At 49.9% G+C, this 57,671-nt stretch carries 55 protein-coding genes and 1 riboswitch (2 of these 56 cut by a window edge); of the genes, 47 read left to right on the top strand and 8 right to left on the bottom strand.

What is annotated here, in order from left to right:
• The 7 genes from aguB to DX130_RS19150 form a co-directional block, all read left to right on the top strand.
• A protein-coding gene (gene aguB, locus DX130_RS19180; RefSeq protein ID WP_116048118.1) for an N-carbamoylputrescine amidase crosses the window boundary here: on the top strand, positions 1 to 819 show its 3' portion. It extends 60 nt beyond the left edge of the window; 819 of the gene's 879 nt are visible here — the last part of the coding sequence; its start codon lies beyond the left edge, outside the window; its stop codon occupies positions 817 to 819.
• Between the two features lie 133 nt (positions 820 to 952).
• A complete protein-coding gene (locus tag DX130_RS27030; RefSeq protein ID WP_240644591.1) occupies positions 953 to 1,750 on the top strand; it encodes an HNH endonuclease in 798 nt (265 codons plus the stop codon).
• A 320-nt stretch (positions 1,751 to 2,070) separates the two neighbouring features.
• The gene (locus DX130_RS19170; protein ID WP_116048116.1) at positions 2,071 to 3,924 is read left to right on the top strand and encodes a sensor histidine kinase; all 1,854 of its coding nucleotides are present in this window, start codon (positions 2,071 to 2,073) and stop codon (positions 3,922 to 3,924) included.
• The gene (locus tag DX130_RS19165) at positions 3,921 to 5,459 is read left to right on the top strand and encodes a response regulator transcription factor (RefSeq protein ID WP_116048114.1); all 1,539 of its coding nucleotides are present in this window, start codon (positions 3,921 to 3,923) and stop codon (positions 5,457 to 5,459) included. The genes DX130_RS19170 and DX130_RS19165 overlap by 4 nt, the downstream gene beginning before the upstream one ends.
• 98 nt (positions 5,460 to 5,557) lie before the next feature.
• Positions 5,558 to 6,886, top strand: coding sequence for an extracellular solute-binding protein (locus DX130_RS19160; RefSeq protein ID WP_116048112.1), 1,329 nt, complete (start codon positions 5,558 to 5,560; stop codon positions 6,884 to 6,886).
• Positions 6,887 to 6,960: 74 nt separating this feature from the next.
• Positions 6,961 to 7,833 (top strand): carbohydrate ABC transporter permease, encoded by an 873-nt coding sequence (locus DX130_RS19155; protein WP_116048110.1) that lies wholly within the window; start codon positions 6,961 to 6,963, stop codon positions 7,831 to 7,833.
• Between the two features lie 42 nt (positions 7,834 to 7,875).
• The gene (locus DX130_RS19150) at positions 7,876 to 8,745 is read left to right on the top strand and encodes a carbohydrate ABC transporter permease (protein ID WP_420818540.1); all 870 of its coding nucleotides are present in this window, start codon (positions 7,876 to 7,878) and stop codon (positions 8,743 to 8,745) included.
• A gap of 161 nt (positions 8,746 to 8,906) precedes the next feature.
• Here DX130_RS19150 and DX130_RS19145 read toward each other — a convergent pair whose 3' ends face one another.
• Positions 8,907 to 9,440: a chromate transporter gene (locus DX130_RS19145; RefSeq protein WP_116048109.1), complete on the bottom strand. Its 534-nt coding sequence runs from the start codon at positions 9,438 to 9,440 to the stop codon at positions 8,907 to 8,909.
• A gap of 32 nt (positions 9,441 to 9,472) precedes the next feature.
• Entirely contained in the window at positions 9,473 to 10,096 is a 624-nt protein-coding gene (locus DX130_RS19140) for a chromate transporter (protein ID WP_116048107.1), read from the bottom strand.
• Between the two features lie 203 nt (positions 10,097 to 10,299).
• A riboswitch (purine riboswitch) is annotated at positions 10,300 to 10,402 on the top strand.
• A gap of 182 nt (positions 10,403 to 10,584) precedes the next feature.
• On the opposite strand from DX130_RS19140, the gene DX130_RS19135 reads away from it, so the two are divergent.
• From DX130_RS19135 to rlmN, 15 genes are all read left to right on the top strand, one after another.
• Entirely contained in the window at positions 10,585 to 11,193 is a 609-nt protein-coding gene (locus DX130_RS19135) for a xanthine phosphoribosyltransferase (RefSeq protein ID WP_116048105.1), read from the top strand.
• Positions 11,194 to 11,197: 4 nt separating this feature from the next.
• Positions 11,198 to 12,499, top strand: a complete 1,302-nt coding sequence (locus DX130_RS19130) for a nucleobase:cation symporter-2 family protein (protein ID WP_116048103.1) — start codon at positions 11,198 to 11,200, stop codon at positions 12,497 to 12,499.
• 241 nt (positions 12,500 to 12,740) lie between these two features.
• Positions 12,741 to 14,270 (top strand): MDR family MFS transporter, encoded by a 1,530-nt coding sequence (locus DX130_RS19125; protein WP_116048499.1) that lies wholly within the window; start codon positions 12,741 to 12,743, stop codon positions 14,268 to 14,270.
• Between the two features lie 143 nt (positions 14,271 to 14,413).
• Positions 14,414 to 15,154, top strand: a complete 741-nt coding sequence (locus DX130_RS19120; RefSeq protein ID WP_206098858.1) for a Bax inhibitor-1/YccA family protein — start codon at positions 14,414 to 14,416, stop codon at positions 15,152 to 15,154.
• A gap of 153 nt (positions 15,155 to 15,307) precedes the next feature.
• Positions 15,308 to 15,694 carry a hypothetical protein gene (locus tag DX130_RS19115; RefSeq protein ID WP_116048100.1) on the top strand — a complete coding sequence of 129 codons (387 nt, stop codon included), beginning with the start codon at positions 15,308 to 15,310 and terminating at the stop codon, positions 15,692 to 15,694.
• A gap of 177 nt (positions 15,695 to 15,871) precedes the next feature.
• Complete coding sequence (locus DX130_RS19110) at positions 15,872 to 16,243, top strand: MmcQ/YjbR family DNA-binding protein (protein WP_116048098.1); 372 nt, start codon at positions 15,872 to 15,874, stop codon at positions 16,241 to 16,243.
• A 154-nt stretch (positions 16,244 to 16,397) separates the two neighbouring features.
• Positions 16,398 to 18,137 carry a BclA C-terminal domain-containing protein gene (locus tag DX130_RS27260; RefSeq protein WP_165861366.1) on the top strand — a complete coding sequence of 580 codons (1,740 nt, stop codon included), beginning with the start codon at positions 16,398 to 16,400 and terminating at the stop codon, positions 18,135 to 18,137.
• Positions 18,138 to 18,274: 137 nt separating this feature from the next.
• Entirely contained in the window at positions 18,275 to 18,751 is a 477-nt protein-coding gene (locus DX130_RS27340; RefSeq protein WP_338068650.1) for a LytTR family DNA-binding domain-containing protein, read from the top strand.
• On the top strand, positions 18,741 to 19,151 hold the full coding sequence (locus DX130_RS19095; protein WP_165861365.1) for a DUF3021 domain-containing protein: 411 nt from the start codon (positions 18,741 to 18,743) through the stop codon (positions 19,149 to 19,151). The genes DX130_RS27340 and DX130_RS19095 overlap by 11 nt, the downstream gene beginning before the upstream one ends.
• Positions 19,152 to 19,185: 34 nt before the next feature.
• The gene (locus DX130_RS27255; protein ID WP_276310905.1) at positions 19,186 to 19,314 is read left to right on the top strand and encodes a hypothetical protein; all 129 of its coding nucleotides are present in this window, start codon (positions 19,186 to 19,188) and stop codon (positions 19,312 to 19,314) included.
• 186 nt (positions 19,315 to 19,500) lie between these two features.
• On the top strand, positions 19,501 to 20,421 hold the full coding sequence (locus tag DX130_RS19090; protein WP_116048091.1) for an ABC transporter ATP-binding protein: 921 nt from the start codon (positions 19,501 to 19,503) through the stop codon (positions 20,419 to 20,421).
• A 55-nt stretch (positions 20,422 to 20,476) separates the two neighbouring features.
• Entirely contained in the window at positions 20,477 to 21,622 is a 1,146-nt protein-coding gene (locus DX130_RS19085) for an ABC transporter permease (RefSeq protein ID WP_116048089.1), read from the top strand.
• Between the two features lie 129 nt (positions 21,623 to 21,751).
• Positions 21,752 to 21,880, top strand: a complete 129-nt coding sequence (locus DX130_RS27250) for a hypothetical protein (RefSeq protein ID WP_276310904.1) — start codon at positions 21,752 to 21,754, stop codon at positions 21,878 to 21,880.
• A 4-nt stretch (positions 21,881 to 21,884) separates the two neighbouring features.
• Positions 21,885 to 22,985: a TlpA family protein disulfide reductase gene (locus DX130_RS19080; RefSeq protein WP_116048087.1), complete on the top strand. Its 1,101-nt coding sequence runs from the start codon at positions 21,885 to 21,887 to the stop codon at positions 22,983 to 22,985.
• A gap of 106 nt (positions 22,986 to 23,091) precedes the next feature.
• A complete protein-coding gene (gene rlmN, locus DX130_RS19075; protein ID WP_116048085.1) occupies positions 23,092 to 24,156 on the top strand; it encodes a dual-specificity RNA methyltransferase RlmN in 1,065 nt (354 codons plus the stop codon).
• A 92-nt stretch (positions 24,157 to 24,248) separates the two neighbouring features.
• On the opposite strand, the gene DX130_RS19070 is transcribed toward rlmN, so the two are convergent.
• The 4 genes from DX130_RS19070 to DX130_RS19055 all read right to left on the bottom strand — a co-directional run bounded on the left by DX130_RS19070 (position 24,249) and on the right by DX130_RS19055 (position 28,290).
• The gene (locus DX130_RS19070; protein ID WP_240644590.1) at positions 24,249 to 25,028 is read right to left on the bottom strand and encodes a zinc ribbon domain-containing protein; all 780 of its coding nucleotides are present in this window, start codon (positions 25,026 to 25,028) and stop codon (positions 24,249 to 24,251) included.
• Positions 25,029 to 25,095: 67 nt separating this feature from the next.
• The gene (locus DX130_RS19065) at positions 25,096 to 26,043 is read right to left on the bottom strand and encodes a helix-turn-helix transcriptional regulator (protein WP_116048084.1); all 948 of its coding nucleotides are present in this window, start codon (positions 26,041 to 26,043) and stop codon (positions 25,096 to 25,098) included.
• A 77-nt stretch (positions 26,044 to 26,120) separates the two neighbouring features.
• Entirely contained in the window at positions 26,121 to 27,182 is a 1,062-nt protein-coding gene (locus DX130_RS19060) for a glycosyltransferase family 2 protein (RefSeq protein WP_116048082.1), read from the bottom strand.
• Between the two features lie 46 nt (positions 27,183 to 27,228).
• A complete protein-coding gene (locus DX130_RS19055) occupies positions 27,229 to 28,290 on the bottom strand; it encodes a glycosyltransferase family 2 protein (RefSeq protein WP_116048081.1) in 1,062 nt (353 codons plus the stop codon).
• 248 nt (positions 28,291 to 28,538) lie between these two features.
• Here DX130_RS19055 and DX130_RS19050 point away from each other — a divergent pair, with 248 nt between their 5' ends.
• The 19 genes from DX130_RS19050 (at position 28,539) to DX130_RS18955 (ending at position 49,341) form a co-directional block, all read left to right on the top strand.
• Complete coding sequence (locus DX130_RS19050) at positions 28,539 to 29,279, top strand: ABC transporter ATP-binding protein (protein WP_116048079.1); 741 nt, start codon at positions 28,539 to 28,541, stop codon at positions 29,277 to 29,279.
• On the top strand, positions 29,276 to 30,625 hold the full coding sequence (locus DX130_RS19045) for an ABC transporter permease (protein WP_116048078.1): 1,350 nt from the start codon (positions 29,276 to 29,278) through the stop codon (positions 30,623 to 30,625). The genes DX130_RS19050 and DX130_RS19045 overlap by 4 nt, the downstream gene beginning before the upstream one ends.
• Before the next feature lie 372 nt (positions 30,626 to 30,997).
• Complete coding sequence (locus DX130_RS19040; protein WP_165861364.1) at positions 30,998 to 31,618, top strand: TetR/AcrR family transcriptional regulator; 621 nt, start codon at positions 30,998 to 31,000, stop codon at positions 31,616 to 31,618.
• A gap of 39 nt (positions 31,619 to 31,657) precedes the next feature.
• The gene (locus DX130_RS19035; protein ID WP_116048075.1) at positions 31,658 to 32,542 is read left to right on the top strand and encodes an ABC transporter ATP-binding protein; all 885 of its coding nucleotides are present in this window, start codon (positions 31,658 to 31,660) and stop codon (positions 32,540 to 32,542) included.
• 3 nt (positions 32,543 to 32,545) lie between these two features.
• Entirely contained in the window at positions 32,546 to 33,343 is a 798-nt protein-coding gene (locus DX130_RS19030; protein WP_116048073.1) for an ABC transporter permease subunit, read from the top strand.
• 15 nt (positions 33,344 to 33,358) lie between these two features.
• A complete protein-coding gene (locus DX130_RS19025) occupies positions 33,359 to 34,150 on the top strand; it encodes an ABC transporter permease subunit (protein WP_116048072.1) in 792 nt (263 codons plus the stop codon).
• A gap of 84 nt (positions 34,151 to 34,234) precedes the next feature.
• Complete coding sequence (locus DX130_RS19020) at positions 34,235 to 34,801, top strand: RNA polymerase sigma factor (RefSeq protein WP_240644589.1); 567 nt, start codon at positions 34,235 to 34,237, stop codon at positions 34,799 to 34,801.
• Positions 34,794 to 36,155 carry an SH3 domain-containing protein gene (locus tag DX130_RS19015; RefSeq protein ID WP_116048070.1) on the top strand — a complete coding sequence of 454 codons (1,362 nt, stop codon included), beginning with the start codon at positions 34,794 to 34,796 and terminating at the stop codon, positions 36,153 to 36,155. Before DX130_RS19020 ends, DX130_RS19015 begins: the two co-directional genes overlap by 8 nt.
• A 291-nt stretch (positions 36,156 to 36,446) precedes the next feature.
• Entirely contained in the window at positions 36,447 to 36,929 is a 483-nt protein-coding gene (locus DX130_RS19010; RefSeq protein ID WP_116048067.1) for a chromate efflux transcriptional regulator ChrS, read from the top strand.
• Positions 36,930 to 36,934: 5 nt separating this feature from the next.
• Positions 36,935 to 37,588: a chromate efflux transporter ChrB gene (locus DX130_RS19005; RefSeq protein WP_116048066.1), complete on the top strand. Its 654-nt coding sequence runs from the start codon at positions 36,935 to 36,937 to the stop codon at positions 37,586 to 37,588.
• The gene (locus tag DX130_RS19000; RefSeq protein WP_116048064.1) at positions 37,575 to 38,126 is read left to right on the top strand and encodes a chromate efflux transporter ChrA; all 552 of its coding nucleotides are present in this window, start codon (positions 37,575 to 37,577) and stop codon (positions 38,124 to 38,126) included. Before DX130_RS19005 ends, DX130_RS19000 begins: the two co-directional genes overlap by 14 nt.
• Positions 38,127 to 38,251: 125 nt before the next feature.
• A complete protein-coding gene (locus tag DX130_RS18995; RefSeq protein WP_116048062.1) occupies positions 38,252 to 40,162 on the top strand; it encodes a beta-N-acetylhexosaminidase in 1,911 nt (636 codons plus the stop codon).
• A 190-nt stretch (positions 40,163 to 40,352) separates the two neighbouring features.
• Positions 40,353 to 42,311 carry a CotS family spore coat protein gene (locus DX130_RS26725; protein WP_206098857.1) on the top strand — a complete coding sequence of 653 codons (1,959 nt, stop codon included), beginning with the start codon at positions 40,353 to 40,355 and terminating at the stop codon, positions 42,309 to 42,311.
• Positions 42,308 to 43,477 carry a glycosyltransferase family 4 protein gene (locus tag DX130_RS18980; protein WP_116048061.1) on the top strand — a complete coding sequence of 390 codons (1,170 nt, stop codon included), beginning with the start codon at positions 42,308 to 42,310 and terminating at the stop codon, positions 43,475 to 43,477. The genes DX130_RS26725 and DX130_RS18980 overlap by 4 nt, the downstream gene beginning before the upstream one ends.
• Before the next feature lie 243 nt (positions 43,478 to 43,720).
• The gene (locus DX130_RS18975; protein WP_206098856.1) at positions 43,721 to 44,077 is read left to right on the top strand and encodes a hypothetical protein; all 357 of its coding nucleotides are present in this window, start codon (positions 43,721 to 43,723) and stop codon (positions 44,075 to 44,077) included.
• Positions 44,078 to 44,412: 335 nt separating this feature from the next.
• The gene (locus tag DX130_RS18970) at positions 44,413 to 45,156 is read left to right on the top strand and encodes a MerR family transcriptional regulator (RefSeq protein WP_116048059.1); all 744 of its coding nucleotides are present in this window, start codon (positions 44,413 to 44,415) and stop codon (positions 45,154 to 45,156) included.
• 234 nt (positions 45,157 to 45,390) lie between these two features.
• Complete coding sequence (locus tag DX130_RS18965) at positions 45,391 to 46,548, top strand: CdaR family transcriptional regulator (RefSeq protein WP_116048057.1); 1,158 nt, start codon at positions 45,391 to 45,393, stop codon at positions 46,546 to 46,548.
• A gap of 185 nt (positions 46,549 to 46,733) precedes the next feature.
• Positions 46,734 to 47,867, top strand: a complete 1,134-nt coding sequence (locus DX130_RS18960; protein ID WP_116048055.1) for a glycerate kinase family protein — start codon at positions 46,734 to 46,736, stop codon at positions 47,865 to 47,867.
• Positions 47,868 to 47,913: 46 nt separating this feature from the next.
• Positions 47,914 to 49,341, top strand: coding sequence for a GntP family permease (locus DX130_RS18955; RefSeq protein ID WP_420818544.1), 1,428 nt, complete (start codon positions 47,914 to 47,916; stop codon positions 49,339 to 49,341).
• 779 nt (positions 49,342 to 50,120) lie between these two features.
• Here the strand turns inward: DX130_RS18955 and DX130_RS18950 are convergent.
• Positions 50,121 to 51,080: an N-acetylglucosamine kinase gene (locus tag DX130_RS18950; protein WP_116048050.1), complete on the bottom strand. Its 960-nt coding sequence runs from the start codon at positions 51,078 to 51,080 to the stop codon at positions 50,121 to 50,123.
• Between the two features lie 169 nt (positions 51,081 to 51,249).
• Here DX130_RS18950 and DX130_RS18945 point away from each other — a divergent pair, with 169 nt between their 5' ends.
• The gene (locus tag DX130_RS18945) at positions 51,250 to 51,750 is read left to right on the top strand and encodes a hypothetical protein (RefSeq protein WP_116048049.1); all 501 of its coding nucleotides are present in this window, start codon (positions 51,250 to 51,252) and stop codon (positions 51,748 to 51,750) included.
• 97 nt (positions 51,751 to 51,847) lie between these two features.
• On the top strand, positions 51,848 to 52,714 hold the full coding sequence (locus DX130_RS18940; RefSeq protein ID WP_116048047.1) for a hypothetical protein: 867 nt from the start codon (positions 51,848 to 51,850) through the stop codon (positions 52,712 to 52,714).
• A gap of 58 nt (positions 52,715 to 52,772) precedes the next feature.
• Here the strand turns inward: DX130_RS18940 and trpS are convergent, their stop codons facing one another.
• Complete coding sequence (trpS, locus tag DX130_RS18935; RefSeq protein WP_116048045.1) at positions 52,773 to 53,759, bottom strand: tryptophan--tRNA ligase; 987 nt, start codon at positions 53,757 to 53,759, stop codon at positions 52,773 to 52,775.
• A 524-nt stretch (positions 53,760 to 54,283) separates the two neighbouring features.
• On the opposite strand from trpS, the gene DX130_RS18930 reads away from it, so the two are divergent.
• The 4 genes in view from DX130_RS18930 to DX130_RS18915 are tightly spaced (at most 33 nt apart) and all read left to right on the top strand, a layout consistent with a single transcriptional unit that may run on beyond the window.
• Positions 54,284 to 55,852: a spore germination protein gene (locus tag DX130_RS18930; RefSeq protein WP_116048043.1), complete on the top strand. Its 1,569-nt coding sequence runs from the start codon at positions 54,284 to 54,286 to the stop codon at positions 55,850 to 55,852.
• 33 nt (positions 55,853 to 55,885) lie between these two features.
• Positions 55,886 to 57,085 (top strand): Ger(x)C family spore germination protein, encoded by a 1,200-nt coding sequence (locus DX130_RS18925; protein ID WP_116048042.1) that lies wholly within the window; start codon positions 55,886 to 55,888, stop codon positions 57,083 to 57,085.
• A 6-nt stretch (positions 57,086 to 57,091) separates the two neighbouring features.
• Complete coding sequence (locus DX130_RS18920) at positions 57,092 to 57,325, top strand: hypothetical protein (protein WP_116048040.1); 234 nt, start codon at positions 57,092 to 57,094, stop codon at positions 57,323 to 57,325.
• A gap of 14 nt (positions 57,326 to 57,339) precedes the next feature.
• Positions 57,340 to 57,671, top strand: the beginning of a protein-coding gene (locus DX130_RS18915) for a GerAB/ArcD/ProY family transporter (RefSeq protein WP_116048039.1). The gene runs 799 nt beyond the window's last position; 332 of the gene's 1,131 nt are visible here — the first part of the coding sequence; its start codon is at positions 57,340 to 57,342; its stop codon lies off the right edge, out of view.

Genomic DNA, 57,671 nt, shown 5'->3' with positions numbered 1-57,671 from the left:
ATCCGCAAGGCAGATGCCTTGGTGCGCGAGGCGGCGGAGCAAGGTGCGCAAATCATTTTGCTGCAAGAGCTGTTCGAGACGCCTTACTTCTGTCAGAAGGAGAAGGCCGACTATTACGTCTACGCGACGGAGCTGGAAGAGAATGCGGCGATCAATCATTTCCGCCAAGTAGCAAAGGAATTGCAGGTTGTACTTCCGATCAGCTTCTATGAGAAGAAGAACAATGCGCGTTATAATTCGCTTGCTGTTATTGACGCGGATGGCGAAGTGCTGGGCAAATACCGCAAAAGCCATATTCCGGACGGCCCGGGCTATGAAGAGAAGTTCTACTTCAACCCTGGCGATACAGGCTTCAAAGTATGGAATACACGCTACGGAAAGATCGGCATCGGCGTATGCTGGGATCAATGGTATCCGGAAGCAGCGCGCTGTATGGCTCTGATGGGAGCGGAAATTCTGTTCTATCCGACGGCTATCGGTTCCGAACCGCAGGATGGATCGATCGACTCCAAGGATCATTGGCAAATGTGCATGCTGGGTCACGCCGCGTGCAACTTGGTGCCGGTAGTAGCATCCAATCGTGTGGGCTTAGAATCCGATGAGGATTCCAGCATTACGTTCTACGGCTCGTCCTTTATCGCAGGTGCGCAAGGCAACAAGATTGTGGAAGCGGGCCGCAACGAAGAGACAGTTCTAGTTGCAGAGTTTGATCTGGACCAGTTGGAGACGCAGCGCATCGAGTGGGGCATCTTCCGCGATCGCCGTCCTGATCTGTACGGTGTTATTGGAACCTACGATGGCGAGCTTCGCATCAAGTAACTTCTATTTAAATAATGCTTTATAAGGCTTCCGGCAATAATGCCGGAAGTTTTTTTCATCTGATGAGGTCAGCCAGAGGATAGCTGCCGGAATAGCATTTCGACATAAAGGCTCGACATGATATACTTAGGGCATGATGACACTTGATACGGATTCGCAAATACAATCGAATGAAAAGCGCTGTAGCGTCTGTGGGACGATGAAGCCGTTCGGCGATTTTTTGCGCAGAACGGGGAGAAGGCCGGGCAGACATGGACGCCGAGGAACTTGCCGGGCTTGCCGGAATGGCAAAGCCGCTCCTTCTGATGCGTCAGCTAGGCTTATGACGGATCCTCGGGCTATGGCTGTAGTTGGTGGTCGCTCTGAGGGGCAATCCGCTGTAGACCAAGCGGCTTCTTTTTCAGCCATCAGCGTTTCGGACGGAACCATCGTGCCGCCTGTCCTCAAGAAGAAGCGTCCCAGAAAGAGACGTCGGACGGGCAACGTCCAGAAGCGCCATGCCGCGTCTGCTGCTGTGCCGGAGCCTGCGCCGCCCAAGCGGGAGAAGCAAAGCCCCACGGACGTCTCGTTTCTTCGTCCGACAGCGCTGGGCTTTATTCGAATGCGGGGCAAGACGGATAACGGACGGCGCTGGTATCAGGAGATTGAGCCTGAGCTTGCCTATATTCTTGTGCGGGAAGGCGCTGCAGTCGTAGTGAATCGGCATACGATCCGCAGGTTGTACAGCAACAAGGAGTTTCGCCAGCTTATCTTGACGCGCGATAACTATACCTGCCGATTCTGCGGGAAATATGGGGATACGATTGATCATGAGCTGCCACGCGCTAAGGGTGGTCATACAACGCCCGTCAACTGTGTGTGTGCTTGCTACGAATGCAATCAGCTCAAGGCGAATCGTGATGTCGATGAATTTATGGGTATGCTGGATTAGCGATTACATGGCTTGCCGGTCATACCGATTGCGAGAGATCTCCCCCAATCGGAGGTCTTTTTTGGTCATCCGTTGGACTGGATTGGATATCGTTAGCTATTGAAAATCTCGCAGTGTAAGGTGAAAATAGGATTATGCTGCTTTACTCTGATAAAATGGACAACAGTCTGGAACCTCGTTGTGACAACGCTTTCAGATATGGGAATGCAATAAGGATGCAGGAAGAGACAGGTTACCTGCTGTCTGAAGCTATGATAGAATACTACATCATGTCATCGTATATGACATAAGACATCGGAAAGATGCGACGGAGGATAGCGATGGACAATTGGCTTGGAAGATCGCTGAAACATAAGCTTTCATTATTAATTATTATATCGGTGTTGGTGCCTGTGTTGTCGTTGGGTCTATTCTCATATTCCATTGCGGAGAATCTAACCGAGGAGAAAGCGATCGATTCGGGCATGAATACGCTGACTCTGCTGGGTGCTTACCTCGAGAATATGGTCTCAGATGCGGAGTTTTTATCTCTTTTCATTTTGGGACATGAGGATGTTCAAAATTATTTGCGTTTGCCGGAAATGGACGGTCGCTTGCAAAGGAGGGTGTCAGCGCTGCTGATGACAATGGCGGTATCCAAGCCGTATATCGCCAATGCGATTGTGGAGCCCGAATCCGACAGACCTCCCATTGCCTCTAAATCCGTAACCGAGTCCGGCTTGGCGGATGTGACAGAGGAATTCCCCAATTATTATAGTGAATACTCCAAGTGGTGGTCGTCTGTACATCTTCAGACGACATCTTCGGAAGGAACAAGAGATGTCATTACGATGTCGCGCCCGATTCGCAGCACAACCAAATATTCTACCATGGGTATGCTAAAAATAAGCTTGCTGCAAAATGTCATTTCCGATCATCTCAAGCAAGCGGGATTGGAAGGCGGAGGCGTCGTTCTGTTGCTCGACAGCAGCAACAGAATCATGGCTGGACCTGATGGATTCACGAAGAACGAATTGTTGGATACCTATTATCCGGGCATCAAGAGCTTTAGTTCAAATGGCAGCTGGATGGAATACGGATCTGGCGTCGATAAGAAGACGATTCTCTATTACGGATTGGAGAATGTGGAATGGCGGCTGGTCGGGGTTATCCCGGCACAGGCTTACAAGTTGCAGAATCAATATTTCCTGACACTTACGGCAGTAGCCGTCAGCATTGCAATGCTGTTCGTTATCGCTTTTGTATTGTTTCTTATTCAGAAGGTGACCAAGCCGTTGTCGACACTGGCCAAATTTCTGAAAAAATCCAGTCCGGACGAGCCGTTGCCTACGCTTCCCGTCACGACGATCGACGAAGTGGGACAGCTTATTATCAGCTATAATCGCATGAGCTCCAGAATCGAGAACTTGACGGATGAAGTCAAGAAGAACGAATCGCTCAAGAAGGAAGCCGATATGCTGGCGCTGCAGGCGCAAATTAATCCGCATTTCCTATACAATACTCTCTCTTCTGTTCATTGGATGGCTCTGATGAAAGGGGAAGGGCGAATTGCAGATATGGTTGGTTCCTTAAGCGACTTCCTGCGCTTTAGCTTGAATAGCGGACAGGAGTATTGCACGGTGAATCAAGAAATTTCGCATATCGATAATTATGTGAATATACAGTCCATCCGATACCCCGATAAGTTCCAATACGAAGCGGATATTCCTTCGGAACTGCTTGAGAAGCGGATGTTGAAGCTGCTGCTGCAGCCGTTGATTGAAAATGCAATGATTCATGGCATTTTGAAGCGTGACGGGCTGGGTCATATCTCGGTTCGCGCCTTGGCTGAGCATGAACGAATTACTTTTATCGTGGAGGATGACGGAATCGGCATGTCCACTGAACGGGTCGAGGAGCTGCGCTCGCGCATCGCCAGTAAGTTGGAGTCGGAGGATGCATCTAGTTCAGGCGGCAGCTATGGACTACGCAACGTGCATAGCAGACTGATGCTTCACTACGGTATGGAGGCCGGATTGCAGATCGAAAGCGAGCAAGGCAGAGGGACGAAGGTAACGTTCACTATACCTACCACTTCCACACTGCTGGAACAGGAACGGGAGCAGGTGCGCCTCAAGGAGCGAGAACAATCTGGCCACGATCGTCGTGTCCAAGGGGAGGAGAGGCAATCGTGAAGCTGTTGATCATAGACGACGAGATCATCATACGGGAAGGACTAAGCACGGTGATCAAGTGGGAGGAGAACGGCTTCACTTTGCTGAATCCGGCTGCATCCGCAGAAGAAGCACTTATGCGAATTCCGATTGAGAAGCCCGATATTATTATGACGGATATACGGATGACGGGTAAGACGGGACTGGACTTGGCGCGTGAGGTAAAGCAAGACTTCCCTGAGACGGAGATTGTCATCTTGTCTGGATACGAAGAATTCGCATATGCTCAGCAAGCGATGAGGGAAGGAATCAGTGATTACCTTCTTAAGACTAGTCGTCCCGGTGATATCATGGCGGCAGCTATGCGCGCTCAGAAGCGCATTATGGTGAAGAGGGCAGCGGAAGCTCATCAAACGGCTTTCCGCTCTAAATTGCTAGAGAAAATGCTAACTAGCGACTCTCCGATTACGGAGCAAGATGTTGACCATATTCTGCAATATTACCCGGAGCTTCGAATGGCTTCAGAATGGGAGTCGCTGGAGCTATGGCTTGTGACCTCCGACGTTTATATGACGATAAGCCCAGAAGCGGATAAGGAGCTTGGTTTAGTAGGGAACAAACTTCGTCAATCGTTGGATTGCGCTATTCTGGATTGGAACGATGGATGGTTGTATATTTTTCGATCGAACCAGACGGGTGCTTTGCGAAAAGTAAAAGCGGCAGTGGAGCATGCGGAGCGTATTTTGCACTGCCGCCTCTTTGCTACTTCGGGTTACATCGCTGCCAATGTCAAGGATTTGCGGGGAGCATTGCGATCTGCCGAGCAAGCTACCGCATTCCGCTTCCTTGCCGGCGATGCCAAGTTAATTCGCTACGATGATATTAAGAATCGCAAGGGCATGCGTACAGTTTGCTCTCAGGAGGAAGAAGCGGTTCTGACCGCCGTGCTTCGCTCCAGAGATCGGGAGAAGCTTGATGCCTGGATTCAGAAGACGTTGTCCGATGTGAGGCAAGATCCGGAAGCCACTCCCGGTTCCATGAAATCTTACCTTCATTCTTTTCTAGTCGCAGGCTTTCGCTGGTTGGAGAGAGCGGCGGCTTCGGTCAGCCAGTCCGTGCAAGAACTTCAGCAGTTGGAGGGCTTGGATCTGAATGAATTGGCCAAGCTGCCGGCAGAAGTGATGACGGGCATTTTCTCTTCGATTATGAGTCAATATGATGAATTATCCGGCGACCGAAATTCTGCCATCGCACGAACAGTTTCCTATATCAGGGAACATCTCGACCAAAGCTTAACGTTGTCGCAAGTTGCGGCTTATGTTCACATGAATCCCAATTATTTCAGTGAGTTGTTTAAACGGGAAACGGGGAAAAACTATATTGAGTTTGTCACCGAGGCCCGTATTGAGTGGGCGATCAGGCTTTTAAGGGAAACGCCGGCGAAAGTAAGTGAAATCGCCAAGCGGGTAGGGTATGAGGATCTGAAGCATTTTAACCGGATGTTCAAGCGATATACCGGTGAGACGCCTTCTTTTTTCCGCGAACGGAGCCAATAGGTGAAATTACACCCCCTACAATCTGAATTCTCCCCCCTACGAGTTGCCCGGTGTCTTGACTATACTGAGATTATATTACCGAGGGGGGACTTACACTAATGAAGAAAAGACTTACACTGGTTGTAACGCTTATCACGCTTCTTTCCCTGCTTGTTGCCGCGTGCGGCGGCTCGAAAACCGAAACTGGCGGCAATAACAAGCCTGCAGACGGCGGCAAAGAAAAAGTAAAACTGACCATTTGGCATAACTTCGCGGGTGATGACCTTCGCGCTCAAGCGGTTCGCAGCTTGATCGACGAGTACAAAAAGAACAATCCAAACGTTCAGGTTGACGCGCAAGCTATTCCGGTTGATGGTTATCGTCAACGTCTGAGCACAGTTGCAGCGGGCAATGAAATGCCAGACGTATTCTTCGTATATTCGGGCAGCCAGTCGCAAGAGTTCTTCGACGCAGGTTTGCTGCAACCGATTACACCACTTGAAGAGAAATATCCAGAGTGGAAAGGCAACTTCATGGAAGGCGCATTCGATCGCTTCACATTCGAGCCTGACCAAATCTACTCGGCTCCAATCGCACTTTCCGCAACATCGTTCCTATACTACAACAAAGATCTATTCGAGCAATACAACGTTAAAGTTCCAACAACTTGGGCTGAGATGATGGCAGCTGTCAAAACATTCAACGACAACAAGATTACGCCAATCGCTTTGGGCAACAAAGCTCCTTGGGTAGCACAATCGACCATTATTGGTTCGATCGCTGACCGCGTTACGGGTACAGACTGGTTCCTGAAAGCCGCTAAAGGCGAAGCTTCCTTCCAAGATCAAGTATTCGTTGACGCACTTGGCAAGTTCAAAGAACTGGTAGACAACAAAGCATTCCAAGATGGCGCAAACAGCATCGACAACACGCAAGCTGAGCAATACTTTGTTCAAGGCAAAGCAGCGATGATGATCAGTGGCGCATGGACGCTTACGAACCTTGCAGCTTCCGCAACAGAAGAGCAAGTAGCACCTATCGAAGTAACGACTCTTCCTGCAATTGAAGGCGGAGCAGGTCAAGGCGGCACAATTTCTGGTGGCCCAGGCGCTGGATTTGCACTGAGCAAGAACACGACTGGCGCAGCAAAAGATGCAGCTCTTGAATTGATCTACGCAATCAGCGGTCCAGACGGACAGAAGAAAATTGCAGAGAGCAACTCCATGGTTATGTACAACATGGACCTGACACAATCCAATGTAAGCCCGCTTTACCTGAAAGCATTCAACGTAGTTAAAGAAGCTAAAATCACGCCGGTATATGACGCTTACCTGTCCGCTGAAGCGGCAGAATCGATCAACAACGGTCTGCAAGAAATCATGATGGGCGGCAAGCCTGAAGATGTAGCTAAGAAACTGCAGGATGCACAAGCTCGCTCGACTCAATAATTATTAAAATGAAACAATCGCGCAGCGCGCCGATCCGGCGTGCTGCGCGATAAAGATTGAAGGAGGTTGTCGCCATGCTGTCATCATTGCGCACCCGAAGCTTCGTCGCTCTGGCGCTGCTTCCTGCAGTTCTTATCTTCCTTGTTTTCGCCATTATCCCGATCATCTGGTCCATGTACTATGGATTTTTTGATTGGAAAGGACTTGGAGATCCCAAGTTCATCGGTTTCAAAAACTATGAAATGATGCTGCAAGACCCCATATTTTGGAGAGCACTTAAGAACAACTTGATTTTGGTTGCTTCAGCGATTATTGGCCAGGTGCCGATCGCGCTTCTCCTTGCATTGCTTCTACTAAAGAATAACTTCTTCAACCGAATTATCCGCTCGGCGGTATTCATGCCGATGGTTCTTTCTACAGTTGTTGTTGGTCTCATCTGGGGCTACATTTATCACCCGCAGATTGGTCTATTGAACCAATTGCTGGAGTCGATTGGGCTTGAATCTTGGACGCGGGCTTGGCTGTCTGATCCGAAAATTAATATTTTCGCTGTATCTATCCCGATCAACTGGGCCAACATCGGTCCTTACCTGATTATCTTTATCGCGGCGCTTCAGAACATCTCCTCCGAGGTGAACGACGCGGCCAAAATAGACGGTGCAGTAGGATCTAAGAAATTGTTTTTTGTGACGCTTCCAATGATCTGGGACATGGTCGTTGTAACGATCGTCCTTTGTATCTCGGGCAGCTTGAAAGCATTTGACCATGTTATTATCATGACAGGCGGGGGACCCGCGCAATCAACGGAGCTTCTGGCAACCTACATGTACAACAACACCTTTACCGTGTATCGTTACGGCTATGGCTCCGCCGTATCCACCATGATCATTCTAATCAGCGCTTTGCTCATTGGTTTGAACTACATCCTTACTAAAAGACGGAGCTAAGGCGGTCTGACGTCTAACTAGACCGATAAAGGAGTGAATCATATGCAAGCATCGACAAAAATGCAGGCTGCAGGCGAGAAACCGGCGGCATGGAAGAAGCCGGTTGGTTTGGTCCTGAAAGTGCTGCTGCTTCTATACGCTGTCATTACACTATATCCTTTGTATTGGCTCATCATCAGCGCATTCAAGACGAATCAAGATTTCTTCAACCGTCCTTACGCGTGGCCTATGCAATGGCAACTTGATAATGTTGTTCGGGCATGGGATCTCGGCAATATGGGCAGAGCGATGCTCAACTCCGCAATCGTAACCATCGTTGCGTTGGTTCTGACGATTGTGATCGGCACGCTTGCCGCTTATGCGCTATCTCGGTTCAAATTCAAATTCAGCGGCGTATTGAAGGGCATGTTCTTGCTAGGCATGCTGATTCCGATCCACAGTACGCTCGTACCGCTCTTTATTTTCATGAACAAAATCGGTATTCTGGATACGTATTGGGCGCTTATATTGCCTTACACGGCATTCGAGCTTCCAATCGCGATCTTCCTTGGAATTGCCTACTTGGTATCCATCCCAAGGGATGTAGAGGAAGCTGCCATGATTGACGGCAACGGCTGGTGGGGCGTATTCGGACGCATTATCTTCCCGTTATGTTTGCCGGTTATCTCGACCGTATCGATTCTGGCATTCCTACGCTTCTGGAACGACTTCTCGTTCGCTCTCGTATTCATCAATACACAAGCGCTGAAGACGCTGCCGCTTAGCTTGTCGCTATTCTCTGACGGCTTCGGCACAGACTATGCGCTGACGATGGGTGCCATGTTCATCGCGGTTATCCCGACGATCGTGATCTACCTGATCTTCCAGGAACAGATTATGAAAGGCATGGTTGCAGGCTCGGTCAAAGGTTAATTCCTTTACCGGGTCTTTTCCCGTCTCACAGTAGAACCTGGCATAACGCTAGGTTTTTTTGTTTCTCGCAGTTCCGGGCAGCTGAATGCTTGCTCTTGTCTACATGACGAAGAAGCAGGCTGCATACGACGCAGCCTGCTTCTTACTGTATGCAGTAGCCGTCAGGCCAGGAATGCAGCTCCACAAATCCCGGAGAACAGCAGGATAAAGACGGGATGCATACGATAGCGAACGAGCAGCATCCACGAGACGCCTACGATGAAGATGCCGACAAGCAGCTGTCGATCCCATATGGAGCCTTCCAGAGAGCCTACACCGAGCCTATACACAGCGAACAGGATCAAGGCTGTGACGATAGGCTGCAAGCCGTACAGAACACGGCCAAGCCAAGCCTGTTTGTGTAAACGATATAAGGTCGTAAGCAAAATCAGCGTCAACAGGGCAGAGGGAAGAATAAGCCCAAGTATGGCTACTATCGCGCCGCTAATGCCATGCGTTTGGTAGCCAATCAGCGTGCTTATATTGACTGCAGCAGGACCCGGAGCCATGCCGGCTACTCCGATCAGATCAAGGAAGGCGTCGCTGGACATCCATTGTCGTCTTGAGGCTTCATCTTCAATCATTGGAATAAGTGCATAACCGCCTCCGAATGATAAGAAGCCCAATTTCAGAAAAAATAGGAACATGGACCACATGGCAAGCACCACTCCTCTCTAGGATGTCTGAATTAGATGAAGTACATATAAGAGGGGTCTTCTTGCTTACCACTCTTGTTGGTGCTGTTCAACGACTGGATATTTCGCTGGCTGCGCCGGAACATCGCGTAGAACATTCCGATTGCGATTCCCGCTAGAATAATATAGACGGGAGCGAGTCCGAGCAATAAGCCCATCAGCGCCAGCAGCAGGAGTATGAATGTTGTGCGATCTTTGACAGCGGTCTTGCCTATTCGGACGGCAGAGAAAAGAATAAGCGACATGACGCCCCAAGTGATGCCAGTCAGTGCGGCTTCTGCTTTGGCGGATGAGCCAATCTTGGCATAGAGCGCATATAGTGCCAGCACGATCAGGAAGGACGGAAGGATTGAGCCGATGGAAGCGGCAAGAGCGCCCCGCCCATGCCCTAGTCTGTAACCGAGAAGAATAGCCGCATTCACCCCAACACCGCCAGGAGCGGCGGAGGCAAGCGACAAGGTATCCGTCAGCGTATCGGTAGTCATCCATTGCCGTTTGTCGACAATTTCGCGCTCCAGGGCGGGAAAGATAGCATAGCCGCCTCCGAAGGAGACGGGAGATAGTTTAAGAAAAGTCCAGAAGAGACTTAATATCGAGGGCTGAGTGTCTGGTTGCATGTGATCTGATTCCCCTTTGAATTGCTTATGCGTTAATCATAACGCACATTATTTTGTTAGGGAAGGAACAGTAATTTATAGATCATATCATGCTTTCTTATACCCTCTAGACCCAGTGTAATAGTTTAATTTAGTGATTACTTTCATGATTTTGGAAAATAAAAAATTCCTCTTGAAACGGAAACGCAAAGTGTGTACGATACTTAAGTATAATTGAATAAGCTCATATAATTTTGGGGATATGGCCCATGAGTTTCTACCGGATGACCAATAATTCGTCCGACTATGAGTGAGTGCGGGAGCAAGACGATTGGGTCGTCTTCGCGGACTCGCCATGCATGTGCGAACCGGATCACGATCCCTAAGGACAGGCTTCACTTGAGAGTAGATCAGCTCAAGTGGAGGCTGTCTTTTTTCTTTTTTCCGGAAGATGAAGCAAGATGCGATTCAGTGAATCAGGCTGTGCAGCCAAGGGGAGATGACAGAAGATGAAAGAGCTTGAAGAGCGTATACGCCGAGAAGGAGCGATCCTGTCGGAGACGGTATTAAAGGTGGATTCGTTCTTGAACCATCAGGTCGATACGGAGCTGGCGCTTGCGACGGGACGTGAGTTCGCACGCGTGTTCGAAGGAGAGAAGATTACGAAGGTGCTGACGATCGAGGCAAGCGGCATCCAGTTCGCGATGGCGGCGGGCATCGCACTGGGCGTGCCATTCGTTTATGCCAAGAAGAAGAAGGCGGTTACGCAGTCGGATAAGGTGTACGTTGCACCCGTCCATTCCTTCACGCGAGGGGAAACGTATCAAGTGAGCGTAGACCAGCGTTATTTGAACGCCGGAGACAGGGTGCTTATTGTTGATGATTTCCTGGCAACGGGGGCCGCTTTGGTCGGTCTTGTTGATATCGTGGAAGAATCCGGGGCGGAGCTCGTTGGCGTAGGCTGCATCATCGAGAAGAGCTTCCAGGAGGGCCGAGGCTTGTTGGAAGCGAAGGGCGTACGTATTCATTCCTTGGCGCGTATCGCAGCGATGAAGCCTGGCGAGGTTCAGTTCATTGAAGAAAGCGGAAATAGACAGCTTATAGAGGAGAGAGCATAGCAGCATGTTAAGCAAACAGAGGGTTATTACACTAGGATTTCAGCATGTACTTGCCATGTACGCAGGAGCGGTTATCGTTCCGATTATTGTAGGACAAGCGCTTGGATTAAATTCAACGCAAATGGCGTATTTAATTGCCGCCGATTTGTTCACTTGCGGGATCGCGACTATTCTTCAGGTATGGGGCGGCAAATATTTTGGCAGCCGGCTTCCAGTCGTACTGGGTTGTACGTTCACGGCTGTTGGTCCTATCATTGCCATTGGCTTGGCCTCGAATCTGGCGACTGTATATGGCGCTATTATCATTTCAGGGATATTTATGATTCTGGTGGCGCCGTTATACGGCAAGATTCTGCGGTTCTTTCCGACGGTTGTGACGGGCACGGTGGTAACGATCATTGGTCTATCCCTTATTCCGGTTGCGATGAACAATGTGGGGGGTGGACAAGGCGCTCCTGACTTCGCAATGCCAAGAAACCTTCTGCTGGCTTTGATTACGCTGGTAGTCATTCTGGTCGTGAACCGCTTCGCCAAGGGCTTTCTTCGTGCAATCTCTGTCTTGGTTGGTCTTGTGGTAGGTACGGTTATCGGGTACTTTATGGGCATTGTCGACTTTTCTTCTGTATCGGAAAAGCCTTTATTCAGCTTCGTTGAGCCGTTCTATTTCGGCACGCCGCAAATTAGCATCACGGCTATTATTACGATGATTCTCGTTAATATCGTCAGCATGGTTGAGTCCACGGGAGTTTATCTTGCAGTGGGCAAAGCGACGGATCAAAAGGTAGAGAAACAGCAAATCGTGAACGGCCTTCGTTCGGAGGGCGTGGCGATTACGCTTGGCGGTATTTTCAACGCCTTTCCTTACACGGCATTTTCGCAAAACGTCGGCTTGATTACGCTGACCAAGGTGAAGACGCGTGATGTAATCTTCGCAGCGGGCGGCATTATGGTCGTCTTGGGCTTGCTGCCTAAACTGGCAGCCATTACGACTGTCATTCCGAATGCGGTACTCGGCGGAGCGATGATTGTCATGTTCGGTTCAGTTGCTGTATCGGGGATTAACATTCTTGCGGGAGTCAACTTGCGCGACGAACGTAATTTGCTAATTGTAGCTTGCAGTATTGCTGTAGGAATGGGCTCGGCAACGGTGCCTCAAATTTTTGAGGAGCTGCCGCAATTCGCCAAAATGATGATGGAAAACGGGATTGTTACTGGCTCCGTTACGGCGATTCTGCTGAACCTGCTTCTCTCTTCCAAGACGAAGGAAGCAGAGCAGCCAGTTGAAGCTCAAGTCAGCGAGGCATAAGCATTAGTAGGTAGGATGAATCGGCGAATTGAGCGAAATAGCAGTGTGTGGCACAACTAGCCACTGCAACAAATCTTTCAACCTAAAGAGGCTATCAGCGAAGGTCAATGGGATTGACCTATGAGATAGCCTCTTTTTATTTTCTGCAGCTCCCTCTCATGAACACTGACACACTGTTGTCAGTCTTGGTGTTCTACACTGTGATCAATCAAGTAATTATAGGATTGAGAGGAAGATGAATGTGAGTGGATCAAGGAACAAATCAAGCTTGGTAGTGGCAGGGCTGCTGCTCTCGATCCTGATGGCGTCGATGGATAATACGATTGTCGCTACAGCTATGGGAACCATCGTTGGAGAGCTTGGAGGACTAAATCATTTTGTATGGGTGACGGCTGCCTACATGGTCGCAGAGATGGCTGGCATGCCCATCTTCGGCAAGTTATCGGATATGTACGGACGCAAGCGGTTTTTTATTTTTGGTATGATCGTATTCATGATAGGCTCTGCATTATGCGGTACTGCTGGATCTATCGTGGAGCTTAGCATTTATCGCGCAATTCAAGGGATAGGCGCAGGTGCTCTTGTACCGATTACGTTCACGATACTGCTTGATACCGTAGCCCCAGAGAATCGGGGCAAGCTAATGGGATTGTTCGGAGCGGTATTCGGCATGTCGAGCGTATTCGGTCCGCTTCTAGGCGCATTCATTACGGACTACGTAAGCTGGCAATGGATCTTCTATATGAACCTGCCGCTTGGCGTTCTGTCATTCTTTCTGGTTGCAAAAGGGTATAAGGAATCCGCAATTCGTAATGCCGGTCGAATTGATTGGCTCGGTGCGACTACGCTTGTTGGCGCGATCGTCTGTCTCATGTTCGCACTAGAGCTAGGCGGCAAGCTGCTGGCTTGGACCTCGCTGCCGATTGTAGGACTTTTGAGTGGTTTCGCCGTTCTCTTCATTCTCTTTATCTTCGCAGAGAAACGGGCAGAGGAACCCATCATTTCATTCAGTATGTTCAAAATTCGCTTGTTCGCAGCCAGCACGATTATCGCAGTACTGAGCGGCGCGGCATTCATCGCAGCATCGGTATATTTGCCGATATTTATTCAAGGCGTCTTGGGAGGAACGGCTACCAATTCAGGGTTAATGCTGCTTCCAATGATGGTGGGTACGGTCATTACGGCGACAGTGGGCGGCTTCGTGATGGCTAAGCTGTCTTATCGAGTCATTCTGGTCTCTACACTTGCGCTGCTGGTCGTGGGACTGGGTTTATTGACGACTATCTCGATGGATTCTTCTAGACTTGTGGTCACGCTTTATATGATTATTGTGGGTCTTGGCATAGGCGCTTCCTTCTCGGTGCTTACGAATTCAGCTATTCACGGCATTGCCCCAGCACATAGAGGCGCGGCTACAGCTACGCTTAATTTCCTTCGGTCGTTCGGAATGATGATGGGCATAACCGTCTTCGGCATTGTGCAAAACCAAATCATGACGAACAGATTGACCGCTGTATTCCAAGACGGAACGAATGCGATGCCTCAAGGCGTTGATCCCAAAGACCCGTACGTTCTTATGGAGCCCGCGCTGCGCAGCGCGATTCCGGAGGGGATATTGGAGAAGATGCTGTCAGGCGTATCGTCCTCCATTACGGAAGTGTTCATGTGGGGCTTAATTCCTGCACTGCTGGCAGTAGGTGCGGCCTTCTTCATGGGGCGGGAAAAGCATGATCCGGCGGCAGAGACTGAGGCTTACGCGACAGCGCATTAATAGTAGAGAATGCGAAGGGCCTTTGGCTCTTCGTTTTTTTCTAAACGGATATCATAAATTATCGAAGGCTTGCATTAAATTGGTGTATAGGGAACCGATTTATGATAAAATATGGTCAATCTACTAGAAGAGGTGATTCATGCGTGATCGGACGCAGCGGTAATCCAACATTAAGGGACTCTACGTTCCCGAATTCCGGACAAGTAACCTCCGGACAACAAATGACGATTGAAGGAACAGTGAACAAATCGTTCATTATGCTCGCTATCCTGTTGGGTACAGCATTCTTCACATGGTCCATGTACAATAATGGGCAAGATGTTTTCGGTTTAATGATCGGCGGCGCTATTGCCGGCATTGTACTTGCAATAATTGTTTCGTTCAAGCCAACAACTGCACCCATTCTGGTTCCTATTTATGCAGCGTGCGAGGGCTTGTTCCTGGGAGCGCTCTCCGCTCACTACCAATCGCTTTATAACGGCATTACGCAGCAGGCGGCACTGCTGACAATGTGCGTATTTATAGCGATGTTGGTTGCTTACCGGTTCAGATTGATTCAAGCGACCAAAAACTTCAGGCTGGGTGTATTCGCAGCTACTGCAGGTATTGCGCTTGTATACTTGCTGAGCTTCGTACTTGGTTTCTTCGGACTCTCCGTTCCGTACCTGCACGATAATAGCTTGATCGGTATCGGTATCTCTTTGGTTATCGTAGTGGTAGCAGCGTTGAATTTGGTGCTGGACTTTGATTTCATTGAGTCGGGTGCAGAGCAAGGCGCGCCTAAGTACATGGAATGGTACGGCGCTTTCGGCCTGATGGTAACATTGGTATGGCTCTACATTGAGATGCTTCGCCTTCTGTCTAAGCTGGCTAGCCGCGATTAATCGCGACGAATCTCAAGGATTTTAGAATCAAATGCGAAGAGATGACGCTAACGTCATCTCTTTTTTAGTTTCTCAGCACCTAAAAGGGAGCAACGTTCGTCTTTACTTGTGTATAGGCTAAAAATGGGAATATGAAGTCAGGAGGATGTATGGATGAGAAACGTATGGGTAGCCAGTATTGTCACTTTGTTCATAGCATTGATCGTGTCCGGCTGCGTATCGAATGACGAGAGAAAGGTATCCCTTTATGAGATGAAAGACTTCTCTGAGGTCAAGGAGGGTTCTCTGCGAGTTGTGACTGATCCGAAGGAAATCGCGATGTGGCACAAGGCCATGAAGGATTCGATTCAGCAACTAGGCATCGTCGATATTATCAATCCCCAATATAAAGTGGATCTTGGAGATGGGGTTTATTATCTATGGAGCGAAGAGAATGCGGGTAGGGTGATGAATGTGCAAGACAGCCATACCATTCGTATACTAACCGAAAAGTATGCCAAAGAGGTTTACCTGGCGCTCCAGTCTCATTATCATAATTAACCCCATTGAGGGAACGGTTATTATGCAGATCGTAGGTGGAATCGCAGCAGTAGCAGTCGGTCATTATAGTTGTAAAAGATTGAATTCTATTGTACAAAGAGAGTAGGTGTCTGGTAAGGCAGGCGCATACTCTCTTTTTGGTATGGCTGCGTATTGGACGAGCATTGGAGGGTTCATATGTTATCCAGGGAAGAATGGTCGCAATATTGTATGGAGCATCGGGGTGCAAAGGAGGAGTATCCGTTTGGCCCGGAGCCGTTAGTGATGATGGTCGGCGGCAAAATGTTCGCTTTTTTCGGTGTGAATGAAGGGATCGTCAATATCACGTTGAAGTGCGAGCCTCATATGGCGGAATTGCTGCGGCTGGAGCATGAAGCGGTCAAGCCAGGATATCATATGAATAAAAAGCACTGGAATACGGTGACTATTGACGGGACGGTTCCGCCGGATGAATTGAAGTCTATGATCGATCATTCCTATGATTTGGTAGCTAGAAGCTTGACGAAGGCACAGCGAGCATTGCTTGCTGAAGGCGAGTCTTGGACATAGTTATTAATGAAAATCACTTTGCGAAAGGTGATTTTTTTATTAAAAAAAACGAAATATACAACTAAAGTGTATAGGCAGATTAGGCATAATTATGTAGAATAAACTTGGAAATTAAAGTTATTTTAGATTTATAGTCGGAATAGGAGGAATAATGATGAAAAAACAATGGGTGAAGGCTCTGGCAAGCGTGACGGTGATGTCTATGCTGCTGATGCTCATCGCTGGAGCGGCCTTTGCAGAGGGAACAAAAAAAGGTTTCTCTGATCTGGGCGCTGTTCCATGGGCACAGAAGGATATAAACAAAATGAATCTGCTTGATGTGGTGACGGGCGATTCCTCCGGTTCTTATCAACCTAATAACCCCGTCAGCCGTCAAGAGGCGGTAGCAATGACCGTCCGACTGCTTGGATTGGTGCCAGAAGCGGATGGCGCAGCAGCATCCATTTCACTGGAAGTTGATGACTGGGCGCAAACTAGCGTACAACTTGCCCTGGCGAACAAGCTTGTCGTAGCTTCCGAGGAATCAGTCCATCTTTGGGGAAGGACTGGGGCGAGTAGAGAATGGACGGCGCGGTTAATCGTCCGTGCAATAGAATGGAAATCGGGCAAGTCATTAGCATCATCGTCCAAAACAACGTTCACAGACGCGAAGGATATTTCGGCTTGGGCTGTGAGCTCGGTTCATGCAGCCGTAAATGCTGGATTGCTGAACGGTTATCCGGATGGTTCCTTTAAACCAGGTACTACATTAACGAGAGCACAAATGGCTGTATTGCTGAGCAATATGCTTCCACAATTATTTCTTGGAGATGAGAGCGTAGGCGCTGGCTATAAGCTGGGATCAGGCACTATCGTTACGATTGAAGGACAGAAGCTAAGCTTGAAAAATCGCGAAGGTAAGCTGGAAAGCTATACGCTGGATAAGACGGCGACGATCTATAATTATGCGAACAAAGAAGTAACGGCAGCGAGTCTGCAAGCCGGCGATCTAGTCAGCTTGGTTCATAAGAAAGGCGCGGCTGCGTTCGTAGAGATTAAGAGCGGCGCGCCGGGCGTGGTAGGTGATCAGGGTCCTCAGGGGCCGCAAGGACCGCAGGGACCGGATGGGCCTTCTGGCTCGACGGGCTCGCAAGGTCCGAAGGGCGACACGGGAGCAGCGGGTCCGGCAGGAGCGCAAGGACCGAAAGGCGACACGGGAGCAGCGGGTCCGGCAGGAGCGCAAGGTCCAAAAGGCGACACAGGAGCAGCGGGTCCGGCAGGAGCGCAAGGTCCGAAAGGCGACACGGGAGCAGCGGGTCCGGCAGGAACGCAAGGTCCGAAGGGCGATACAGGAGCAGCGGGTCCGGCAGGAGCGCAAGGTCCGAAAGGCGACACAGGAGCAGCGGGTCCGGCAGGAACGCAAGGTCCGAAGGGCGATACAGGAGCAACAGGTCCTGCAGGCCCGCAAGGTCCAATAGGTCCACAGGGTGTACAGGGGGATCCAGGTCAGGACGGAGCAGGAATTACCTCTTATGCTTATGCTGATGCTTCATCAACAACCATTGCTGTTATACTAGGCGGTACTCCCGTTCCATTCCCGAATAACAAAGTCCTGAATGGTGTGACGATGAGCGGCGACACAAGATTTACAGTTGGAGAGACAGGCACTTATTTCATTTCTTACAATGTTGAACTAACAGTTTCCTTATTAGTGAACACGGGTATATACGTGAATGATACTGCTATTCCAGGAAGCAGAATTGAACCTGTAACAAGTAAAAGCTCATTTTCAAAAACAATGATTGTTCCGCTTTCCGCAGGCAGTATTATTGACTTGAGGCTTTATGGACTGCTCGGTGCGGCTATGCTTAACGGTAATGGTGGAGCCAGCATTACCATTATGAAAATATCATAATAGCGAATTAAGATGAGCCGTTCCATAGCAGCTGCTGTTGCTATGGACGGCTCATTTTTTGTTTTTTTCTTCGAGCGATACTCAAGCTAAAGTCAAAATGATAGAATTTAGGATAGACATAACAGCTCGGGTGACGACTGGGGGGAACGGCGATAAAGGTTCAAATCGACATTAAGGATCAATATGACGAGACGGTTGTAACGATACAAGCGAAGGACTGGACGGAAGAAATTGCGGAACTGGTCAAGCGAATTAAAAGCCCGACGACCAAACGGTTAGTCGGAGTTCAGGAGGAGCGCTCGGTTCTGCTAGAGCCAAGCGAGATAGACTATGTATATGCAGAGAATCGAAAGGTATTTGCCTCGATGAATCGGCAGAGCATCGAGCTGAAGCTGAAGCTCTATGAAATTGAGGAACTGCTGATTCCACATCAATTTTTGCGCTTCTCCAAATCGGTTATTGGCAATGTAGATCAAATCGCCAGGTTTGAGGTATCCTTCAATGGCAACTTATGCGTCCACTTTAAGACGGGCAGTAAGGAGTATGTGTCGCGCGCTTACGTGGCTCAGCTCAAGCAGAAGCTCATATGGGGGGATAGCAAAGATGGTAATTGAAGTTATTAAGCGAGTGATGCTGGGATTCGGTTTTTCTGCTATTATCTTATTCGGCGTGCTGACAGGCCTTATGCTTAAGGATGCAGTCGTTCCTGCCAAGCTTTTATGGGGCAATCTGTCAGCGAGCATGATTATAGGCGCATATTTCGGTGTCGCTTCTTTTATCTTTGAATATGATCGTTGGAGCCCGCTCAAGCAGTTGACTGTTCATTTTTTGTTATCGATCGCGCTGTATTTCCCTATTTCCATCATGATGAATTGGATCCCGTTGCAGCCGCTCTCGATTGCATTGGGATTGATTATGTTTATCGTAATCTATTCCATCTTCTGGTCGGGATTTCGATACTACTTTAAGAAACAGGCAGAAGCGCTGAATGCTTCTGTTCGGAGGGGACGTTAAAGCAAATGAAGAGAAACAATAAGGAGGAAGATCAATGGGTTTTATCATTGTTATGCTTGTTTTGATTTTTGGCGTACTATTGAACATCAACTCCAAGATTCCGCCACGCGACCACACCAAAGAAGCTATGGAACGAGATTCGGCACGAAAAGAACAGGAATAGCTGTGCTGGGACAATGGTAAGAGCAGTGATCGACACTGCTCTTTTTTTTGTGCATAAACAACAGTCATCCATTCATGCATTTCAGACACGGTTAGCTGCAGGTTATCCCATATCGGTAGCGGGAATGAATGGAAGCTTGCATACTACAGGTATCGATAACGGCGATTACAGAGAGGGAGAAGATAGATGACGGATGTATTAAATGTTAGAGGAGTAACGAAAAGCTACGGAGGCCATCCAGCGTTAAAGGGAGTCGAACTGAAGGTCAAGCCAGGCAGTTGCTTCGGGCTGCTGGGTCCTAATGGAGCGGGCAAGTCTACCCTGATGAAGTTGTTGACCGGCATTATCGATGCGGATCAAGGAGTTATCGAATTATTTGGACTGAATATTCGCAAGGAGCTGCCTGCTATTCATCGGCTGATCGGTTATGTGCCGCAAGATATTACACTCTATGAGAAGCTGAGCGGGCGGCAGAATTTGACCTTCTTCGGGCAGATGCATGGCATAAGGGGATCGGAGCTGAAGAAGCGAATCGCACATGTGCTGGAAGCAGTGGGACTGACGGAGCGGGCGGGTGATGAAATAGCATCCTATTCAGGCGGCATGAAACGGCGTATTAATATTGCGGCGGCGCTGCTGCACCAGCCCAAGCTGGTCATTATGGATGAACCGACTGTCGGCATTGATCCCCAGTCACGAAATCATATTTTCGAGATGATCAGAAAGTTGCAAAGGGAAGGTGTGACGATTCTGTACTCCACGCACTACATGGAAGAAGTTGAAGCCTTATGCGATGAAGTAGCGATTATTGATCATGGCCAAATCGTATCCCAGGGAGGATTAAGGGAACTGCTGGAGCTTCATGCGGTGAAGGCGGTGTACGCGGAAGCGGCTGGCGTCTCGGAGCCGCCGGTTGTGGAGGGTGTCGTCAGGGCTACTCAGGAGGGCAGCGGCTGGGTATTGGAATGCGATCATCCACTGAAAGTGATGTCTGAGTTGTCTGCCCAATGGGCAGACGATGGTGTGATAGTGAAGGCGCTGGAGCTGATGCAGCCAACGCTGGACAGCGTATTCCTGAAGCTGACCGGTACGACACTTCGAGACTAGACTGCCTAACAAGGGGCGCAATCTTATGGATAACGATAAGGAAGGATGAACCGACATGATTAGTACGATTATACGCAAGGAGATCTTGTTAACACTGAAGGATAAAGGAGCTTTCTTCTGGCTGTTTGCGCTGCCTGTCCTGTTTATTGTCATCTTCTCTTCTATTTTCAGTGGAGCGGGAAGCATGACGTACAAGATTCCATATTACGATGCGGACGGCTCGACAGCCTCTGGCCAATTTGTCGAGCAATTAGGTGAGATTAAGGGCTTTGCATTGGAGGCTTATGAAGGCGGCTCGTTGGAGGATGGCATTAAGGAAATCAGGGATGGCTCCAGAAGCTATCTGCTAGTTGTACCTGCGGGGTATGGACAGTTAGCCGCTGCGGGTCAGACTGCGGAGATTGAGCTGTACCGGGATACGGTGGCCGATGAAGCGGTAGCGCCAGTCATGGCGTTGCTGGAGAGCGTGTCAGCCGGTTATCAGGACTACAAGCTGCGCAGCATACTTGCAGGTATGGGTCAGAACGAGGAAGCAATCAACTCGATTATGGAGCCTGCTATCTCGATCAAAGAAGTGAAGGAAAATGCAACGAAAGCGAATGCCGTGACGCAGATTGTTCCGGGCTATACCGTAATGTTTGTGTTCTTCATAATGATTAATATGATTCAAAATCTGCTGAAGGATCGTCGCTCGGGTATGCTCTCCAGGCTGCAGGGCACCCCGATGAAGCCTATTCATTACCTCGTTGGCATGTGGGTCCCGAATGTACTCGTCGTGCTGGTGCAATCCACAGTTCTGCTTACCTTCGGCCAGCTTGTCTACGGCTTGCAGCTTGGCCACCCGCTTGCAATTGCTGTAATTGTGCTGGCACTTGCCTTATGCGCAACGGGAATCGGTCTGATGCTGGCTCTGCTGGTCAGCAGTGAAAACATGGGGATCGCCATGGTTCAAATTATCGCCATGGGCGGCGCAATTGTCGGCGGGCTGTGGTTTCCGTATGATTTTCTGCCTAAGGCTGTACAGACAATCGGTCTATTCACACCGCAGTATTGGGCGCAGAAAGGCATGCAGGATGTGATGATTCGCGGTGCAGATATCGGCGGCATCGGCTGGACGCTGTTAATACTATTCGCCTTTGGCTTGGCAGGGCTTGGCGTGGCACTGCTTAGATTCAAGAAGTTTGCGCTCAAAACGACTTAGGGGAAGAGCAGATTTATTAAGTTCTATGTTGGAGCTGTCACAAAAGATCGGAGACGATCATGGTGGCAGCTTTTTTGCGCAGGCCACTGAACCCATACAGGGAAAGGACGGATAGAGAGGGGAGTACGTATGATAAACAAATGGCGGATCATGGTTGTGGCCTTATTTTTGCCGCCTAAAGAGACTACGCCGCGTTCGCCTGACCACGCTTATCATGCTATGATGAATCTTAATCATAGGGTGATGGAGGGCGGATAGACGAATGACGAATATACAACTGGGGTCGCTGGTACTCAATACGGAGCTGCTCGTCTATATGGCTGCCGGAATGATCGGTATATTGGCGCTTAGAGTGGGCGGCAAGGGCATGCATAAGGAAGAGCTGGAGAAAGATGTTTCGGTTGCATGGAGCGCCGTGTTTATCTGGATTGCAGTCTGGAAAGGAAGCCTGCTGCTGGTTGATCCGATGAGCGTTGTGCGCCAACCGATGTCTCTCCTGTTTTTCAGTGGAGGTCGATTAGGATTTTGGCTGGCTGTAGTTGCTGTGCTCCTTTGGTTCGGCTACAAATATAAGCGGCATGGCTTTAGTGGAGCAGGAGCTAGAATCGCGTTGCTGATGTCAGGATGGACGCTGATTTATGCGTTGTCTGTACTTATCTTTGATCGGGGTTCCTTCCATTACGGGCATAGCATGGGTCTGCTGCTCTCTCTATGCGGCTTGTTGCTGCTTCGCCGTCTGGATCGAATGGATCGCTGGCGGCAGAGCTGGGCGGAGGATAGTCAATTGGCCAAAAGAATGCTGACACAGGGGATAGTTGCGCTTGTGGTCATCGGTTTGCTTAGTTTCACGCTGCAAGATCAGGCTCAGTCAGGCTTTATCGCCAAGCTGATCGACGGCTCCGAGGCGGACGAAACCGTGGGGGCGCGTGAAGGACAGAAGGCTCCCGCATTCGAGCTGGTGAATTTGGCAGGCGAGGAGTTATCCCTTGAAGGGCAAAAAGGCAGTGTCGTGATCGTCAATTTCTGGACAACCTGGTGCAAGGTGTGCAAGACAGAGATGCCTCATGTACAGAAGCTGTATGAGTATTATGCCGCACAAGGTGACGCAGTGAAGCTGGTGTCGGTGAATGTGACGAGCCAGGAGGCCAGTGCTGTCGGCGTCGAGCGCTATATGGAGGATTACGGCTATAGCTTCCCTCTGGCGCTGGATATGAAAGGTGAAGCGGCGTATCAATACCGCGTAAAAGCCTACCCGGCGACCTTCATTATTGACTCGGACGGGGTCATTCGGGAGCGGATGCTGGGAGCTATCAGCTTCTCCGATATGAAGAAGCGTATCGATCGGGTGCTGGCAGCGGAGTAAGTCTTGTATTCGCTTCTTATTTTTGGGACAATAGGTAGCAGGTTGCGGGTCTGCCCAATAGGCTGGACCGGCATGGAATATAGAGGTTCTGGAAAGAGGAACGATCATGATTACAACATCCATCTATGGATTAACATTAGATCAATTGACAGCTTGGCTGGAGGAGAGAGGTCACCGAAAGTTCCGGGCACAGCAAGTATGGGATTGGCTGTACCGGAAGCGGGTTATCTCCTTTGACGACATGACCGATGTGAATGCGGACTGCATCACTCTGCTGAAGCAGCACTTCGCGATGAGTACCATGACGGAACATGTGAAGCAGGAGTCCAAGGACGGCACGATCAAGTTCCTGTTCAAGCTGTATGACGGCAACCTGATCGAAACGGTGCTGATGCGGCACAAGTTTGGTTTGTCCGTATGTGTGACGACGCAAGTCGGCTGCAATATCGGGTGCAGCTTCTGTGCCAGCGGACTTATTGCCAAAAGCCGAGATCTGTCCAGCGGCGAAATTGTGGAGCAGCTTATGCGGGTGCAACTGGCTTTGGACGCTTCCGGTTTGGGCGAGCGAGTGAGTCATATTGTCGTCATGGGCATTGGTGAGCCGTTCGATAACTTCCAGCACATGGGCGACTTTATCCGTGTCGTGAAGGATCATAAGGGATTAGCTATCGGAGCGCGTCATATTACGGTATCGACGAGCGGCCTGGCCGGCAAGATCAGAGAGTTCGCCGACAGCGATCTGGGTGTCAACCTGGCGATATCTCTGCATGCCCCGAACAATGAGCTTCGCACGCGTATTATGAAGATCAACAAAGCGATTCCGATCGAGAAGCTAATGGACGCCCTCGATTATTATTTGGAGACCACCAATCGCCGGATGACGATCGAATATATTCTACTCAAGGACGTGAACGACGGCGTGGAGCAGGCGCTGGAGCTGGCAGAGCTGATGCGCGAGCGCAGCAAGCTGGTGAACGTCAATCTGATTCCCTACAATCCGGTTGATGAACATAGCCAATATCAGCGCAGCGAGCAAGAGTCCATCCGGGCGTTCTATGATGTGCTCAAGAAGCAAGGCATTAGCGTCAGTGTCAGGCTGGAGCATGGTGCTGATATCGATGCGGCATGCGGACAGCTTCGAAGCAAGCAGATGCGTGCGGCGAACGAATAATGGGGTGAAGAAAAGGTCGAGATAGAGGCGCATTGCCTCTAAGACTCGACCTTTTTTATTTGCTGTTTTGTTTATTTTCCTCGAATAGCCCGTTATTTAATGGCGATATAAATATCAACCTGAGCGGAGGAAGGGTCTGCTGCGCGTTCGCCGTAGTATTCGAAATCTCCGGTGAAGGCTCGCTCCACTTCTGAATGTGCGAACCAATACCAGATATCTTCCCATGCCCGGTACACTACGCTTTGGATAGGGCCCTTCTCCGTTGTGAAGACGGCATACTTAGCTGATGGTACCGCAACGGTGCCAAGGTTGAGGCTTGGATCGATTTCAGGCGTTCCTACTTGCGCCCCTGCGATCAAGTCGTAACGGCCTGCAGTTCCGTTCTCGTAATTGCAATAACAGGCGTAGGCGTCACCGTCTGTACGAACCGCAACCAACTGGCTCTGAACGTCAGGGCTGTAGAAACGGCTCCATAGTTCCCCAATTTGTCCTTGGCCGCTTATCTCATCGGCATTGGTTGTCGTGATGGCGATACCGGCGATAGTGAATGCCTGCTTCTCTTCGATTCGAGCCGGCTGCAGCCTGTCCCGATTCGGCGACCAGCGCTTCAATCCTGGCAGCTGCTGTTGCAGAATGGCTTTCGCCGCAGAAGCTTCCATTCCGGTCTCGACCATGTGAGGCACACAAATGTCGATCATATCCTCCACTGATAATTCCGGTTGAACGAACGCTCCGTCCGAGTAGCAATACTTGCAGTAATCCGACGAACGCTCGCCGTTCAGCTCCGTTCCCCCAATATCTTGTTCCAACATGGGCATGCTGCAGCTTTGACAAAAGACGGGCTGCTGATGCTCCTGATTCATTATACTCATCGCATTCACTCTCCTCTTGGGATATGCCTTAAGTATAAAGAACCTAACTTGACAGCCCACTGTCAGGTTAGGTTTTATCTTTTCTATATACTTGCACAATTTGTGCCGCACGATTCTCAAGAATTTCCCGCAAATAAGGCGGATGCAGAACTTCTGCCGCTGGCCCGAAGCTTAGAAGAAAGCCATAGAGCCATTCGTTCTCAGGGAAAAATGTTACAACAACGCAACCGCCGCTTTCAAGAGGCTGCAGCTCTTCGATGTCGAACCATTCTTCAGCCAGATGCATGGCTTGAGGGTAGAAGCGGAGAGTAACCTCAATGTGGCCGCCCGTATCATACCATACTTCACCGACACGCTCATCCTTTGCGGGTAAGGCCCTGCGGCCGAAGGTCTGCTTCAGGGTCGTGAGGTTTTTTATACGCAGCAACTTGAAGATACGGAATTGTTTCCGTTCATGACAATAGGCTTGCAGATACCAGTGCTTGCCTTTCCATATAAGGGTATGCGGTTCGACGGTGCGCTGCGAAAGCTCGCCTTCCGCATTCGAATAGCGGAATTGAACAAGAATCGACTGATCGATCGCGTCCTTCAGTACTGCTTGCTTCTGTTCCAGCGGGCCTCTCTTGTCCCAAGGAGAATAGTCGATCAGAATTTGATTTGTCTTCTTATGGAATGCTTCGGCACTGTCAGGAGTAACGATGCTTGTAATCTTCTCCATCAGAAGATGATTATGGTGTTGGTCATAAGTGGTCGATATACTGCGAAGCGCGGTTACGATAGAGGCAAGCTCGTCATTGGTCAGAACGTTGCGATCCAGTTTGTAGCCGTCGGCAAGTCCGATCCCGCCGTTGGTTCCCTGGAAGGTCACGATGGGAATGCCGGACTGGTTAATCGCTTCAATGTCACGATAGATAGTTCTTACCGATACCTCGAATCGATCCGCCAGCTCCTTGGCCTGAACGATACGGCGATTAAGCAGCAGGATAACAATGGACAAGAGACGGTCAAGCTTCATGGGGCAGTCCTCCGAGTGTGGCCTATTTGCTCCATTGTAATCGATCGTACGGATGTGCCGCTACTTGTGTAAGATCTTTACCATAAATCAACGGGTTTTCTCAAAAAGCTGTTGCTTCGTTTCACGGAAAACAGAATATAACACAGGAGCAGCAAGTTGAAGGAGTTGACATTATGCTTCATGGATTGCAGGCAATAACGGATCGCTTTCCGCTTCTCGAAGCGATGGATATAGCTCAGCGTATAGTATTGACGCGCCAGCGTATAGCTGGACAGTAGCAGCAGTCGCTTGCGGTCATGCCAATTGCATTCTTCAATTTTTCTTCTCAAATATTGCTTGAATGCGAGCGCCTGCAGCCCCGCTGTTTCGAGCTTTTGGAGTACCGCTTTGTCGAGATGCAGCCTATCGGGATCGACTTTTCTGCGATCAACGAAAAAGTAAATGCTGTCAGGCGACAGATTGTAGATGGAATGAGGCTTCATGTGAAGCGATATCCGGCATTGATCGAAGAAGTTAATCATAAAAGCGGAATCTTCCCCGATGTGGAATTCCTCCAGAAACATGCCGCAAGGTTGAAGCTTTTCCCGTTTGAATACCATCGTATTGATGTGAAAAATGCATAAGGTGTCTTTGACATAACGTTCGAAGAGGCCCGTATGCATGACGGCAACGTCATCGCTGTGCTGGTGGAAGGAGCGCTTGATGGCCTCCAGCCGTTCCCTTTGATGCGGCTCCTCGAAGGCATCGATTAACGCGTCGCCTTGGCGCTCCAACCACAATGCGAAGCCTACGTCGGCCTGTGTTTCCCTTATCATGCGCAAAGTTTCTTCCAAATGAAAAGGGAGCCACTCATCGTCGGAGTCCAGAAAGGCGATAAAGTCCCCTTTTGCTTGCAGCATACCGGTATTGCGAGCGCCGCCGACGCCTTTGGTTCGCTCGTTCGCGATACACTGAATCCGACTGTCGCGTTCCGCAAGCTCGGCTACCACTTCCTTGGTCGTATCCGTGCTTCGGTCATCCACCACGATAAGCTCCCAGTTGCCGTAGCTCTGCGCCGTGACGGACGCAATAGCGGCAGGCAGAGTCTGGGCGCGATTATAAGCGGGCATAATGACGCTGACTAACGGATGGGTATTCACAGTAAAACGCCTCCCTTGTGTAGAAGTTGGGTTCCTGGTTTTTCTCTCACCAAAGATTAAGAGGTCTTTTCAAAAAGTTGTTGCCCTTGCCGCGGATGAACAAGATATGAAACATCAATAGTATATTGAACAAGTTGACATTATGCCGCATCGACAGAAAGCAATAACGCAGCGCTTTTCGTTTGTTCGGCTTATTGATATAGCTTAATGTGTAATATTGTCTGGCAAGATTATAGTTGGTGTATAAATGCAGCTTTTTTTGATTGTCCAGTTGGGGGGAACGTTTCACTAGGGCTTGCATATCCAGCCTCATCTTAATGGTTTGCAAACCAACGAATTCAATTTTGTCGAATAGTTCCTTTTGCAGGTGCAGCGTATCGGGATCGAGAAGGCGCCTGTCACAAAACAAATAGACGCTGTCCGGAGATTGATTGTAGGTGAGGTGGTATTTGGTAATTAGCGCGATTCGGCAGTGGTCAAAAAATTGGATCATAAAGGAGGTATCTTCGCCGATGCTGAATTGTTCGTTGAATAAGCCGAAGTTGTGGAGGAGCTCTTTTTTAAAAACCATCGTGCTGATGCAGTAAAAGTGTCGGGGATTGATAATAAACCGCTCTAACAACCCTTTTTCGATAATGATGCCGTCGCCCAGAGTCTCGTATTGTTCTTTCATCTCTCTCAGCAAACTCTGTTCCAGTTCGTTATCGAAGCTCTTATAATTTTTCGATTCATGACGTTCTACCCATAACGCGAAACAAATGTCCGCGCGGGATTCATTCATCATATGAATACTGTCCTTCAGATGATGCGGATACCATTGGTCATCGGAATCGAGGAATGCGATGCAGGCTCCCTGTGCGTTCATCAACCCGCAGTTTCGTGCACCTCCGACTCCTTTTGTACGGTCATTGACCAGAAATCGAATGCGGCTGTCGCTCGAACAGTAAGATTCTACAACTTCTTGTGTATGATCGCTGCATCGATCGCTAACCACAAGCAGTTCCCAATTTTGATAGGTTTGATCGATAACGGATTGAATAGAGGTAGGAAGAATGGCTGCTCGATTATAAGTAGGAATAATGATACTGATTAACGGTTCATGGTTCATGGTTTCATCCCTTTCTTGTTCCGATTTTGCTAGTCCAAGCATAGGAAGTCTTTGATAGTGTAAATTTTAAAAATTTTCTAGTCAAGGTACTAAAAGGTTAAATTGTAAGTGGTTCTATAGACGGAGATGGAGAAACAATCTTATTGGTTTCTATAGCTTAATTTAAGATTTTCTTTAAGATCGCTTATATTTCGCTTGTTATAGTGGAGGAAGTGAAAGACAAGGCGATTGGAAAGGTGTGATCAGACATGATTGAACTATCTGGGATCAGTCATCAATTTATAATTGGCAAGCGGGGCAAAGAGAAGGTCGTGCCCGTATTGCATGATATTGATTTGTGTGTGGCAAAAGGAGAAATCGTCGCAATTGTAGGCCGAAGCGGCTCCGGGAAGTCGACGCTGCTTAATCTAATGTCCGGCTATATCCGTCCTTCGGCTGGAGAAATTAAGGTAGGCGACAAGGATGTGACGAAGCTGAGTGAGGGAGAATGGGCGGACTTCCGCTTGTCGAATTACGGCTTTATCTTTCAGAGCTTTCAGTTGATTGGCAGCATGACCGCTTTCGAGAACGTCGAGTTGCCGCTTGTACTGAAAGGAGTAGGGGTCACAGAGAGAAAACAGCGTGTCCTGAAATTAATGGAGCAAGTAGGAATCGCTGAATTTGCCAACCACTACCCAAGCGAGCTATCAGGCGGACAGCAGCAGCGTGTATCTGTAGCCAGATCGCTTATTCTGGAACCTCCTATCGTGCTGGCAGACGAGCCATCGGGAAGCCTTGACAGTGAGAATGAGAAGACGTTGCTAACGATGATTAGACAGCTTAATCATGAGCTGGGTATTACATTTGTAATCATCACCCACGATGAGCAGGTTGCTTCGATTGCACATCGGGCGATTCGCTTGCAGGACGGAAAGCTCGTCCCAAATGTAAAGGATCAATGGCCTGGGGTACACATGGGATATACGCGATTAGGAGGAGAGTACGAATGAAGCTAGGGGATCAATTCCGGTTCGTCCGGCAAAATATGAAGAAAAACAAAACCAGGCTGTTCATGACGGTACTCGCCACCGCGATGGGCTGCTCGTTCCTTATTGTTCTTGCATCCGTAGGATTCGGTTTACAGCAAAGCATCGTAGATAAAATCGTAGGCGACCGACTGGTGACGGCAATTGATATCTACTCCAAGGATCCTAACAAGCATAAAGAAGATACGAGGCTGTATGACGCAGATATTAAGGATATCGGCACTCTGCCTAATGTAAAAGCCGTTACGTATCGTAATTTTATCGGGCAATGGATGGATCCTTTCATCGAAGGAGAGCAGGTGCATGGCGACCGAACCTATCAAGTTGACTTTAAAGCCGAGGAGCGCGCGGGCTTCGGGTTAAGCGCGGGCAGAATGCCGCAGAAGGAAAATGAAATCGTGCTCGGCTACAATATTCGTCAGCAAAATAATGACCAAGGGGTGCCGAGCGAGTATTTGGATGCTTCGGAATGGCTCGATAAGACCATTGTGCTCCAGGTCGGATACTACGAGGATGGAGAGTTGAAGAAGAAGCCGATCGAGGCAGTAGTTGTCGGTATTACGGAGAAATCGACCAAAGAGTGGAAGATGGATCAGGCACTATATGTAGGCGTAGACTTGATGGAGCAGATAGAAGCGACTACAGGTACACAGAATGGCGAGCTGCCTTATGTACAGGAGGGCTCTACTCCTGAACAAATCGCCGCACTAATGGGAGACATGCCTAAGCCGAGTGAGAAGAGAAGCTATAATCAAGTTCAGGTCATCGCGGGCCATGCGAATAACGTGAAGGGAATTGCCGAGGCGCTGCGTGACAAGGGCTACTACAACCATTCGATCGCGGATGAGCTGAAGCAAGTGAATCTAATGTTTCTGATTATGAAGATCGGGTTGATCTTCATTGGTACGATTGCCGTTCTTATCGCATCGATCGGTATTTTCAATACGATGACAATGGCGGTGACGGAGCGTGCGCAAGATATCGGCATTATGAAGGCGATTGGAGCTCATCCCTCCGTCATCCGTAAAATATTTTTGCTGGAGAGTGCATGGATTGGCATTATGGGGGCGATTATTGGTACGGTCGTATCTTATGGCATTTCGTTTGCCGTCAACGCAGGTTTGCCGATATTGATTCAGACGTTCATGGAAGAAGAAGTGCCGGCAGGCTTCCTGTTCTCTGTCATTCCACCGTACCTGACCTTGCTGGCTTGCACCATCGCGCTTGGCGTGGCGATGCTGTCGGGCTATCGTCCGGCGCTGAGAGCGACACGCATTGATGTGTTGAGAGCACTGCGCAGAGACGTATAACCCATCCCTTGCCGGCATATGGTGATGCGGTAAGGATAAATTAATCATAGATAGTGGAGGGTTATCCCAAAGTCATGGATCATGACAGGGATAGCCCTCTTATTATTTATGACCCTTCTCAATAGATAGCTAACCGATTATAATGCGAGTGAACGGGTAAACTGTCCTCATTTCTGGAAGACAAGCTGCGGTTCGGGAATTATCGCGTTAACAAGGGTATCGAAAAATTAAAATGACAATCGCCATTGACCGGCATGGTCAATGAAGAATATAATAGCATTGACCACTATGGTCAATTCTGTCCTCTGTCCTCTCTGCTTGCCGGCAGCGCAAGGGGATGGTGTTCTATTCGCGAATAGGAGGCATATCCATTTGTTTACTAAGTTTCTGAGCATTGAGGAAGAAAAGCGCGAGCGCGTCATTAACGCCGCATTGAAGGAATTTGCAATAAAAGGCTACACGGCTGCATCGACGAATGAGATTGCGAAGGAAGCAAGCATCTCAAAGGGGCTTGTCTTTCATTATTTTAAAAGCAAGAAGGACTTATACTTTTTTCTGTATGACCATACGCTTGAGGTGGTGAACACGGAGCTTCGGGAGGCGGTGGATCTGCTGGAGACGGATGTGTTCGTTCGGATGCAGCAAGTTGCCAGGCTGAATTTGGCGGTATACAGCAAGTATCCAAGCATGATGGATTACTTAAAGAGCGTGTACCTGGAGGATGCCGAGGAGGTCAAGACGGACCTTCTGGAGCGGATTCAGGGCCTGTCAACTGGCGAGTACGGACATCTGTTTTCCGGCATTGACATGACGAAGTTCAAGGATGGGGTTAGTCCGGAGCAGGCCATCAATGTCATTCTATGGACGGTTGAGGGACTGGGCGAGCAATATAAAGGGCGCAGCAGGCTTACCGGCGGAGTGCTTGATATGGATGCGATTATGGATGAATTTGACCGGTACATGGAGATGTTCAAAACCACCTTCTACAAGTAACGTATGGGCGCATGGAGGATGAAAACGGGAGGAATCGGGATGCCGATCATCGAGTTGAATCGCCTGACGAAGACGTATGGAGGAGCGCGCGGAATTCACGATCTGACCTTTCAAGTAGAGGAAGGGGAAATTTTCGGATTTATCGGTCCGAATGGAGCAGGCAAGTCAACGACCATTCGAACGATGCTGGGTCTCATCTATCCAACGAGCGGAAGCGCGAAAATATTCGGCAAAGATTGCGTACAGCACGGACCGGACATTAAGCGCAGCATCGGATATTTGCCCTCAGAGGTGTTTTATTATGACAATATGCGAGTGAAGGACCTGCTTCAATACTCGGCGAGCTTTTACAAGAAGGATTGCCGCAAGCGAATGGTGGAGCTAGCGGAGCTGCTGGAGCTGGATTTGAACAAAAAAATCGATGACCTTTCTCTTGGCAACAAAAAGAAGGTAGGCATTGTGCAGGGTCTGCTGCATGAGCCGAAGCTCATTATTTTGGACGAACCGACGAGCGGACTGGATCCTCTTATGCAGCAAAGGTTTTTCGGCTTATTGGAGGAGGAGAACCGGAAGGGAGCGACGATTCTGTTCTCGTCCCATATTCTGAGCGAAGTGCAGCGGCTTTGTGACCGTGTCGCGATTATTAAGGAAGGACGGCTTATTGCGCTGGAGAAGATGAGCGATCTGAAGGGCAGCACCTATAAGAAGTTTAAGCTGCAAGTAAAGGATGATCTTCCTGAGGCCGTGTTTGCGATTGAAGGCGTGACGGAATGGGCGATGAAGAACGGTGAGGCGAGCTTTCTGTTCAAAGGCGACATTAACGTCGTTATGCGTATAATAGCGGAGCTGGATCTGCTTAACCTCTGGGTGGAGGAACCGGATCTGGAGGAAATCTTCATGCATTACTATGCGAAGGAGGCATGAAGGATGAATATGTATCTTTATGAGCTCAGGGCATATCGTAATGTGACGATAATCTGGATAGCTTCTATAGTAGGGTTTGTGCTGCTTATGATGTCGATGTATCCCACTTTCGCGAGCGATGCGGAAGCTTTTATGGAATTGTTCGCATCCATGCCGGATTCAGTCGTGCAGGCAATGGGAATTGGGATCGACTCTATTGCCTCTTTGCTAGGTTACTATTCGTATATTTTTCTGTACGTGTTATTATGCGGTGCTATACAGGCGATGCATCTGGGGGGCTCGATTTTGTCAAAAGAGACCCGGGAGAAGACAGCAGACTTTCTTCTTGCCAAGCCGGTAACACGGGTAGCGATTATGACTTCGAAGCTATTGGCTGCGCTGACGCTTCTTCTTGCTACGAACGCGATCTACTTTGCGGCTGCCAGTCTTATTGCCGCCATGGTTGCGCAGGAGCCTTACGATTACGGGGCGTTTGCACTCATATCCTTTTCTTTGCTCCTGTTGCAGCTGATTTTTCTGGCGATGGGAATCGCAGCGGCGTTACTCCTGCCCCGAATGAAGACGGTATTGCCGGTTACGCTTGGTACGGTATTTGCTTTCTTCGTCTTGACGTTTATCGGTTCCTCCACGGGTGACGGGCTGCTGCGTTATGCAACGCCGTTCCATTATTATGACCGGGCTTATATGATCCAGCATGGCGGTTATGAGACCGGTTTTGTGACGGCTTCGATTGTCATTATCGTGGCTTGCACCTTGTTTGGGTATAGACGTTATCAGAAGAGAGATGTCCATGCGGTATAACGGGGGGGATGTGCAATGAATCTGTATGGGAGAGAGATGAGGGCGCATCGGAAGTCGCTGCTCATCTGGATTGCGGGTATCATCGTCATGCTAACCATAGGTATGGGGGAGTATACGAGCATGGAGGAATCGGGCAACGCGATGAACGCTTTACTAGCAGATATGCCCAAGGCGCTTAAGGCGTTAATGGGCATAGGCGAGCTCGATATAGGAACGCCGCTAGGCTATTATGGTGTACTGTTTCTATATCTGCTGCTTATGGCGGCGATTCATGCTTCTATGTTGGGTGCGGCTATTCTATCCAAGGAGGAGCGGGATAAAACGGCAGAATTTCTGCTCGCGAAGCCGCTGTCCCGAAGAAGGCTGCTTGTGTATAAACTATTGGCAGCGCTGACGAATGTCGTCATATTCAATGTTGTGATGCTGGTCAGTTCTCTCTTGGTCGTAGGCGCTTACGGGCAGGGTGAAACGACCGCTCCGGCGATTGTATTTCTCCTGATGGGCATGCTGCTGGTACAGGTCGTATTCCTGACGGTCGGCATGGCAATTGCGGGGGCAGGCCGACAGCCGAAGCGGGCAGTAGCTTTTTCCGCCTCTGCGATGCTGCTTACGTTTCTGCTGTCGATGGCGATTGAAATAAGCGGGCATATCGATTATTTGCGTTTTCTCACGCCGTTCCAATATGTCGATGCTGCGGTTGTGATGGATACAGGAATTGAAGCAAGTTACACGCTTCTATCCCTCGGCATATCAGCGCTATCTCTTATTATTCTATTTGTAGGCTACAATCGAAGAGATATGAAATAGAGATAGGGATGAATAGTGTAGGCGACGGGCCCAATTGGCTTTGTCGCTTTTTTTTGCGGATCGGGAACCTTGGCGTCGTATGGTGTGTCTAATTGGGTAGAGGTGATGGGATTGGAGCAGCAGTATTGGAAGTTCGTTGATCGGTATTCGACCGACCATCTAAGCGAACTGATGCAGGTTCACGGACAGGAAGTGTGGAATTATGCTTATTTTCTGACCAAGCACCAGGATTGGGCCGACGATATTACGCAGGATGTATTCTTGAGGATCTACCGCAGTCCCAATACGTTCCGCGGCGAGTCATCCGTACGGACATGGTTGTTCGCAATTACGCGTAATTGCGTATTCAACTACAGGAGATCCGCGTTTCTTCGCAAAGTTACATTGATGGGGCGCGTGAAGCATTCAGGCGAAGCTCCTTCTGCAGAATCGGAAGCACTTGCTAACCAATATATAGACGAGATATGGGAATCGGTGATGGCTTTGCCGGCCAAGTATCGCGAGGTACTTATCCTCGATGCAAGATATGAGCTGAGCTTGAAGGAGATCGCCGATATTACGGGACTATCCATAGGCACGGTAAAGTCTCGCTTGTCTCGCGCACGGCGCAAAGCAGCTGAGATCTGGAAGGGAGGGGTAGTCTATGAATGATACTAGACCAGAGTGGTACGAACGAATGAAGAGAGGGCCGATGCGAGAGAGGACATTTACAGAGGAGAAGATGGGCGAAATCGTGAGACAGGCCGAAGGGGATGCTGCTGGAGGAAAAGACCGCTTCATACGGTGGTATATGGTAATTGGAGGGGCAATGGTAGTCGCTCTAATGGTCATGATCCTCTCGCAGTCGAACCCCCTCCGTTGGTTGGGGCCGGAGCTCGCAGGCCCGGGGCCGAGTCCTATGCCTACGATAGAGTCGTTTATGCCTTCGGAGGCGCCGACGGAAAGCTCCGTTCCGCAGTCGAACATCGGCTATGTAAAAGGCGAGGCGGGCGCTTTCACATCACCGGAGTATATGCCTATGACTGGCCCTGCTTTCGTTGCTATCCCCGGTATTCAGTACGACGTGATTGAGCAGAGCGGAGAATTTGTGAAAATCGCAGCGAACGGACGTGAGGGCTGGGTGTATAAATGGTATTTGACGGCTGATCGGGATGAGCGTTCCGTTATCTCTGTAGATCCTTATACGATGCTTATCAAGACGCCTGTGACATTTGGCATGTATCCGGACGAGGCGGAATTGTCCGGCTATGAGCTTGAGGCAGGGAAGGCCGCTCGAGTGACAAAGGAATACGAGGAATGGGTCAGTATCGAGATCATAACCTATGATCAGTCTTATGTGGGCGATAGATGGGTTCGAAAAACAGCGCTTGAGCCGTGGAATTCATCCAAGGCGAAGGAAGGCCGCTTAAGGCCAGGAGGCATTGTTCGAAGCGAACACGGGGAGGTGAACCCACTTGAAGGATATAGTCATATCTTTATCCGCGAGCAACTTGAGGACGGGAGGTATGGGATTGGCGCGCCGGGCGGGTTTACCGGATACATCCGTGCCGAGGATTTTATGCCGAATCCGTTCCTGCCTGCACCGTGGGAGACGTGGTCCTTTATATCGCAGGATGAGGAAGACCGCTATCGCGAATATGCGAAGAACAGGGACGAGGAACAGCTGCGCGCTCTTGTACCGCTAGAGGTCTTCAAATACTATGTAAAAGCTTCTGAAGCGGAAGATTTCGAGACGGTCTATGGCCTATTTATGAAGGATGATGGGTATGAGTTGCCAAGCTATGAGAGCTATCTTGGCGACTTATCCAAGGATGAGGAAGGCCGGAATCGTTCCAAGCAGCAATGGGCGGCATGGAGAGAACACGATCAGCTTTATGAAGAGATCAATGGCGACCAGGCGGTAATCCATATGACTCATCGGGAAGAAGAGAAAGATACGAGAGGCTTCCAGTTGGTTAAAAACAGGGATGGCATATGGAAAGTGGCATGGATGCCTATGCAATAACTGTGGTTTGAATAGGTATCAAGAGAAGGAGAAGAGGGATCATCCGATGGCGGAGTGGTCCCTCTTTGTCATATCTATAAGTGAATCCGTGTAGCGTCAGTCGTATGTATTCCTGTAGCTGCATGTACTGCTGGATAAAATTTAAGGTAAGTTAATCCCGAAAAAAAGATTGAAAACGAATGCGTTAATCATTATAGTAATACATATTGTAAGTATATTGGGAATTGTGATGACGTTATGTCTAAAGTGATGATTGTATAGATAGGGTTGGACAGATGGGAGAGAGGCAGCATGACCGAGAATAGAGAGCATGATAATGAGGTTGTAGAGATTGATGAGATTGATCGAAAAATTATTAAAGAGCTGAATCGAAACGGCCGAATCTCCTACACGGATCTTGCCAAGGAAATCGGGCTGTCCCGGGTTGCCGTTCAAGCGAGAGTGAGCGCCTTGATGGAGGCTGGTGTGATTGAGCGGTTCACGGCCGTTATCAACCCCGAGAAAATAGGGATCGGCGTATCGGCTTTTTTCAATGTCGAGGTGGAGCCGAAGCATCTTCATGATGTAGCCGATCAACTGGCGGATGAGCCTTATGTGACAAGCTTGTACCATATGACAGGGCCCAGCAAGCTGCATATGCATGGTTTGTTCCGCAATAACGCGGAGATGGAATATTTCATGCGAGAGAAGCTGTATGTCCTGCCCGGCATTACGGGTGTCGACTGCCAATTGCTTATTAACCGCTACAAGAGCCGCATGGGAATGAGGTTGTAGCTGCTATGGAAGACAAGACAACCGAAGGTAATCCCTATATTCAATTAAGCTGGGCAATGATTAAGACAGGCGTATTGGGTTATGGTGGAGGCCCGTCTGTCATTCCGCTCATCCGATATGAAGCGGTCAAGCAATACAAATGGATGGATGACGACGAGTTTGGAGAAATATTAGCCCTGGCCAATGCGCTGCCAGGGCCTATCGCGACGAAAATGGCTGCTTATCTGGGCTACCGGCTGAAAGGAACGGCCGGCGCCATCATCTCCGTACTTGCGCATATTATCCCCTCCACGATTGCGATGATAGCGCTGTTGTCCGCGGTACAATGGCTTAGCGGCTCGGCTTTTATTCTGGGTATGATTGGCGCCGTCATTCCCGTCATTGCCGTCATGCTGGCAATGATGGCTTATGAATTCGGAGAGCGTGCGGTCAAAGGGTTAGGGAAATGGGCAGGCGGAGCATTTTTTGTCCTGTCCTTCATTTTGCTGCAGCTCATCCAGTTGCACCCGGCTATCGTCATTCTTATCTTCTTGATCTATGGCGCATTCCATATGAGAATGTCCGCCACATGGACGCGCAGACGAGAAGCGAGGCGGGAGAAGAGGGAGCAGGAAGCCCGTCTGAATGAGAAGGGAGGCGGCACACATGGAATGGATTGAGTGGTGGCGTCTGCTGCTTGGCTTCTTTATGGCCAATGTGCTTGGGTATGGTGGAGGACCGGCGTCGATTCCGCTCCTGTATCAAGAGGTCGTGACGAATTACGCTTGGACGTCTCCAGCGGAATTCTCGAACATTTTGGCGCTTGGCAACGCGCTGCCAGGGCCAATTGCGACGAAAATGGCCGCCTTTGTCGGCTATGACGCAGGTGGCTGGATCGGATTGATCGTCGCATTGGCGGCTACGGTTGTGCCTTCTGCTGTGGCGCTTATTATTTTGCTCAATGTGCTGCGCAAATACCGCCAATCGCCCGTCGTTAAAGGGATGACGCTCCTGATTCAGCCGGTCATCGCCGTTCTTATGCTGGTTCTAACCTGGCAGATGGGAGAGAGCGCCATCGATTCGATCGGATGGGTCCAGTCGCTTATCATCGCAGCGGTTGCATTCTGGGCTATGCAAATACGGAAAATTCATCCCGCGTTGGTCATTGTTGCGGCATTCGCTTACGGCGGCTTTATTATTCCTCATTTGAATATGTAACGGAACGGTGACAGTTTTATAGTCACCGTCTTTTTTTGTCACTTTTTCATGATGGATTCGATCATTCAATTTGATGTAAAATACACATATATGAACGATTCAATCACTCTTAGGAGGTATCTTAGATGAAATTGCAATTTCAGGGCAATACAGCAGAGCTACGATCCGGCATCGAGCTGTTGCTGAAGGATCTGGGTGTGACGGAAGCGGAAGGCGGTATTGTCGTATCCGTCGAGCCTTCTGAGAAGGAACTACAGGTAGGTTTGCAAGGAGATAAAGCCTATATTCGTTATGCGGCGAAGCATCAATTTTTCCGCGGACTTGGCTTGCTGTTGCAGAAGGGGAGCGCGGGCGAGTCATTCGAGCTGAACGAAACCCAGCAATTCGATACCATCGGGCCTATGTTCGACCTGTCCCGCAACGGTGTCTTGACTGTAGGGGCCTTCAAATTCATGCTCCGCAAGATGGCGCTCATGGGACTCAATACGGTCATGCTGTATATGGAAGATACGTATGAGATCGAAGGCGAATCTTACTTCGGCTACATGCGCGGCCGTTATTCCGCTGCTGAGCTGAAGGAGATTGACGATTACGCAGATCAGTTCGGTATTGAAGCGTTCCCGAGCATCCAGACGCTCGCACATCTGGAAGAATTCCTGAAGTGGGAGCCAGTGAAGGAATACAAGGACACCAAAGGCGCGCTCCTGGTTGGATCGGAGAAAACAGACCTTCTGGTTGAAAATATGATTAAGAGCGTCACAGCCCCATTCCGCAGCAAAAAAATTCATATCGGCATGGACGAGGCGGAAGAGCTTGGACGCGGCAAATTCCTGGATCATAACGGCCATATGAGCCGTTTCGATATTATGACGCAGCATCTGGACAAAGTGCTTGCGGTAACAAGGCGTCTTGGTCTCAAGTCGCTAATGTGGAGCGACATGTTCTTGAAGCTGGCTTCGGCGAACGGCGAAGACTACTACGGCCATGAGACTCAAATTCCGGAAGAGATGGCGAAGCGCATTCCGAAAGATGTAGATATGGTGTACTGGGATTACAACCATGTCGACAGCCAGGACTATGAGACACTAATCGCAAAACATCGTCCGCTCGGCAACAATCTGGTGTTCGCTGGCGCGGTATGGGTATTTAATACATTTGGCGTTAACTACGGCCTGTCGCTGCCTGCGACGGATACGGCTCTGACCGTGTGCAAGAAGGAAGGCATCAATGAAGTATACGCTACGATGTGGGGCGACGACGGCATGGAGAGCAATCCATACATCGCATTCCTAGGTCTGCAGCTGTATGCGGAGCATGCCTATACGGAAGGATCGCCGGATGAGGCTGTTGTGGCGGAGCGCGTGAAGTTCTGTACGGGTATCGATGCGGATACGTATCTGCAACTGAAGTATCTGGACGAGACGCCGGGCGCGGAGCCGAACAACCAGAAGCAGAGCAACCCGTCGAAGTTCCTGCTGTACCAGGACGTACTTCTAGGCCTGTTCGACAAGCAGATCGAAGGACTTGCGATGAACGAGCACTACGCTGGCGTGGAGCAAAATATTGCAGCGCGACGCAATCCGGAAGCGGAGCTGGACTATCTGTTCGAGGTGCCGCAGAAGCTGGCAGCCGTGCTGAAGGTGAAGAGCGAGATCGGCATCGAGCTGAAGCGTGCGTATGATGCAGGCGACAAAGAGACGCTGAAGCGGATTGCGACGATTACATTGCCGCAAATCTCGCAGGCAGTATCGGAGCTTCGGGCTGCCCATCGCGCGCAATGGCTGAGCATGTTCAAAGTATTCGGCTGGGAAGTAATCGATATCCGCTACGGTGGCGTACTTAGTCGTCTGGATACGGCAAGCATGCGTCTTATCGATTACGTTGAAGGCCGGATTGACCGTGTCGAGGAGCTGGAACAGGAGCGTCTGGTATACAGCACGACCAACCGTTTCAACAATAAGGGAGCCGGCTGGTGCAGCTATTATTACCGAATGGCATCGCCGAATGTATTTTTCCATGTATTAAATCCGTTTTGAATTATTCCCCGTCATCAAGATCGCTGGCAGCTTGCCCATTGGGCAGGCTCCGGCGATTTTTTTTGTCGGGCATCCACCCAATCGTTCCGCCTGCGAGTAAATCTCCACTTGTATACCTATCCATGAATTTCTAGTAAACATATACATAATAGAACTTCGTATTTATTGTAAAAGAGTGGAGGTTGCCTAGTTGGAACAGTATCAAATCGTACCATGGGACGACATGACAGCAGAAGAGTCTTCCGGTCTGAACTTAGAGCAATACGTTCCACCTGAGCTGGAGAAGCTCGCTTATGAAGTATGCAAGTCCTATAACATGGACATTAAAGGCATGACGCTAATTACTTCCAAACCAGACAAAGGCGGAGCAATCTGGCGCATTGACACTAATCATGGGACCCGCAGCTTGAAGGTGCTGCATCGTACGCCTGCAAGAAGTTTATTCAGCGTAGGCGCACAGGAGTATGTGGTGAAGCAAGGCGCACGCGTGCCTGGCATTATTCTGACGAAAGAAGGCAAGAACTCCGTCGTAGCCGGGGGGAAACTGTGGATTGTAACCGACTGGATTGACACGCTGACGCCCGTCGCCAAGATTGATCTGGAGGGCGCGCAGACGCTGTGCCATGGACTCGGAGAATTTCACAAATGGTCGAAGGGCTATGTGCCTCCGCTGGAGGCTGGGAAATCTACTCGTATCTTTAAGTGGGAGAGCCAGTATCAGAAAATCATGACCAAGATCGGCTGGTTCCGACATATCGCAAAGGCTTATCCGGACGCGGCGGCAAGTCCGCAATTGACCTCCGTTCTGGATACGTTCGAGAATCAGGCAAAAGAAATATTTGAGAAATTCCAGGCGTCGGCCTATCAGAAAATGATTCGGAAAGGCGAACCTCACTGGGGACTTGCCCATCAGGACTATGGCTGGTCCAACGGCCAGATGGGTCCGGGAGGCATCTGGGTCATCGATCTGGACGGAGTGGCATTCGACCTCCCCATCCGCGATCTTCGCAAAATTATTACAAGCACAATGGACGATATGGGCGCTTGGGATCTGGCCTGGATTCGCGGCGTTATCGACTCCTATCATCGTGCCAATCCGCTTGATCGGGAGACGTTCGAGCTGTTATGGATCGACATGGCGTTTCCTAATGAGTTTTACAAGCATGTAAAAGAAGTCGTGTTCCGCCCCGTTGAATTTATGGATTTGGAATTAGGGCCGATTCTGGACCGGGTTACCGCGACCGAGGCGAACAAATGGGAAGTGCTTCGGGAGCTGGAGAAGGATAAGTCCAAATATCCGGAAGGCGACTACACGGAGATCGTAACGGCACCAAGTCAGCCGTACACGTACCGGGATTACGCCAAGAAGGGACGCCGCGTAGACGGTGCCCGTCCGGTGGAAGCCGCAAAGGGCGGAGCAAACATTATCCGCTTGGTTGTCGGACCGGATGGCAAGGGCATCTTGCTGATGCCTGGCGTAGAGCCGGGAGATGTTCGCAAGGGCAAGCGTTCGAAGCGCGACTCGGATCCATTCGCGAGCAAACAGCCTAAGAAGCTGCGCAGTGAGAAGAAAGAGAAACGGAAAGAGAAGAAACGCAAATACGAAGAGCCGAATCTCATCTTACTGCCAGTTGAAAAGCCGAAGAAAACAAAAGTTCCAAAAGCACTAAAAGTTCCAAAAGCACCAAAAGCACCAAAAGCACTAAAAGTTCCAAAAGCACCAAAAGCACTAAAAGCTCCAAAAGCACTGAAAGCCCCGAAAGCTGTAAAAGTTCCGAAAGCACTGAAAGCTCCAAAATTCGAAAAGCCCGTCTTGGCCAAACCATCTAAAGGGAAACCTTCGAAGGCGCTGGTGCCTCAGGAGGCGAAGCAGGAACGAGTCTCTCGTTCGCATGTGAAATGGCCGACAGAAGAAGACATCCGCAGGTTGAGGACGGAACCGGCCAGAAGAGCCGCCAGAAAACTGATGGTACCCGTGAAACCGACCGGCAAGAAAAAATCAGCTCAAGCATCTCCATCCAAAACGAAAAAAGGCGCTATCGGCAAAGGGACGTTCGCGGCTCAAAGAACATCGCTTAAGAAGGCTAAGGTCAGAGCCTATATTCTCGCTTACCGGAGAAGCGAAGTGTTGAGGGAGAGTACGCCATGAATATATTATTGATATGCACAGAGAAGCTTCCGGTGCCTAATATACGGGGTGGAGCCATTCAAACTTATATCGGTGGCGTCGTTCCTTTGCTAACCCGCAGTCACAAGATTACCATTATTGGTCGTACGGACCCTGAATTGTCGGAAGATGAGACAGTGAACGGCGTGCGTTATCTGAGGTTTGATTCCCAAGGCGTGCTCGACATCTATATGAGTAATGTAATCCCCTACTTGGAAGCGAGTACGGAGGAATTTGATCTGATTCATATTTTCAACCGTCCCAAAATGGTGCTTCCCGTCGCCTCCGTAAAGCCGAATGCGCGTATCGTGCTGAGTATGCATAACGATATGTTCAATCCGCTAAAGCTGAACAAGGAAGAGGGAGACGCCGTCATAGAGCGTGTCGAGGCGATTGTTACGATCAGCAATTATATCGGCGCGGCGATCTGCAAGGACTATCCGCAGGCGGAGCCTAAGATTCGAACGATCTATTCCGGCGTTGATCTGTCGAAGTTCGCTCCTTGGAAACAGTCGCAGGCAGCGCTGAGGGAACGGGACAGTATTCGCAATGAGCATAAGCTAGGCAATAAAAAAGTGATATTGTTCGTGGGCAGGCTGTCGCGGAACAAGGGCCCTCACGTATTGGTCCGAGCGATGTCGCAGCTGCGTCATAACGATGCTGTACTCGTTATTGTGGGTGCGGCTTGGTACAGCGATGACCGAATCAGTGACTATATCGCCTATCTGCGTGCTTTGGCGGAGAAATCACCGATTCAGGTTATGACGACGGGTTATGTGCAGGCACATGATGTGCATAAATGGTTTTGTGCGGCTGACGTATTTGTCTGTACGTCGATTTGGGAGGAGCCGCTGGCACGTGTCCACTATGAAGCTATGGCAGCAGGATTACCGCTGATTACGACAGCAAGGGGCGGCAATCCAGAGATTATCCGTGGCAATAACGGCATTATTATTCAAAATCCGGAGGACCCGGCTGAATATGCGTCTAATTTGAACAGTATGTTGTCCAATGTCGGCAATGCCCGCGAGATGGGATTGCATGGACGCAAGCTGGTCGAGAACCATTTCACCTGGAACCACGTAGCGGGACAAATATTGGAGGTGTGGGATAAGCAACCGGTCATTGAGGATCCTACACCCGAATAAGTCCCTCTCCATTGTCACGTATAGATAGGAATGACCCCTTGCATTGGGCGAGGGGTCATTTGTCTGCTATTTAATGCCGCCGCTGATGAGCCCATGGCAAATACCGAGCAGAGGTCTAAGTCAGAAAGACCAAATCTCTGTATCGCAGTAATCGGCGAGGCCACCAACCAAAGCGGAGAATTGTAGCTTAAACACCACTGTATGAAGCAAAAAACCCTGCTGAGTGGCAGGGTTCGGCACCATGTGTTAGTCCTCGTCGTCATCATCGTCGTCATCATCGTCGTCATCATCGTCGTCATCATCGTCGTCATCATCGTCATCATCGTCGTCATCATCGTCATCATCGTCGTCATCATCGTCGTCGTCATCGTCATCATCGTCATCGTCGTCGTCATCGTCGTCATCGTCGTCGTCATCGTCGTCGTCATCGTCGTCGTCATCATCGTCGTCGTCATCATCGTCGTCGTCATCGTCATCATAGTCATCATCGATCGACCGAACGTATACCTCGTCGTCATCATTGTCCTCGTCATCATCATCGTTTTCTTCATCAAGGACGAACTGTACCTCGGCTACATCCCCCCATTTTATGGAGCTTAGCAGGCTTTTAATAGCGGATTCGCTGCCGTTTTTGCCTTCGAGTGAATATTCTTCCGAGTCGCCGTTGCCGTATTCAATGACAAGCTGTGAGACTTCTTTTGATTTTAAAACGTTTTTGACTTGCTTTAGAATGGACAAGAATGGATCCCTCCGTCTGCTTCATATTTTCAAGCTAGTATATTGTATAAGGGGGAGGTATCATTGGCGTGGGTGGATGAAGCGGGGTAACCGCATGTTTTTGCTAGATTAATGTAAAGAAAAAATAAATGAAATCACATATTGACTCTCACGTTGCGTGATACTTTAAAGTAAAGGCTGCAAGGGGGCAAGTCGCTATGAAGGTAAAAGAAGTTGCGAAGCTGGCTGGAGTCAGTGTGCGCACACTGCATCATTATGATGAGATCGGCTTGCTTATTCCAGATCAGCTCACCGAATCCGGCTACCGGGTTTATTCGGAACAGAATTTGGAGCAATTGCAGCAAATTTTATTTTTTCGCGAGCTTGGCTTTCCTTTGAAAAAAATAAAGGAAATCGTCACAAGCCCGGACTTCGACCGGCTGGAGGCGCTTAAGCTTCATGAGGAAATGCTGGTGGAGAAGAAGAAGCACATCGATACGTTGCTTCAGACCGTGGCGAAGACGATCCAACATGCGAGGGGAGAGGTTCATATGTCGCATAAAGAGACATTTCAAGGCTTTGATTTCAGCAGTAATCCCTACGAGCAGGAGGCGCGTGAGCGCTGGGGAGATCAAGCGGTCGACGAGTCGAACGCCAAGGTGGCTAAGATGAAGAAGAACGGACAAATGGAAAAATTCCAAGAGGATATGAATGGACTGTATGCGAGGTTGGCAGAACTCCGTCACACCGATCCGGCTTCGGAAGACGCACAGGCGGCCATCGGAGAATGGTATCGTATGCTTAGCCAGATGGGGAGCTATTCGGCTGAAGCTTTCAAGGGCCTTGGACAAATGTATGTTGCTGATGAGCGGTTTACGAAAAACATCGATAATTTCGGTGAAGGTCTCGCTGTATTCATGCGGGATGCCATGGCAATCTATGCCGATCAGCTTCCAAAATAGCTGCTGAAATTCAAAGGCAGCAGGAGAGGGAAATCCCTTTTCTGCTGCTTTTCTTTTCGAAAGGTCTCGTCCTGCGTGCTGGCTTTGCTCCAAAGAAATTTCCGATTTATAGAATGCCGCGTTGGGATCAGACGACGTGGCGCATACCGGGCCTTTACTTTTGGGATGGGCGACACTACGATGTAGGTGGGTATTGCGCTTGAATGTTTCTATCCTTCAACAGACGGAGGCCGTATGCGAATAACGAGGAAGATAGCGGATATGATCGTCAACAAGACAAGGGACCTGACACAGCTGAATATGAATGTGATGGACAAGCACGGCACCATTATTAGCTCGAGCGACTCCAGTCGGATTGGCATGCTTCATGAGGGCGCAGTTCAGGTTGTGCGCACCGGAGAAGAAGTGATGATTACCAGAGAGCAAGCTTCAAGGTGGTCTGGAAGCAAGCCGGGAATTAATATGCCGATCTATTTTCATGCGGAGGTTGTTGGGGTGATTGGTATTTCCGGTCAGGAGTCAGAAGTGATTCCATTCGGCCGAGCCGTGCGCATGATGACCGAGTTGCTGCTCCATCAATCTTATTTGACGGAACAGGTGGAGATGAAGGAACGCTCCAAGATGTATTTGGTGCAAGAGCTCATTGCGGCGATTGATCCGGCAGCCAAGGACGGACTCTATACAAGAGGTGAGCTTCTGGGGGTGGACTTGCGTTTGCCGCGCGTCTTGATGATTATTCAAATGGATCAGTTGGAGAATTCAACCGATTATGAGATCCGCTTCAAGGACGTTGCTGCGTTATTTCCCAACCCGCAGGAAACACTTATCGCACAGTTGGGACGCGGACGCTGGATGGTGCTTGCGGATACGACGGTATACAGGACGAACCGTCATGCCAAAAGCGCGTTAATGGACATTGCGGGCAAGCTGCATCTGCTGTTGTCTGATTGGTTTCGGAACACCTCGTACATTGCTGTGGGCAGGGTTTGCCCGGATATTGCGCTCATTAGCGCCTCTTTTCATGAGACGGTCAGTATGCTGGAGATTGCAAAGAAAGCAGATAAAGAGGAGGCTGTCTTCCATGTTGAGGACGCGGCACTGGAGCTGGTGCTGGCTGAGGTGTCGGAGACAACGGCGCGTCAATTGATTGCTCGCGTGCTGGGAGAGTTGATTGAACATCCGGCATTAATGGAGACGCTGCATGCTTTTTACCGAAATAACATGAATCTCAACGAAACAGCCGGCGTGCTTGGCATTCATCGCAACACGCTGTTGTACCGGCTTGATCGAGCAGCAACATTCATGGGAGAGGACCCGCGGCAATTTCAGCAAGGGATGCGCATTCAACTTGGGTTGATGCTGCACAGCATTCATGATGGAACAGAAAGATAAGGAAATAAACGAGGCAGTTTGTTATAACCACACAAGAAAGCGCTTTATATAAAGCGCTTTCTTGTTCGTTTTGAACATTGTTACAGCTGGCATGAGTCTCCTATAATGAATGACAGATACACGAAACTTAGCATACTAAGGGTACTGAACGAGGACGATTGGCGGCATGAAGGAGGTTTTTGGGCATGTATATAGTGATTGCTCCCGATTCATTCAAGGGAAGTTTGTCGGCCAAGGAAGCAGGATTGGCTATAGAGAGAGGGATTAGGCGGACATACCCTGAAAGCGCTGTCAAGATTGTGCCGATGGCGGATGGGGGCGAAGGCACGATGGAATGTCTAATCGATGCTACAAACGGGAAGTTCGTTACGAGACATGTTCTGAATCCGCTGGGACGAGACATCCAGTCCGGATTCGGCATTCTCGGCAATGGCACCACTTGTATTATCGAGATGGCCATGTCATCCGGTTTGTATCTGATCGAAAGCCATGAACGAAATCCGCTGAAAACGACAACGTACGGATTTGGCCAATTAATCAAGGCTGCACTGGATCAAGGCTGCCGGGAATTGATATTGGCCGTTGGCGGAAGCGCGACCAATGACGGCGGAGCAGGCATGCTGCAAGCTTTGGGGGCGAAGCTGCTCGGAGCGAATGGAGAAGAGATTGGTTTCGGTGGCGGAGAGTTGTCGAAGCTCCATAGCGTGCAGACGGAGGGTATGGATTCGAGGCTTAAAGAATGCGAGTTCATTATCGCCTGCGATGTAGATAATCCCTTTATAGGTCCGAAGGGAGCATCGGCTGTATTCGGCCCGCAGAAGGGCGCTACACCGGAGATGGTGAAGCAATTGGATGAGAACTTGAAGCATTTTGCGGATGTTATTGAACAATCGCTGGGAACGGCTATTCATCATATTCCCGGCACGGGTGCGGCAGGTGGGTTGGCGGGTGGTATTCTCGCCTTCTTGAATGGCAAGCTGGAGTCCGGCGTCTCCATTGTGGCGCGTGTGGTCGGTCTGGAGGAGTCCATGCAGGGAGCCGACTTGGTGATTACAGGGGAAGGGCGAGTTGATGCTCAAACTGTCAGCGGCAAGACGCCATACGGTGTCGCCAAGATTGCCCAATCTCATGGCGTGCCCGTTATTATACTGGCAGGCTCGGTGGGTGAGGGAGTGGACGCCCTATATGAGCATGGCGTGTCAGCGGTGCTTAGCATCGTGAACCGGCCCATGACGCTGGAGGAGGCGATGGCTCATACGGGTCCGCTGCTTGAAGAAGCGGCCGAGCAAGTGATTCGAATCATTCATACGAAAGTTTAGGAGGATGAATATGAATCTTAGCGCAGAAGTGATTCAATTAGGACCCATTATAGTAGGTCTATTGTTCGCCTGTATCATCTTTATCGTATTTGCCACGGCGAAGTGGAAGCTACATCCGTTCATGTCGATCATAGCAGCAACTTACATTTTGGCGCTGGGCACGAATTTGATTGGCAAGCTGTCAGGACAGTCGGCACCGATTATTGCCGATATCGGTTCAACGATCACCTCCGGCTTTGGCAGTATTATTGCGAGCATTGGACTTGTTATCATTTTCGGTACCATTATCGGAAAAGTGCTGGAGAAGACTGGAGCCGCGATCAAAATGGCCGAGGTTGTCCTAAGACTGCTCGGCGACCGCCATCCTGCTATTGCGATGTCAATCATCGGCTGGATTGTATCGCTTCCGGTATTTTGCGATTCCGGATACGTCATCCTGTCATCGCTCAAAAAATCCTTGGCGAAGCGGACCGGCGTCAGTGTCGTTACTCTTTCCGTAGCTTTATCCACCGGTCTGTACGCGACGCATACGCTTGTCCCGCCGACACCGGGTCCAATCGCGGCTGCTTCCAATGTGGGCATCGGTCCTGCAGGTTTGTTCTGGGTCATTGTAGTTGGCATTATTGTCTCAATTCCTGTCGCCTTGGCGGGGCATATCTGGGCGCGGACGGTAGCGAGCAAGCTGCCTTCCACATTAGAGGAAGCAACTGAGACATTTGAGGAGTATAAGGAGAAGTTCGGCAAATTGCCTTCGGCATGGGCTGCGTTCGGCCCGATTATCGTTCCAATCGTTTTGCTGGCTGCGGCTTCCATTGCGAATTTGCCAATTGGGACAGATGCCGACGGCAACCAGCTGCTGCTGGTAAGCGGGTTCGCCCATACGCTCCTTACGTTCCTGGGCACACCGGTCAATGCATTGTTCATAGGTGTGCTGCTGGCAATTTTCACATTGCTGCCGAAACGCGATGAGGAGAATCTAACGAAGCTGATGGGAGCGGGCTTGGTCGATGCCGCTATTATCATTATGATTACAGGCGCTGGGGGAGCGCTCGGAGCGGTTATTAAAGCGACTCCGATTGCCGATTATGTGAAGTCGATGGTTGCGGACAATACAGCGTTCGTAGGAGTGGGCGCGCTGCTACTGGCATTTGTCATTGCTGCGATTCTGAAGACGGCGCAAGGCAGCACGACAGCGGCGCTGATCATTACGTCGACGATTATGTACCCATTGATGCCATCCCTCGGATTGATGGAGATGATGGGTTCGGTGCCAATTGGACAAATTTTGACGGTGATGGCGATTGGCGCGGGATCGATGGCGGTCAGCCACGTCAATGATTCGTACTTCTGGGTAGTGTCGCAGTTCTCCGGCATGAACTTGAAGACGGCGTACAAGGCGCAAACCATGGCTACTTTAGTTCAAGGGATTACTGGTATTATCGTCGTATGTATTCTAGGCGCGATCTTCCTGTAAGGTGCAACTTAACGAAGCAATGGTGCTACTAGTGTCTATAAGTCGGTGCAGCGACTTATATAGGGCAACGGTGCCTGGCCAGTGTCAGTAAGTCGGTGTGACCGACCTAAATGGAGCAAGCGAGCATGGCTAGCGGCAATAAGTCGGTGTAACCGACTTACATGAGGCAACCGAGCTCCGTTAGTGGCATTAAGTCGGTGTGACCGACCTAAATGGAGCAACCGAGCTCCGCTAGTGGCAGTAAGTCGGTGTGACCGACTTACATGAGGCAACCGAGCTCCGCTAGTGTCAGTAAGTCGGTGTAACCGACTTACATGAGGCAACCGAGCTCCGCTAGTGTCAGTAAGTCGGTGTGACCGACCTAAAAGGAGCAAGCGAGCTTGGCTAGCGGCAGTAAGTCGGTGTGACCGACCTAAATGGAGCAAGCGAGCTTGGCTAGCGGCAATAAGTCGGTGTGACCGACCTAAATGGAGCAAGCGAGCTCCGCTAGTGGCAGTAAGTCGGTGTAACCGATTTACATGAGGCACCCGAGCTCCGCTAGTGTCAGTAAGTCGGTGTGACCGACTTAAATGGAGCAACCGAGCTCGCTCACTCCATGTAAGTCGGTGCAGCGGAATTAAAAACCGACAGCACCAGGCTGTCAGCAATACGTAAGAGGCCGAGGGGTTGCCCCTCGGCCTCTTTGCGCTTGTCAGACGGTGCGCAACCGAAACCAATATATGAATGTCGCGTAGGAAAGAGCAAGAACGGAACAGAAGATAGGATGACGTGTGCAGATGTTAGGAGACGTCGAGCAGCGTATCTTCTGGCGCCGGCAGTCCCAGTTCCTGATAGGCCAGCAAGACAGCTCCCGCGACGGGAGACAGTCCGGACTTCACGGGGAAGTACTGCTTATTGCTGCTCTGAGTCAGTCCCTCAGACAGCAGCCTGGATACATAAGCGCTGCTGATGACACTGCCGGTATAGGCGACCGCTACTGTGTCGCTCTCGAAAAAGGAGCCAATCATTTCAATACCGACTTTGAGTTGACGAACAGCACGATCGCATACGGCGATTGCAATTGCGCTGCCGCCTTCTGCTGCTTCGGTAACAATGGGGGCGAACTGTCCGAACAGCTTATCCCGTTCCATGCTGTCGGAATGGAAGCCTTGGCGTCCGATCACTGCCAGTTTTTGAAGATCGGTTGCGTCCCAGTGTCGGAGCATGGATTGAACCAACGCTTTATCCGAGGCTCCGGCATGGCCGGCAAGCACTTCATAGATGGCGTCATAAGCAAGAAAGCGCGCTGCGCTGAACGAATAATGGTGAAAGTCATAGTTGCGGATTTGCTCCTGCAATTCGTTAATTCCCAAAATGATAGACCCGGTGCCGGAGATGGCGACGATACCCGGCTTGGCCCTCAATGCTCCAGCGTGTGCTGCAACGGCATCATTCACATGCAGCTTGCGGCAGTGCAGTCCGGGAAGCGCGGTCAGCTCGGATACCCAAGCTAGGTCCTCCGGTTTATCATAGCCGGCGATGCCTGCGGCGACACAGCGTACGTCTTCGGGACGTACACCTGCAATCTCCAGCGCACCTGCGATGCTGTTTCGAACGTTATGAACAGCGTTAGAATCCTTATATATGGATGCAGCGCAAGGATTGTTCAGATAGGCTAATTGACGTCCTTCCAGATCACATACCAATACACGGGTATGCGAGCCGCCTCCGTCAATGCCAATAACAACAGGTGTAGTCATATGCAGCAATGAACCTCCCTTGAATGGTGCGAATGATGAATCTCGCATCTTCTCCAATTTTTAATATAGGGTAATCATAGCATAATTTGGATGATCGTCCATATCGGTTCAACCAAGAAATGAATGGGGATCGCACAGGAGCGTTGTCCGTCTTGAGGAGGTATTTCTGATGAACAAAATGCAACGAATGCTGTCCATCTTGATCGCAATATCCCTGCTATTGGTAGCCTGCTCGGGCCCTTCCGCAGAGGAAAAGGACGCCAAGGCTAAGGAGCTTATTACGGAATACAGTAAGACTCTGATGGAAGTGAAGGATTATAGAGAATTGGACATCCAAGAGGATTCCTTTGTCATCGATCAGATAAACAGAATCAAACCTTATTTCTCCAAAGCAGGTTTCGAGGCGCGTCGCACAAACGATATGATGGTTTTAATCCTCGCTGCAGAACATCAGCGGAATATCGAGCTTGGCGAAGTTGAATTGAAGTCAATGGAAGCGGAAAGTGATAGATTCGATTACGAATACCGGATACCGGTACGTATTAAAGATGAAGCGGGCGAGCTGCTGGGTGAGCATGAGTATCAAGGGCAAGTGAAACTAGTTGAGGAAAATGGACGATTGATCATTGAAAAAGAATGGAGCAGGCCTCTTAAACCAAGGATATGGTAGCTGTCCGTTGATTTCCAGTGCTGTCTGCCTAAGGTTTATTGTAACCATTTTCTAGTAAGAAACGTCTATATGAAAAAGGGAAGCAGGAGGGACGGTTATGACAGGAGAGAGGCATCGGGCGTTTCAAAAAGCGGTAAGGATACTCATGGCGGCGGTCATCGCCGTTACGGTAGCAGGTTGTCAGCAGGGATCGCCGAACGATGTTGCAGAGACAGGTTCTTCAGAGCCATCGTCGCCCTCTACTCCGTTAACGTTCGAGATCGACGTCACCACGCCACATCCGTCGCAAGACCCGACAGTATTGCCGTCAACTGCAGAGCTATCAACACTGGTTGATGACGGGCAGTCTGGAAGCGAGATGGAGCGGCCTCATTGGCTCCGGGATGCGACATTCGAGAATGAGTATGCGAAGATCCTGCATGAGCTTGAATACGAGACGCTGATGATTCTGGTTCAAGCAGCAGAGACAAGATTGTTCCATAAGGAAGAGGCTCCGACATTTGAAGAGTTGAAGTCTCCATTGCTGAAGTACAACATGGAGCAGAGACTGGACCCATGGCAAATGATTTACGAAAATGATCCGGGCTGGCTGCTAGAGCCTAGCGAACTGTTGTACGCAGTGAATATGTATGAGCCAAGTCTGGAGCTGTCCAGGGACGATGAAGATAAAGTACGGCTGAACTTCAAGACATTCGGCCACTCTTACCAGCCGTATACCGTATCCAGACATATGGAGATCGAACTGCTGCGTTCGGGAGAGAGCTGGCGAATCGGCGATATTAAGAGCCGGGCAGCTCAGTATGCCTTTACGAAAGAAGATGCCGAGCACATTCTAATGTCCATTAATGAAAATCTCAGCTATGTCGGAGATGATGAGACGCATTATCTGTTTCAGGACGAACTAGGGCGAGGTTATGTTTTTCATAAACAAAACGGATATTATACCGCCATCGATAACACCTAAAGGATGAATCAGGAAGAAAGGGCTCCCGTCGGGAGCCCTTTCTTCCTGTGCGCGAACCTTAGAATGTCAGCAACCCCATCGCCCGTTTGGCCGCGTCCAGTGTTTTGTGCGCTTCCTCGGAGGCTTTGCGTGCGCCGTCCTTGAGAATGCGGTCCAACTCTTCGGAATGGACGAGCTCATGATATCTTTCTTGAAGCGGAGTCAGCTTCTGGATGACAGCTTCAGCCAGATCCTTCTTGAAGGCGCCGTAACCTTGACCTTCATAACGCTTCTCGATTACGGGAATCTCTTCATCGGAGAAGACGGAATAGATTTCAATCAGATTGCTGACGGCCGGCTTGTTATCCCAGTCGTAGCGGACGCTCATATCGGAGTCCGTCACCGCTTTGGAGAACTTCTTGCGAATGGCGGCAGGTGTGTCCAGAAGAAGGACGTAGCTGTTCTGGTTCGGATTGCTTTTGCTCATTTTTTTCGAAGGATCGTCGAGTCCCATCACTCGGGCTCCAACTTCCTGAATGACCGGCTCCGGCAAAATGAATGTTTTGCCAAAGCGGTTATTGAATCGGGTTGCCAGATCGCGCGTCAGTTCCAGATGCTGCTTCTGGTCTTCACCGACAGGAACATGCGTCGCCTGGTAGAGCAGAATGTCTGCTGCCATCAACGCAGGATACGTGAACAGGGCGGAGCTGACAGCGTCTTTGCCGTCCGATTTCTCCTTGAATTGAGTCATGCGGCTCATCTCGCCGAAGTAAGCCTGCGTCTCCATAATCCATCCCAGCTCGACATGAGCAGGCACATGCGACTGCATGAAGATGGTGTTGCGTACAGGATCTACTCCTGCGGCAATGTACAGCGCAGCGATCTGACGGGAACGCTCGCGCAGCTCCTTAGGGTCTTGCGGAACGGTAATGGCATGCAGGTCGGGCACGAAGAAGTAACCCTCGTACTCCTCTTGAAGCTTCACGAACTGCTGAAGCGCTCCTACATAACCTCCAATGTTAAGATCACCGCTTGGCTTGATGCCGGATAAGATACGTTTGCTCATCTGAAACTCCTCTTTTCTCCAATAGTTTGAACAGATTGGGGAACCAAGGCAATAAAAAAACGCCCGTCCCCCTGCAAGGGACGAAGCGTTAAACTCCGCGATACCACCCGAATTCGGCCATTGGCCGCTCTTAGCCATGAACGGAGCAATAAGCGCGTTGCCGCGTCCCTTGCATACTTTCGATCATGTCTCCCTGAATAACGGGGGGAGAGTCCGTCAAAGCCTACTGACTTAAGCCATTCCGAGGCCCCAGTGTTCGGTTTGAAGCGATGGGATCCATTCGCCGAATGCGGATGCGCCGGACCTTTCACCAATCGCCGGCTCGCTATAAGCATACGCTTTATCGGGTACTACTTCCCATCTTGGCTGTAGTTGTATATTTCAAGTATTGATTATAAGAATAGCGGGAAACAAGAATGGAGTCAAGCGGGTGCAAACGGATTTTGTGCTTGAAGAAAATGTCTAAAATTGTCTAATCATGTTCATAATGGACTATTAGCATACAACCTCGAGGGTGATTCGTGATGAAGGAAAAAAAGGAAAAACAGCCCCAGACCTCCAGTCAGAATCTTAAGGAACAAGCGTTAAAAGAGAAATCGATTATGGCCAGCCTTCCAGATAACTTGGAGCTGATCAGACAGCAGCTTGGCAACAGCTCTGACATTGTTATCCGCCAAGTAGGGCTGCCGGGCGAAATCGCATGGGCCGTCGTATATACGGACGGCTTGGCGGACAAGCAATTGGTGTCCGAATTTATATTGGAATCAGCTATGCTCCATGATCGAGTGAAGGAAGAGAGCAAGCATGACCCTGCCTCTATCAGTCCCCAATTGTTGGCGAGTAACGTACTAGCGATTGGCGAGACGAAAGAAATTTCGAACTTCGGTCAGCTATTCACCTCGTTGCTGTCTGGTGAATCCGTGGTGCTTGTAGACGGCCACGCCGCTGCTATTACAGCAGGAACGAGAGGCTGGAGAGACCGCGGAATTAGCGAGACGTTGACGGAGACAGTGGTAAGGGGCCCCAAAGAGGCCTTTACCGAGACGCTTCGTACGAATACGGCAATGATCCGCAGGAAAATCAAAGACCCGAATTTATGGCTGGAAACTCGTCAGATCGGGCGCGTAACAGGGACTGAGGTGTCTGTTATGTTCATCAAAGGCATCGCAGAAGACAAAGTAGTGGAAGAGGTTCGTATCCGGCTTGAACGTATTGATATCGACGGCATATTGGAGAGCGGCTATATCGAGGAACTGATACAGGATGAGACGTATACGCCGTTCCCGACGATCTATAATAGCGAGCGTCCGGATGTGGTTGCTGCGGAGCTGCTGGAGGGCAAGATTGCCATCTTGGTGGACGGAACGCCGATGGTGCTTATTGTGCCCGCCTTATTTGTTTCTTTTCTTCATTCGGCAGAGGATTATTATCATCGGTTCGATATTAGCACCTTGATCCGGATTTTGCGGTATATCGGCGTATTTATCGCGTTGTTTGGACCGTCCCTTTATGTGGCGATAACGACCTATCATCAAGAGATGATTCCGACTCAGCTGCTATACAGCTTGGCGGCACAAAGGGAAGGGATACCGTTCCCGGCTTTCATCGAGGCGATCATGATGGAAGTGGCTTTCGAAATATTGCGGGAGGCAGGCCTTCGGATGCCGCGATCCATCGGCCCTGCGGTCTCTATCGTTGGCACTTTGGTCATCGGTCAGGCAGCCGTCGAGGCAGGGATTATATCCGCGGCTATGGTTATCGTGGTTTCGACGACTGCCATTGCCAGTTTTGTATTCCCGTCATACAGCTTGGCTAATACGATGCGGATGCTGCGATTCCCGCTAATGGGGCTTGCGGCAACCTTTGGATTGTATGGCATTATCATCGGTACGTTCGCTATTGTGCTGCATGTCAGCAGTTTGCGCTCCTTCGGCGTACCGTATATGGGCCCGTTCGCCCCGCTTATTATAAGCGATCAAAAGGATGCCATATTTCGAATGCCTCACTGGGCGCAAGTTACCCGTCCTAAGCTTATGAATCGGAACAACAAGAGACGCCAGCAGAAGCCAGCGTCGGCAAAGCCCAAACCTTGAACGCCATTATCGATTGTAAGGAGGAAAGAGGCAGTGGCACGAAAAGCGATATGGCTCTTTGTCCTTTTACTCATTCTGACTCCACTGCTGTCAGGCTGCTGGAATCGTCGCGAATTGAACGATCTTGCCATTGTCGCTGCAGTTGGTATAGATACGGTCAAGGGCAAATATTTGGTTACGGTTCAGGTCGTCGATCCCGGCGAGGTAGCGTCGCGCCGCGGCAGCATCGGGCTATCGCCGGTGACGACTTATCATGAGACTGGAGATACGGTATTCGAGGCGATCAGGAAGATGACAACGGTGACGCCGCGCAAGCTGTACTTCTCTCATCTGAGAATATTTGTGATCGGGGAGGAACTAGCCAGGAAAGGCATGGGTGAGGTGCTGGACTTGATGTCACGGGATCAGGAGGGGCGCACAGATTTCTATATTGTTGTCGCCAAGGATACGACGGCGCAACAGGTGTTGAATATTTTGACACCAATCGAAAAGATTCCGGCATCCAAATTGTATGCGTCTCTGGAGGTGTCAGCCAAATCATGGGCGCCGACGGTTGCTGTACAGCTGGACGAGCTGATTACCAACATCGTAAGTCCCGGCATTCAGGCTACTCTGACAGGCATTATGATTGATGGAGATCCTGAGATGGGGAGCAAACGGAAAAACATTGAGACTCCGGAAACACCTACCCATATCCAGTACAAAGGCATTGCGATATTCAGAGAAGATAAGCTGGTCGGCTGGATGAATGAGGAGGAAAGCAAGGGCTTTAGCAACATTACGGATCGGCTGCACAGCACCGTAGTTGAAACGACGTGCCCCAAGGGGGGAAAGCTCGCCATCGAGGTCATCCGCTCTAAGGCTGCTATCAAAGCTAAAGTGAAGAACGGACAACCGGAGGCAGAGGTAGTTATGTATACGGAAGCCAACGTTGCGGACGTCGAGTGTAAAGTCAAGCTGACCACATCCCAAACGTTGTACGAGATCGAAAAGGCTGCCGAAGCTGTCATGCAGAAGCATGCTGAGCGTGCCGTATTGAAAGCGCAGAAGATGAAGTGCGATGTGTTCGGATTCGGAGACGCTGTGCACCGGGCTGCGCCGGGCTACTGGAGGGGAAACAAGGAGCACTGGGATGAACAGTTCTCCAAGATGAAGATCCGGTTCAATGTTGATGTGAAAATCAGGCGAATCGGAACAATTGGCGAATCATTTTTGAACGACCTAAAGGAGTAGATGGCTATGCTCTCCATTACGGGCATCCTGTTGACAGCTGTGACGATTGCGATGTTGGAAGTACCTGCCCTATGGAAGAAACGTCTGAAGAAGGAGCTGGTTCTCTTCTCGATGATTTTATTGCTCGCTACAGGGATTGGCATAGTTCAAAGCATGCATATTCCGCTTCCGAATCCGCTCGACTGGGTCTCAAGCGTGTACGGGCCAATCGGACGGCTGTTGGATAGCGTGCTGAATTAACAGGGGATGAAGCGATGAAGTTGACTGAAGGGCTGAGCGGCAGGCAATTCGCATTATTGGCCGCGTATATTTCAATCGGGGATTCTATGCTCGTTCTTCCCTCTATACCGGCCAATGCGGCGAAGCAGAATGCCTGGATATCTGCAATAATCGGTCTTGCGGCCGGAATGATCGTTGTATGGCTGATAAGTGCTGCCGGCAGACTATATCCTCGTATGACCCTGATGCAATCTTCGGAGAGGCTGTTCGGAAAATGGGTGGGGAAGGCGGTATCCGGCTGCTTTGTGATGTACTTGTTTCTCTCGATTAGTGCCCATACCCGTGAAATCGGTGATTTCATGACGAC

Source organism: Paenibacillus paeoniae, from assembly GCF_003388735.1.
GTDB classification, from domain to species: Bacteria; Bacillota; Bacilli; order Paenibacillales; family Paenibacillaceae; genus Pristimantibacillus; species Pristimantibacillus paeoniae.
This window is presented reverse-complemented; position numbering and strand designations above follow the sequence as displayed.

Bases quoted from the DNA above. Each gene is read 5' to 3' on its own strand.
- DX130_RS27030 (WP_240644591.1), top strand. From the start codon at position 953: ATGATGACACTTGATACGGATTCGCAAATACAATCGAATGAAAAGCGC.
- DX130_RS19170 (WP_116048116.1), top strand. From the start codon at position 2,071: ATGGACAATTGGCTTGGAAGATCGCTGAAACATAAGCTTTCATTATTA.
- DX130_RS19160 (WP_116048112.1), top strand. From the start codon at position 5,558: ATGAAGAAAAGACTTACACTGGTTGTAACGCTTATCACGCTTCTTTCC.
- DX130_RS19155 (WP_116048110.1), top strand. From the start codon at position 6,961: ATGCTGTCATCATTGCGCACCCGAAGCTTCGTCGCTCTGGCGCTGCTT.
- DX130_RS19150 (WP_420818540.1), top strand. From the start codon at position 7,876: ATGCAAGCATCGACAAAAATGCAGGCTGCAGGCGAGAAACCGGCGGCA.
- DX130_RS19145 (WP_116048109.1), bottom strand. From the start codon at position 9,440: ATGTGGTCCATGTTCCTATTTTTTCTGAAATTGGGCTTCTTATCATTC.
- DX130_RS19140 (WP_116048107.1), bottom strand. From the start codon at position 10,096: ATGCAACCAGACACTCAGCCCTCGATATTAAGTCTCTTCTGGACTTTT.
- DX130_RS19135 (WP_116048105.1), top strand. From the start codon at position 10,585: ATGAAAGAGCTTGAAGAGCGTATACGCCGAGAAGGAGCGATCCTGTCG.
- DX130_RS19130 (WP_116048103.1), top strand. From the start codon at position 11,198: ATGTTAAGCAAACAGAGGGTTATTACACTAGGATTTCAGCATGTACTT.
- DX130_RS19115 (WP_116048100.1), top strand. From the start codon at position 15,308: ATGAGAAACGTATGGGTAGCCAGTATTGTCACTTTGTTCATAGCATTG.
- DX130_RS19110 (WP_116048098.1), top strand. From the start codon at position 15,872: ATGTTATCCAGGGAAGAATGGTCGCAATATTGTATGGAGCATCGGGGT.
- DX130_RS27260 (WP_165861366.1), top strand. From the start codon at position 16,398: ATGAAAAAACAATGGGTGAAGGCTCTGGCAAGCGTGACGGTGATGTCT.
- DX130_RS19095 (WP_165861365.1), top strand. From the start codon at position 18,741: ATGGTAATTGAAGTTATTAAGCGAGTGATGCTGGGATTCGGTTTTTCT.
- DX130_RS27255 (WP_276310905.1), top strand. From the start codon at position 19,186: ATGGGTTTTATCATTGTTATGCTTGTTTTGATTTTTGGCGTACTATTG.
- DX130_RS19090 (WP_116048091.1), top strand. From the start codon at position 19,501: ATGACGGATGTATTAAATGTTAGAGGAGTAACGAAAAGCTACGGAGGC.
- DX130_RS19085 (WP_116048089.1), top strand. From the start codon at position 20,477: ATGATTAGTACGATTATACGCAAGGAGATCTTGTTAACACTGAAGGAT.
- DX130_RS27250 (WP_276310904.1), top strand. From the start codon at position 21,752: ATGATAAACAAATGGCGGATCATGGTTGTGGCCTTATTTTTGCCGCCT.
- DX130_RS19080 (WP_116048087.1), top strand. From the start codon at position 21,885: ATGACGAATATACAACTGGGGTCGCTGGTACTCAATACGGAGCTGCTC.
- rlmN (WP_116048085.1), top strand. From the start codon at position 23,092: ATGATTACAACATCCATCTATGGATTAACATTAGATCAATTGACAGCT.
- DX130_RS19070 (WP_240644590.1), bottom strand. From the start codon at position 25,028: ATGAGTATAATGAATCAGGAGCATCAGCAGCCCGTCTTTTGTCAAAGC.
- DX130_RS19065 (WP_116048084.1), bottom strand. From the start codon at position 26,043: ATGAAGCTTGACCGTCTCTTGTCCATTGTTATCCTGCTGCTTAATCGC.
- DX130_RS19055 (WP_116048081.1), bottom strand. From the start codon at position 28,290: ATGAACCATGAACCGTTAATCAGTATCATTATTCCTACTTATAATCGA.
- DX130_RS19050 (WP_116048079.1), top strand. From the start codon at position 28,539: ATGATTGAACTATCTGGGATCAGTCATCAATTTATAATTGGCAAGCGG.
- DX130_RS19045 (WP_116048078.1), top strand. From the start codon at position 29,276: ATGAAGCTAGGGGATCAATTCCGGTTCGTCCGGCAAAATATGAAGAAA.
- DX130_RS19035 (WP_116048075.1), top strand. From the start codon at position 31,658: ATGCCGATCATCGAGTTGAATCGCCTGACGAAGACGTATGGAGGAGCG.
- DX130_RS19030 (WP_116048073.1), top strand. From the start codon at position 32,546: ATGAATATGTATCTTTATGAGCTCAGGGCATATCGTAATGTGACGATA.
- DX130_RS19025 (WP_116048072.1), top strand. From the start codon at position 33,359: ATGAATCTGTATGGGAGAGAGATGAGGGCGCATCGGAAGTCGCTGCTC.
- DX130_RS19015 (WP_116048070.1), top strand. From the start codon at position 34,794: ATGAATGATACTAGACCAGAGTGGTACGAACGAATGAAGAGAGGGCCG.
- DX130_RS19010 (WP_116048067.1), top strand. From the start codon at position 36,447: ATGACCGAGAATAGAGAGCATGATAATGAGGTTGTAGAGATTGATGAG.
- DX130_RS19005 (WP_116048066.1), top strand. From the start codon at position 36,935: ATGGAAGACAAGACAACCGAAGGTAATCCCTATATTCAATTAAGCTGG.
- DX130_RS19000 (WP_116048064.1), top strand. From the start codon at position 37,575: ATGGAATGGATTGAGTGGTGGCGTCTGCTGCTTGGCTTCTTTATGGCC.
- DX130_RS18995 (WP_116048062.1), top strand. From the start codon at position 38,252: ATGAAATTGCAATTTCAGGGCAATACAGCAGAGCTACGATCCGGCATC.
- DX130_RS18980 (WP_116048061.1), top strand. From the start codon at position 42,308: ATGAATATATTATTGATATGCACAGAGAAGCTTCCGGTGCCTAATATA.
- DX130_RS18970 (WP_116048059.1), top strand. From the start codon at position 44,413: ATGAAGGTAAAAGAAGTTGCGAAGCTGGCTGGAGTCAGTGTGCGCACA.
- DX130_RS18965 (WP_116048057.1), top strand. From the start codon at position 45,391: ATGCGAATAACGAGGAAGATAGCGGATATGATCGTCAACAAGACAAGG.
- DX130_RS18960 (WP_116048055.1), top strand. From the start codon at position 46,734: ATGTATATAGTGATTGCTCCCGATTCATTCAAGGGAAGTTTGTCGGCC.
- DX130_RS18950 (WP_116048050.1), bottom strand. From the start codon at position 51,080: ATGACTACACCTGTTGTTATTGGCATTGACGGAGGCGGCTCGCATACC.
- DX130_RS18945 (WP_116048049.1), top strand. From the start codon at position 51,250: ATGAACAAAATGCAACGAATGCTGTCCATCTTGATCGCAATATCCCTG.
- DX130_RS18940 (WP_116048047.1), top strand. From the start codon at position 51,848: ATGACAGGAGAGAGGCATCGGGCGTTTCAAAAAGCGGTAAGGATACTC.
- trpS (WP_116048045.1), bottom strand. From the start codon at position 53,759: ATGAGCAAACGTATCTTATCCGGCATCAAGCCAAGCGGTGATCTTAAC.
- DX130_RS18930 (WP_116048043.1), top strand. From the start codon at position 54,284: ATGAAGGAAAAAAAGGAAAAACAGCCCCAGACCTCCAGTCAGAATCTT.
- DX130_RS18920 (WP_116048040.1), top strand. From the start codon at position 57,092: ATGCTCTCCATTACGGGCATCCTGTTGACAGCTGTGACGATTGCGATG.